The organism is Klebsiella sp. SWET4, assembly GCF_024296565.1.
GTDB lineage: Bacteria > Pseudomonadota > Gammaproteobacteria > Enterobacterales > Enterobacteriaceae > Klebsiella > Klebsiella variicola.
In genome coordinates this window covers 54,983-104,225 of record NZ_JANCOB010000007.1, presented here as the reverse complement: position 1 = coordinate 104,225, position 49,243 = coordinate 54,983, and the positions used below count along the sequence as shown (strand labels likewise).

Annotated in this window: 50 protein-coding genes and 1 pseudogene (1 of these 51 only partly in view); 19 read left to right on the top strand and 32 right to left on the bottom strand. The window is 59.1% G+C overall.

Annotated elements, in window-relative coordinates:
• The first annotated feature begins 342 nt into the window (after window positions 1-342).
• The 6 genes from NKJ21_RS16920 to NKJ21_RS16895 all read left to right on the top strand — a co-directional run bounded on the left by NKJ21_RS16920 (window position 343) and on the right by NKJ21_RS16895 (window position 4,895).
• Window positions 343-657, top strand: a complete 315-nt coding sequence (locus NKJ21_RS16920; RefSeq protein WP_008806150.1) for a BON domain-containing protein — start codon at window positions 343-345, stop codon at window positions 655-657.
• Between the two features lie 124 nt (window positions 658-781).
• Window positions 782-1,348, top strand: coding sequence for a fructose-1-phosphate/6-phosphogluconate phosphatase (yqaB, locus tag NKJ21_RS16915; RefSeq protein WP_004174701.1), 567 nt, complete (start codon window positions 782-784; stop codon window positions 1,346-1,348).
• Window positions 1,345-1,773: a YqaA family protein gene (locus NKJ21_RS16910; RefSeq protein ID WP_008806149.1), complete on the top strand. Its 429-nt coding sequence runs from the start codon at window positions 1,345-1,347 to the stop codon at window positions 1,771-1,773. Before yqaB ends, NKJ21_RS16910 begins: the two co-directional genes overlap by 4 nt.
• Window positions 1,774-1,839: 66 nt before the next feature.
• Window positions 1,840-3,396 carry a glutamate--cysteine ligase gene (gene gshA / locus NKJ21_RS16905; protein WP_239270477.1) on the top strand — a complete coding sequence of 519 codons (1,557 nt, stop codon included), beginning with the start codon at window positions 1,840-1,842 and terminating at the stop codon, window positions 3,394-3,396.
• Window positions 3,397-3,559: 163 nt separating this feature from the next.
• Window positions 3,560-4,075, top strand: coding sequence for an S-ribosylhomocysteine lyase (gene luxS / locus NKJ21_RS16900; RefSeq protein WP_002914351.1), 516 nt, complete (start codon window positions 3,560-3,562; stop codon window positions 4,073-4,075).
• A 52-nt stretch (window positions 4,076-4,127) separates the two neighbouring features.
• Window positions 4,128-4,895: a helix-turn-helix domain-containing protein gene (locus tag NKJ21_RS16895; protein WP_008806147.1), complete on the top strand. Its 768-nt coding sequence runs from the start codon at window positions 4,128-4,130 to the stop codon at window positions 4,893-4,895.
• On the opposite strand, the gene leuA is transcribed toward NKJ21_RS16895, so the two are convergent.
• The 14 genes from leuA to NKJ21_RS16825 form a co-directional block, all read right to left on the bottom strand.
• On the bottom strand, window positions 4,874-6,550 hold the full coding sequence (gene leuA, locus NKJ21_RS16890) for a 2-isopropylmalate synthase (protein ID WP_155010979.1): 1,677 nt from the start codon (window positions 6,548-6,550) through the stop codon (window positions 4,874-4,876). The two genes, NKJ21_RS16895 and leuA, sit on opposite strands and share 22 nt — an antisense overlap.
• A 136-nt stretch (window positions 6,551-6,686) precedes the next feature.
• Window positions 6,687-8,225 carry a multidrug efflux MFS transporter permease subunit EmrB gene (emrB, locus tag NKJ21_RS16885; RefSeq protein WP_008806145.1) on the bottom strand — a complete coding sequence of 513 codons (1,539 nt, stop codon included), beginning with the start codon at window positions 8,223-8,225 and terminating at the stop codon, window positions 6,687-6,689.
• Window positions 8,226-8,240: 15 nt separating this feature from the next.
• Window positions 8,241-9,413: a multidrug efflux MFS transporter periplasmic adaptor subunit EmrA gene (gene emrA, locus NKJ21_RS16880; protein ID WP_008806144.1), complete on the bottom strand. Its 1,173-nt coding sequence runs from the start codon at window positions 9,411-9,413 to the stop codon at window positions 8,241-8,243.
• Window positions 9,414-9,538: 125 nt separating this feature from the next.
• A complete protein-coding gene (gene mprA / locus NKJ21_RS16875; protein ID WP_002914337.1) occupies window positions 9,539-10,069 on the bottom strand; it encodes a transcriptional repressor MprA in 531 nt (176 codons plus the stop codon).
• A gap of 90 nt (window positions 10,070-10,159) precedes the next feature.
• Window positions 10,160-10,495, bottom strand: a complete 336-nt coding sequence (gene ygaH / locus NKJ21_RS16870; protein ID WP_008806143.1) for an L-valine transporter subunit YgaH — start codon at window positions 10,493-10,495, stop codon at window positions 10,160-10,162.
• Entirely contained in the window at window positions 10,485-11,231 is a 747-nt protein-coding gene (locus NKJ21_RS16865) for an AzlC family ABC transporter permease (RefSeq protein ID WP_064166199.1), read from the bottom strand. The genes ygaH and NKJ21_RS16865 overlap by 11 nt, the downstream gene beginning before the upstream one ends.
• A 183-nt stretch (window positions 11,232-11,414) precedes the next feature.
• Window positions 11,415-12,413, bottom strand: coding sequence for a glycine betaine/L-proline ABC transporter substrate-binding protein ProX (gene proX, locus NKJ21_RS16860; protein ID WP_008806141.1), 999 nt, complete (start codon window positions 12,411-12,413; stop codon window positions 11,415-11,417).
• Between the two features lie 78 nt (window positions 12,414-12,491).
• The gene (gene proW / locus NKJ21_RS16855) at window positions 12,492-13,559 is read right to left on the bottom strand and encodes a glycine betaine/L-proline ABC transporter permease ProW (RefSeq protein WP_008806140.1); all 1,068 of its coding nucleotides are present in this window, start codon (window positions 13,557-13,559) and stop codon (window positions 12,492-12,494) included.
• Window positions 13,552-14,754 carry a glycine betaine/L-proline ABC transporter ATP-binding protein ProV gene (gene proV / locus NKJ21_RS16850; protein WP_008806139.1) on the bottom strand — a complete coding sequence of 401 codons (1,203 nt, stop codon included), beginning with the start codon at window positions 14,752-14,754 and terminating at the stop codon, window positions 13,552-13,554. Before proV ends, proW begins: the two co-directional genes overlap by 8 nt.
• 357 nt (window positions 14,755-15,111) lie before the next feature.
• On the bottom strand, window positions 15,112-16,074 hold the full coding sequence (gene nrdF, locus NKJ21_RS16845) for a class 1b ribonucleoside-diphosphate reductase subunit beta (protein WP_008806138.1): 963 nt from the start codon (window positions 16,072-16,074) through the stop codon (window positions 15,112-15,114).
• Window positions 16,075-16,084: 10 nt separating this feature from the next.
• Window positions 16,085-18,226 carry a class 1b ribonucleoside-diphosphate reductase subunit alpha gene (gene nrdE / locus NKJ21_RS16840; RefSeq protein WP_016161677.1) on the bottom strand — a complete coding sequence of 714 codons (2,142 nt, stop codon included), beginning with the start codon at window positions 18,224-18,226 and terminating at the stop codon, window positions 16,085-16,087.
• Entirely contained in the window at window positions 18,199-18,609 is a 411-nt protein-coding gene (nrdI, locus tag NKJ21_RS16835) for a class Ib ribonucleoside-diphosphate reductase assembly flavoprotein NrdI (RefSeq protein WP_101827397.1), read from the bottom strand. The genes nrdE and nrdI overlap by 28 nt, the downstream gene beginning before the upstream one ends.
• The gene (nrdH, locus tag NKJ21_RS16830; protein WP_012540796.1) at window positions 18,606-18,851 is read right to left on the bottom strand and encodes a glutaredoxin-like protein NrdH; all 246 of its coding nucleotides are present in this window, start codon (window positions 18,849-18,851) and stop codon (window positions 18,606-18,608) included. The genes nrdI and nrdH overlap by 4 nt, the downstream gene beginning before the upstream one ends.
• A gap of 183 nt (window positions 18,852-19,034) precedes the next feature.
• Window positions 19,035-19,466, bottom strand: coding sequence for a carboxymuconolactone decarboxylase family protein (locus NKJ21_RS16825; protein WP_012540797.1), 432 nt, complete (start codon window positions 19,464-19,466; stop codon window positions 19,035-19,037).
• Between the two features lie 88 nt (window positions 19,467-19,554).
• On the opposite strand from NKJ21_RS16825, the gene NKJ21_RS16820 reads away from it, so the two are divergent.
• Window positions 19,555-20,916, top strand: coding sequence for a PLP-dependent aminotransferase family protein (locus NKJ21_RS16820; protein WP_022065773.1), 1,362 nt, complete (start codon window positions 19,555-19,557; stop codon window positions 20,914-20,916).
• Between the two features lie 118 nt (window positions 20,917-21,034).
• On the opposite strand, the gene NKJ21_RS16815 is transcribed toward NKJ21_RS16820, so the two are convergent.
• The gene (locus NKJ21_RS16815; protein ID WP_002914293.1) at window positions 21,035-21,382 is read right to left on the bottom strand and encodes a DUF883 domain-containing protein; all 348 of its coding nucleotides are present in this window, start codon (window positions 21,380-21,382) and stop codon (window positions 21,035-21,037) included.
• 149 nt (window positions 21,383-21,531) lie between these two features.
• Here NKJ21_RS16815 and NKJ21_RS16810 point away from each other — a divergent pair, with 149 nt between their 5' ends.
• Window positions 21,532-21,894, top strand: a complete 363-nt coding sequence (locus NKJ21_RS16810; RefSeq protein WP_008806132.1) for a DUF2002 family protein — start codon at window positions 21,532-21,534, stop codon at window positions 21,892-21,894.
• Window positions 21,895-21,969: 75 nt separating this feature from the next.
• On the opposite strand, the gene alaE is transcribed toward NKJ21_RS16810, so the two are convergent.
• A complete protein-coding gene (alaE, locus tag NKJ21_RS16805) occupies window positions 21,970-22,419 on the bottom strand; it encodes an L-alanine exporter AlaE (protein WP_008806131.1) in 450 nt (149 codons plus the stop codon).
• A gap of 728 nt (window positions 22,420-23,147) precedes the next feature.
• On the opposite strand from alaE, the gene stpA reads away from it, so the two are divergent.
• Window positions 23,148-23,549, top strand: a complete 402-nt coding sequence (gene stpA / locus NKJ21_RS16800) for a DNA-binding protein StpA (RefSeq protein ID WP_012967380.1) — start codon at window positions 23,148-23,150, stop codon at window positions 23,547-23,549.
• Between the two features lie 78 nt (window positions 23,550-23,627).
• Here stpA and NKJ21_RS16795 read toward each other — a convergent pair whose 3' ends face one another.
• Window positions 23,628-23,807, bottom strand: coding sequence for a hypothetical protein (locus NKJ21_RS16795; protein WP_012540801.1), 180 nt, complete (start codon window positions 23,805-23,807; stop codon window positions 23,628-23,630).
• Window positions 23,808-24,012: 205 nt separating this feature from the next.
• Here NKJ21_RS16795 and lpxO point away from each other — a divergent pair, with 205 nt between their 5' ends.
• Complete coding sequence (gene lpxO, locus NKJ21_RS16790; protein WP_012540802.1) at window positions 24,013-24,915, top strand: lipid A hydroxylase LpxO; 903 nt, start codon at window positions 24,013-24,015, stop codon at window positions 24,913-24,915.
• Here the strand turns inward: lpxO and NKJ21_RS16785 are convergent.
• The 3 genes and pseudogenes from NKJ21_RS16785 to NKJ21_RS16775 all read right to left on the bottom strand — a co-directional run bounded on the left by NKJ21_RS16785 (window position 24,896) and on the right by NKJ21_RS16775 (window position 26,430).
• Window positions 24,896-25,442, bottom strand: a pseudogene (locus NKJ21_RS16785) (rhodanese family protein). The gene lpxO and the pseudogene NKJ21_RS16785 sit on opposite strands and share 20 nt — an antisense overlap.
• Window positions 25,443-25,449: 7 nt before the next feature.
• Window positions 25,450-25,749, bottom strand: a complete 300-nt coding sequence (locus tag NKJ21_RS16780; protein WP_012540804.1) for a helix-turn-helix transcriptional regulator — start codon at window positions 25,747-25,749, stop codon at window positions 25,450-25,452.
• A gap of 75 nt (window positions 25,750-25,824) precedes the next feature.
• Complete coding sequence (locus NKJ21_RS16775; RefSeq protein WP_109909934.1) at window positions 25,825-26,430, bottom strand: FMN-dependent NADH-azoreductase; 606 nt, start codon at window positions 26,428-26,430, stop codon at window positions 25,825-25,827.
• A 103-nt stretch (window positions 26,431-26,533) separates the two neighbouring features.
• Between NKJ21_RS16775 and NKJ21_RS16770 the strand changes: the two genes are divergently transcribed.
• Together NKJ21_RS16770 and NKJ21_RS16765 are read left to right on the top strand one after the other, a co-directional pair.
• A complete protein-coding gene (locus NKJ21_RS16770; RefSeq protein WP_039102456.1) occupies window positions 26,534-27,451 on the top strand; it encodes a LysR family transcriptional regulator in 918 nt (305 codons plus the stop codon).
• A 59-nt stretch (window positions 27,452-27,510) separates the two neighbouring features.
• Entirely contained in the window at window positions 27,511-28,107 is a 597-nt protein-coding gene (locus NKJ21_RS16765; protein WP_008806125.1) for an undecaprenyl-diphosphatase, read from the top strand.
• Between the two features lie 2 nt (window positions 28,108-28,109).
• Here the strand turns inward: NKJ21_RS16765 and NKJ21_RS16760 are convergent, their stop codons facing one another.
• Window positions 28,110-29,897, bottom strand: coding sequence for a sigma-54-dependent Fis family transcriptional regulator (locus NKJ21_RS16760; RefSeq protein ID WP_016161670.1), 1,788 nt, complete (start codon window positions 29,895-29,897; stop codon window positions 28,110-28,112).
• Between the two features lie 263 nt (window positions 29,898-30,160).
• Between NKJ21_RS16760 and NKJ21_RS16755 the strand changes: the two genes are divergently transcribed.
• The 5 genes from NKJ21_RS16755 (at window position 30,161) to NKJ21_RS16735 (ending at window position 37,518) form a co-directional block, all read left to right on the top strand.
• Window positions 30,161-31,681, top strand: a complete 1,521-nt coding sequence (locus tag NKJ21_RS16755; protein ID WP_008806123.1) for an aldehyde dehydrogenase family protein — start codon at window positions 30,161-30,163, stop codon at window positions 31,679-31,681.
• Window positions 31,682-32,382: 701 nt separating this feature from the next.
• Window positions 32,383-32,967, top strand: coding sequence for a fimbrial protein (locus tag NKJ21_RS16750; protein WP_016161669.1), 585 nt, complete (start codon window positions 32,383-32,385; stop codon window positions 32,965-32,967).
• 194 nt (window positions 32,968-33,161) lie between these two features.
• Entirely contained in the window at window positions 33,162-33,824 is a 663-nt protein-coding gene (locus NKJ21_RS16745; RefSeq protein WP_072124516.1) for a molecular chaperone, read from the top strand.
• Between the two features lie 78 nt (window positions 33,825-33,902).
• Window positions 33,903-36,416 carry a fimbria/pilus outer membrane usher protein gene (locus NKJ21_RS16740; RefSeq protein WP_012967384.1) on the top strand — a complete coding sequence of 838 codons (2,514 nt, stop codon included), beginning with the start codon at window positions 33,903-33,905 and terminating at the stop codon, window positions 36,414-36,416.
• Window positions 36,417-36,423: 7 nt separating this feature from the next.
• Window positions 36,424-37,518, top strand: coding sequence for a fimbrial protein (locus NKJ21_RS16735; RefSeq protein ID WP_008806119.1), 1,095 nt, complete (start codon window positions 36,424-36,426; stop codon window positions 37,516-37,518).
• On the opposite strand, the gene NKJ21_RS16730 is transcribed toward NKJ21_RS16735, so the two are convergent.
• Both NKJ21_RS16730 and NKJ21_RS16725 read right to left on the bottom strand, forming a co-directional pair.
• Complete coding sequence (locus NKJ21_RS16730) at window positions 37,515-38,204, bottom strand: molecular chaperone (RefSeq protein ID WP_008806118.1); 690 nt, start codon at window positions 38,202-38,204, stop codon at window positions 37,515-37,517. The genes NKJ21_RS16735 and NKJ21_RS16730 overlap by 4 nt on opposite strands.
• Window positions 38,205-38,240: 36 nt before the next feature.
• The gene (locus NKJ21_RS16725) at window positions 38,241-38,792 is read right to left on the bottom strand and encodes a fimbrial protein (RefSeq protein ID WP_012540815.1); all 552 of its coding nucleotides are present in this window, start codon (window positions 38,790-38,792) and stop codon (window positions 38,241-38,243) included.
• 466 nt (window positions 38,793-39,258) lie between these two features.
• Here NKJ21_RS16725 and NKJ21_RS16720 point away from each other — a divergent pair, with 466 nt between their 5' ends.
• The gene (locus NKJ21_RS16720; protein ID WP_012967386.1) at window positions 39,259-40,095 is read left to right on the top strand and encodes a transporter substrate-binding domain-containing protein; all 837 of its coding nucleotides are present in this window, start codon (window positions 39,259-39,261) and stop codon (window positions 40,093-40,095) included.
• A gap of 54 nt (window positions 40,096-40,149) precedes the next feature.
• On the opposite strand, the gene NKJ21_RS16715 is transcribed toward NKJ21_RS16720, so the two are convergent.
• The 9 genes from NKJ21_RS16715 to speB form a co-directional block, all read right to left on the bottom strand.
• Entirely contained in the window at window positions 40,150-40,770 is a 621-nt protein-coding gene (locus NKJ21_RS16715; RefSeq protein WP_012540816.1) for a hypothetical protein, read from the bottom strand.
• Window positions 40,771-40,927: 157 nt separating this feature from the next.
• Window positions 40,928-41,722 carry an SDR family NAD(P)-dependent oxidoreductase gene (locus NKJ21_RS16710; protein ID WP_032731122.1) on the bottom strand — a complete coding sequence of 265 codons (795 nt, stop codon included), beginning with the start codon at window positions 41,720-41,722 and terminating at the stop codon, window positions 40,928-40,930.
• 60 nt (window positions 41,723-41,782) lie between these two features.
• Window positions 41,783-42,715 carry a glyoxylate/hydroxypyruvate reductase A gene (locus NKJ21_RS16705; protein ID WP_008806113.1) on the bottom strand — a complete coding sequence of 311 codons (933 nt, stop codon included), beginning with the start codon at window positions 42,713-42,715 and terminating at the stop codon, window positions 41,783-41,785.
• A 5-nt stretch (window positions 42,716-42,720) separates the two neighbouring features.
• Window positions 42,721-43,449, bottom strand: a complete 729-nt coding sequence (locus NKJ21_RS16700) for a class II aldolase/adducin family protein (RefSeq protein ID WP_004899997.1) — start codon at window positions 43,447-43,449, stop codon at window positions 42,721-42,723.
• The gene (locus NKJ21_RS16695; protein ID WP_008806112.1) at window positions 43,450-44,970 is read right to left on the bottom strand and encodes an amino acid ABC transporter permease/ATP-binding protein; all 1,521 of its coding nucleotides are present in this window, start codon (window positions 44,968-44,970) and stop codon (window positions 43,450-43,452) included.
• A 30-nt stretch (window positions 44,971-45,000) separates the two neighbouring features.
• On the bottom strand, window positions 45,001-45,804 hold the full coding sequence (locus NKJ21_RS16690; protein ID WP_016161662.1) for an ABC transporter substrate-binding protein: 804 nt from the start codon (window positions 45,802-45,804) through the stop codon (window positions 45,001-45,003).
• Window positions 45,805-45,823: 19 nt separating this feature from the next.
• A complete protein-coding gene (locus NKJ21_RS16685; protein WP_004145695.1) occupies window positions 45,824-46,891 on the bottom strand; it encodes an isopenicillin N synthase family oxygenase in 1,068 nt (355 codons plus the stop codon).
• The gene (locus tag NKJ21_RS16680) at window positions 46,888-47,751 is read right to left on the bottom strand and encodes a sugar phosphate isomerase/epimerase (RefSeq protein WP_023323156.1); all 864 of its coding nucleotides are present in this window, start codon (window positions 47,749-47,751) and stop codon (window positions 46,888-46,890) included. The genes NKJ21_RS16685 and NKJ21_RS16680 overlap by 4 nt, the downstream gene beginning before the upstream one ends.
• A gap of 10 nt (window positions 47,752-47,761) precedes the next feature.
• On the bottom strand, window positions 47,762-48,712 hold the full coding sequence (gene speB / locus NKJ21_RS16675; protein WP_004145693.1) for an agmatinase: 951 nt from the start codon (window positions 48,710-48,712) through the stop codon (window positions 47,762-47,764).
• 115 nt (window positions 48,713-48,827) lie between these two features.
• On the opposite strand from speB, the gene NKJ21_RS16670 reads away from it, so the two are divergent.
• Window positions 48,828-49,243, top strand: partial view of a LysR family transcriptional regulator gene (locus tag NKJ21_RS16670; RefSeq protein ID WP_002914199.1) — the beginning only. The gene runs 496 nt beyond the window's last position; only the first 416 of its 912 coding nucleotides appear in the window; its start codon is at window positions 48,828-48,830; the stop codon falls past the right edge of the window.

The window sequence follows — 49,243 nt, the reverse complement described above, 5'->3', positions numbered from 1 at the left end:
AGTACTCGGCTACGAACCGAGCGGTCGGAGGTTCGAATCCTCCCGGATGCACCATATTCTCCTTAGTAACAGCGACGACGTTGTTGTATGGTCTGCGAAATCAGCGCCAGCACCAGGGAGGATAACGTTGCGTAAGCAACGGCCCGAAGGGCGAGGCTTAGCTGAGTCATCCTCCCGGATGCACCATCTTCACTCTTTACTCTCTCCTCACCATCCCTATAACCTCGTTTTCCATCACCGGTTTCATACTGACTTTTTTTATTGGCAAGCCGCGCTTTCCACTATAATTTATCCTTGTATATCAGCGTTATCAGGCTGAGTTAAATGCAAGGAGAGAAATCCATGAAATGGTTCAAAGCAATACCTGCTTTTTGCGCGACGCTGCTGGTGGCGACGGCCCTTACTGGCTGTGCCGGTTCGTCCACCAAAGAAAGCACCGGCGGTTACATTGACGATACCGTGGTGACCACTAAGGTGAAAACGGCGCTCTTTAACGATAAAGATATCAAGTCCTCAGAAATCAGCGTCCAGACCTTTAAAGGCCGCGTGCAGTTGAGCGGGTTTGTCTCCTCTGCGGAAAGCGCTAAACGTGCGGTGGAAGTCACCCGTCGAGTACAGGGCGTGCGTATGGTCGAGAACGATCTGCGTATTAAATAAGACCCACTACCCGGTTTATGCCTGAAGGCGCCTGAGGGCGCCTTTGTCGTTTGAGCCGCTGGCCGCGACAACGACGGGCTTTTGCGATAGAGTAACTATTCATTAACCGGTTGGTGAGAAGACAATGTACGAAGGTTACGCAGGACTGATCTTTGATATGGATGGCACCATTCTCGATACCGAGCCGACCCATCGGCAGGCATGGAACGAGGTGTTGGGCCGCTACGGTATGCGTTTCGACGAACAGGCGATGGTCGCGCTCAATGGCTCACCAACCTGGCGGATTGCCCAGGCGATTATTGAACTCAACCAGGCGGATCTCGATCCACATCGCCTGGCGCAGGAAAAAACCCAGGCGGTTAAGGCGATGCTGCTGGACAGCGTACGCCCGTTGCCGCTAATTGAGGTGGTCAAGGCGTGGCATGGTCGTCGCCCGATGTCGGTGGGTACCGGCAGCGAAAGCGCCGTCGCCGAGGCGCTGCTGGCGCACCTGGGCCTGCGTCATTACTTCTCTGCGGTGGTGGCGGCCGATCATGTGGTCAACCATAAACCCGCGCCCGATACCTTCCTGCTGTGCGCCGAGCGCATGGGCGTCGCGCCGGAAAAATGCGTGGTCTTCGAAGATGCCGACTTTGGTCTGCAGGCGGCGAAGCGTGCAGGCATGGACGCTGTTGACGTGCGTTTGCTGTGAGTGACGCGCTGTCACTCACCTCGCTGTTTGCCAGTAGCTTTTTAAGTGCCACGCTGCTTCCCGGTAATTCGGAGGTTGTGCTGGTGGCTATGCTACTTGCAGGGGTCAGTCATCCATGGTGGTTAGTATTAATAGCAACAATCGGCAATAGCCTTGGAGGGGTAACTAACGTTATTCTGGGGCGCTTGTTTCCGCTGCGCAAAACCTCGCGCTGGCAGGAGCGGGCGGCTGGCTGGCTTAAGCGCTACGGCGCGGTCACGCTCTTACTGAGCTGGGCGCCGGTTGTCGGCGATTTACTGTGTTTGCTGGCGGGATGGATGCGCATTTCCTGGGGACCGGTACTCTTTTTCTTATGCCTTGGTAAGGCGCTGCGCTATATCGTTATTGCAGCAGCGACGCTTCAGGGTATGACGTGGTGGCACTAATTGGACTGATAGTTCATCCATTACAATTATGCTTATTCAAACGATTTCGACAGGCGGGAGGTCAAATTGATCCCGGACGTATCACAGGCGCTGGCCTGGCTGGAAAAACATCCGCAGGCTCTGCAGGGTATTCAACGTGGTCTGGAGCGGGAAACGCTGCGCGTGAACGCAGACGGCACCCTTGCATCGACCGGTCACCCTCTGGCGTTAGGCTCAGCGCTGACGCATAAATGGATTACCACCGATTTTGCCGAAGCTTTACTCGAGTTCATTACGCCGGTGGATGGCGATATTGAGCATATGCTGACCTTTATGCGCGATGTCCATCGCTATACCGCGCGTCAGCTGGGCGACGAGCGGATGTGGCCGCTGAGTATGCCATGCTATATCGCTCCCGGTCAGGATATTGAGCTGGCGCAGTACGGCACCTCAAACGTGGGGCGTCTGAAAACGCTGTATCGCGAGGGGCTGAAGAACCGCTATGGCGCGTTGATGCAGACTATCTCCGGCGTGCACTATAACTTCTCGCTGCCGATGGCGTTCTGGCAGGCGAAGTGTGGCGTGGAAGACGTCGAAAGCGGTAAAGAAGCTATCTCGGCGGGCTATTTCCGCTCGATTCGTAACTACTATCGTTTTGGCTGGGTGATCCCTTATCTGTTCGGCGCCTCGCCGGCGATTTGCTCCTCGTTCCTGCAAGGGAAACCGACGACGCTGCCTTTTGAGGAAGCGGGTAATGGTATGTACTACCTGCCGTACGCCACCTCGCTGCGCCTCAGCGACCTCGGTTATACCAATAAGTCGCAAAGCAATCTCGGAATTACGTTTAACGATCTGCATGAGTATGTGGCAGGATTGAAGCGGGCGATTAAAACGCCGTCGGAAGAGTACGCTAAAATCGGGCTGCAGAAAGACGGCAAGTATCTGCAGATCAACAGCAATATCCTGCAGATTGAAAACGAACTCTATGCGCCGATCCGTCCGAAACGCGTGACCCGTCGGGGCGAAACCCCGTCCGATGCGCTGCTGCGCGGCGGCATTGAGTACATTGAAGTGCGTTCGCTGGATATCAACCCGTTCTCGCCGATCGGCGTTGACGCCCAGCAGGTGCGTTTCCTCGATCTGTTTATGGTCTGGTGCGCGCTGGCCGACGCGCCGGAGATGAGCAGCGATGAGCTGCTGTGCACTCGCACCAACTGGAATCGGGTGATTCTGGAAGGGCGTAAGCCGGGCTTAACGCTGGGGATTGGCTGCGAAAGCGCGCAGTTCCCGCTGGCTCAGGTGGGCAAAGATCTGTTCCGCGATTTACGCCGCGTGGCGCAGACCCTTGACAGTATCCACGGTGGCCAGGCATATCAGCAGGTCTGCGACGAGCTGCTGGCCTGCTTTGACGATCCGGAATTAACCTTCTCAGCCCGCATTCTGCGTTCTATGATTGAAGAAGGGATTGGCGGCACTGGCCGTGCATTGGCGGATCGCTATCGGACGCAGCTGCGGGGAGAGCCGCTGGAGATCCTGAGCGAAGCCGATTTCATCGCCGAGCGCGAGGCATCGGTGGCACGGCAGAAGAAAGTGGAAGCGGAAGACAGTGAGCCGTTCGAAGCGCTGCTGGCACGACACGCGTAGCCGCTGACGATACAAAAGAAAAAGGCCACATCAATGTGGCCAAACTTTCATCTCTGATTCAGGGATGATGATGATAATAAATGCGCGTCTTTCATATACTGAGACTCGCGGCTGAACAAAGAGTTCATTTTATTTTAAAAAAAATCACTCCCGGAGGTGACGAATGCCGTTGTTAGATAGTTTCACAGTCGACCATACCCGAATGGAAGCCCCAGCGGTGCGTGTCGCGAAGAAAATGAACACGCCGCATGGCGATGAAATCACCGTTTTCGATCTGCGCTTCTGCGTGCCGAACCAGGAAGTGATGCCGGAACGCGGTATCCACACCCTGGAGCACCTGTTCGCGGGCTTTATGCGCGATCACCTGAACGGGAATGGCGTGGAAATTATCGACATTTCGCCAATGGGCTGCCGCACCGGGTTCTATATGAGCCTGATTGGTACACCGGACGAGCAGCGCGTCGCTGACGCCTGGAAAGCGGCGATGGCCGATGTGCTGAAGGTGAAAGATCAGAACCAGATCCCGGAGCTCAACGTCTACCAGTGCGGAACCTATACCATGCACTCGCTGGAAGAGGCCCAGGACATCGCTCGTCATATCATTGAGCGCGATGTACGCATCAACAGCAACGACGAACTGGCGCTGCCGAAAGAAAAACTGCAGGAACTGCACATCTAGTGCTTCCGCCACGGCCCGACGCCTGTCGCCGGGCCGCTCTCCTGACGCCGCCATGACGACCACCACGACTTTCTCCTTTCAGCACCGCCCGCTGGTGCCTTTTGCCCATGATTATGCCCACGGTGACCAGGAAGACTGGCATCAGCATGACTGCGCCCAGCTGCTGCATATTTTAAGCGGCGTGGTGCGGGTCGCGACACCGGCAGGTTACTGGGTGGTGCCTCCCGGGCGCGGCGTCTGGCTGCCGGCGGGAACGCCGCACGCGCTGCGTATGACCGGCAACGTGGCGGCGCGCACCCTGTTTATCGATCCGCTGGCGCGCGCCGATCTCCCGGCGGGTTGCCAGATCGTACAGATCACGCCGCTGCTGCGGGAACTGATCGTCTCATCCCTGGGACTGGCCGAGTGCTATGCCCCCGCCAGCCGTGACGAACGGATTTATGAGCTGATCCTCGATGAGATCCGCGGGATGGCGATCCTGCCGTTTGGCCTGCCGGAACCGCAAAGTGACACGCTGCGTCGGCTGTGCCAGCAGGTACGCGAGGCGCCGGGCGAAGCCTGGAGCAGCGGCCAGGCGGCAAAGGTGTGCAGCATGAGTGAGCGAACCCTTAACCGCCATTTTCAGCAGCAGACTAGCCTGACGTGGAGCGAGTGGGTGCGCCGGGCGAAGCTAATGGAAGCGCTGATTCGCCTGGCGCAGGGTCACTCCGTGCTGCGGGTGGCGCTGGAGCTGGGCTACGGCAGCCACAGCGCCTTCAGCGCCATGTTTCGTCGGGTGATGGGCGTCGCCCCCAGCGACTATTTTCGCCCTTCGACCTGATCGGCGACGCTGATCGCATTGCACAATGCCTGCAGCGAAGCGCGCGCCACGTCATTATCAATACCCACTCCCCAGTAGCTTTCACCTTGTGGAAAAACGCAGCGGATATAGGCGACCGACCGACTGTCGCTGCGCGCGCCAAGGGTATGCTCATGGTAGTCCTTGATCATAAACGGTTGTCTGAGCAGCGCGCTGAGGCCGCTGGCGGCGGCCGACAGCAGGCCGTTGCCCTGGCCCTGCAGGCGTCGGGTTTCGCCGTGGTGTCGCAGCGTCGCCTGCAGCGAAAGCTGGCCATCCTGTTGGCTGGCGCTCTGATAATCAAGCAGCGTCAGCGCAGGCTGCGCCAGCAGGCCGTAGCGCGTGCGGAACAGCTGCCACAGCGCGTGGTGGGTCATCTCTTTGCCGTCGCTATCGGTCACCTGCTGTACATGCTGACTGAAGTCCTGCTGCAGCCCGCGGGGCAGCTTGAGACCATGGTTTTGTTCGATAAGCCAGGCGCTGCCGCTTTTTCCCGACTGGCTGTTGACGCGGATCACCGCCTCATAGCTACAGCCAATATCCTGTGGATCAATGGGCAGGTAGGGCATCTGCCACGGATCGCCTGGCTGACGGGCATCAAACCCTTTTTTGATGGCATCCTGATGGGAGCCGGAGAAGGCGGTATAAGCCAGACTTCCCGCCCACGGGTGGCGTGGGTGAACGGGGATCTGGTTGCAGTTTTCCACCACCTCCACCACCCGGTTCATCTGCTCGAAGCGAAGCTCAGGGTCGATGCCCTGGCTGTAGAGATTCATGGCCAGCGTCACCAGGCAGACGTTGCCGGTGCGTTCGCCATTGCCAAACAGGCAGCCTTCCACCCGATCGGCGCCGGCCATCACCGCCAGCTCGGCGCTGGCGACACCGGTCCCGCGGTCGTTGTGCGGGTGCACGCTGATGCAGACCTCGCCGCGGCGGGAGAAGTGGCGGCAAAAATACTCGATCTGATCGGCATAGACGTTGGGGGTGTTCACTTCCACCGTCGCCGGCAGATTGACGATCATCGGCCGTTCGGCGCAGGGCTGCCAGACGCCCGCCACCGCCTCGCAAATCTCAAGGGCAAACTCGGGTTCGGTAAAGCAGAAGGTCTCTGGTGAGTATTCGTATTGCCAGCGGGTCTCCGGCTGTTGTTCGCACTGCTGGCGGATAAGTCGGGTGGCGCGGGTCGCCAGGGCGATCACTTCGGCTTTATCCATCCCGAAGACCAGCTCGCGAAACAGCGGCGCGGTGGCATTGTAGAGGTGGACGGTGGCCTGGCGGGCGCCACGCAGTGCCTCAAAGGTGCGCAGGATCAGCGGATCCCGCGCCTGGGTCAGCACCTGGATGGTGACATCTTCCGGGATGCGCTGCTCGTCGATCAGCTGGCGGACGAAGTTGAAATCGGTTTGCGAAGCGGAAGGGAAGGCGACCTCAATCTCTTTAAAACCGCACTCCAGCAGCAGATCCCAGAACTGCAGTTTTCGGGCGCTGTCCATGGGCTCCGCCAGCGCCTGGTTGCCGTCGCGCAGGTCGGTCGACAGCCAGCGCGGGGCGTGGCTGATTTGCCGGTCGGGCCAGCGGCGGTCGGGCAGGGCAATCGGCGGATAGGGACGGTACTTTTCAGCAGGATGGCTCAGCATAGTGTTCTCCTTAATAGTCAGCCTTTATCCTGCCCGAGCACCGGGTGGCGAGCTTTCGCAAACGAGACAGAAACTAGCGAGAATTGGACAATCTGACGCCATAAAAAAGGGACCCGCAGGTCCCTTAGTCTGATGCTTAGTGTGCGCCCCCGCCGCCGCCGCCGGCACTGAATGGCGGCCTGGCGAACCACACCAGGCTGAGCAGAAGAATAAAGATCCCCGCCGAAACCCAGAAGATTTCGTTGGCGGAGATAATCAACCCCTGGTTGGTTATCTGCTGCGCTATCCAGCCGGAAGCCTGCTGCTGGGTCATTCCCATGCCCTGCAGCTGATCGTACATCTGCTGGGCGTTGGGGTTGAACGGCGTCACCGACTCGGTGAGCTGCGCATGGTGCAGCGCCTCACGGTTGGTCCACATGGTGGTGGTGATCGAGGTCCCGATGGAGCCGGCCAGAGTTCGGGTAAAGTTTGACAAGCTCGACGCCGCCGCCAGCCGCTCCGGCGGCAGGCCGGAGAGGGTGATGGTGGTCAATGGCATGAAGAAACAAGCCACCGCGAAGCCCTGGATAAACTGCGGCCACGCCGATGCACCAAAGTCCATACCCGGTTCAAAGGTCCACGCGCGCCAGTAGAAGCAGACGGCATACATAATAAAGCTGAAGGTGACCAGCCGACGCATATCGAGCTTATGGGCAAAGCGGCCAATAATCGGCGACAGAATGACCGGGATCACCCCCACCGGCGCCGACGCCAAACCGGCCCAGGTAGCGGTGTAGCCGTAGACCTCCTGCAACAGCTGCGGCAGCAGTACGATAGCGCCGAAGTAGAGCATATAGGCCAGGCTGATACACAAACAGCCGATGGTGAAGTTGCGCGACTTAAACAGCGACAGGTCGACTATCGGGTTATCGTCAGTCAGCTCCCAGACAATCAGGAAGCTTATCGCCACCACCGCCACGATGGTCAGGATGATAATCTCGTTGGAAGCGAACCAGTCGAGCTCTTTACCGCGGTCGAGCATCACCTGCAGGCTACCGATACCGATAATCAGCAACGCCAGCCCGACGCCGTCGATACGTCGCTGTTCGGTACGGGTTTCGCGCCCGCGCAGGGTTTGCAGCGTCATGATCACCACTGCGATACCAATCGGCACGTTGATGAAGAAGATCCAGCCCCAGTGGTAGTTATCGCTGATATAGCCGCCGAGAATCGGGCCACAGATCGGCGCGACGATCACGGTCATTGACCACAGGGCCAGCGCAATAGAACGCTTCGCCGGTGGGTAGTTGCTGAGCAACAGGCTCTGCGACAGCGGGATCAGCGGACCGGCGACGATCCCCTGAATGACGCGGAAGAAAATCAGCATCGTCAGGCTGTTCGACACCCCACAGGCCCAGGAGGCGATAGCGAATGCCACCGTCGACCAGACGAAAAGCTTCACCTCGCCGACGCGCTTCGCCAGCCAGCCGGTAATGGGGATGGAGATGGCGTTGGCCACCCCGAACGAGGTGATGACCCACGTCCCCTGGCTCAGCGACGAGCCAAGGTTACCGGCAATGGTTGGGATCGCCACGTTGGCGATCGTGGAGTCCAGCACCTGCATGAACGTCGCCAGCGACAGCGCAATGGTCATAATGACCAGTTGCGCGCCTTCAAGCGGTTTTTGCTGTTGCATTACGCTCACCCCGAATTATCCGGCGTTGGCCTGAATGATCTCGTCGATCAGTTTATTAACCGGCTCAAGCGCGATTTCGCGGGCATTGCTCTCGTAAACCGGGGAGCTTCGCACCTGGCTGGCCAGCATTTCGCCATCGCGATCGGTGGTGTTGACCTCCACCAGCGTGGAGAGGCCGATGCGCAGCGGGTGTTCCGCCAGCTGTTTTTCGTCCAGCTCGATACGGACCGGCAGGCGCTGTACCACTTTGATCCAGTTACCGGTGGCGTTCTGCGCCGGCAGCAGGGAGAAGGCGCTGCCGGTGCCCATATCCAGGCCGACCACTTTGCCGGTGTACTTCACGTCATCGCCATAGATGTCGCTGATCACGGTGGCCGGCTGGCCGATGCGCATGTGCGCCAGCTGGGTCTCTTTAAAGTTGGCGTCGATCCACAGGTTGGTCGCCGGGACCACCGCCATCAGCGGCGTGGTGGTGCCGATCTGCGCCCCAGGCTGTACCGAGCGACGGGAAACGTAGCCGCTAATCGGGCTGACGATTTGCGTACGCTGCAGGGCCAGCCAGGCGTTACGCACTTCGGTGGCCGCCTGCAGCACCGCCGGCTGCTGTTCCAGTTTGGTGCCCAGCACGATCGCCTGGTTGGCGTTGTATTGCTGGATTGCCACGTCGAGTTCGGCCTGCGCGCTGGCGACGGTGTCGCGGGCGTGCTGCAGCTCTTCGCGACCGATCAGGTTCGCGGCGCCCAGCGGAATGCGGCGGTTCAGGTCAGCCTGCGCCTGGGCGAGGGCGGTCTTTTTGACGTCGATGTTCGCCTGCAGCTGCTTGCTGTTGATCATCTGCTGACGGGTCTGACGCACGCTGGCGGCCAGCTGCGTTTTGGCTTTCTCAAACGCCTGCTGGGCATCGGTCTGATCGAGCGTCACCAGCGGATCGCCTTTCTGCACGTAGTCCGTGTTGTCAGCCCAGACTTTGGTCACGCTGCCTGAGACCTGGGCCATAATTTGTACCTGGTTCCCTGCCACGTAGGCATCGTCGGTCTCTTCGTAGTGACGCAGTACCAGAAACCAGTAAATCCCATATGCCACGGCAATAATAATAAAGAGCAATGTCAGCAACAGGAGTGCGCCTTTGCGCTTTCCTTTTTTGCTGCCTGGTTGCTGCGGGGTTTGGCTCTCCGCATTTGCGCTCATGTTATTCTCCACGATCTTATTATTTCACATCGGCTGAGCCGACCTGTTTATCAGAAAGGCCAGCAGAGATCTGCTGGCCTGGCTGTTTTCCTTGCAACGTAAAAATGGGCTGAGCGACGCCGCCCTTAGCGTAGAGAGTCCGCCAGCACGCCTTCTTCTTCCATCTGGTCAAGGCGGCTCAGGAGTTTGCGGGTGATATGTTCGAGCTGATCTTTTTCGCTGGTGCTGAGTGAAGACCACAGCTGATGCAGGCAGTTATGCTGCGGTGGCAGGACTTCACGCAAAAACTGATGGCCCTTTTCGGTCAGTTGCAGATGCAGACAGCGGCGATCGTTATCGCTCTCGCGACGTTCAATCCAGCCGCGTTTTTCCAGTTCATCAGCGATACGGGTGGCGTTGGTACGCGACGAGCCCAGCGCGCAACTCAGCTCGGACGGCTGGATGCTGTGGTTTTCCTGTGACTCCAGCGTAATCAGCGCCATAAATAATGTCTCGTTAATTCCCTGCGCTTTGAGCATTTTATTGCGATTTTCCAGCAGCTTACCTTGCATATGCATGCAAAGACGAGTTAACAGGATCTCCTGGAACGGGAAATCTTCATGGCGGCTGGCGCGGAATTTGAGCATTTGCTCAATGGGAGTAAACGAACTATCCATTTGGGTATGACCTCATTAATTACAGCCGATATAATAACTATTGTGACAAATAAATCAAATGAATTATTGACTAAAATTGATACGTAAAGCTTAGAGTCCGCTGGTGATTTTCCATGCCAGACCGTAGGCCAACGCCGACAGCAGCGTCGGGACAATAATGCTGCGGGTTTTCCAGAAGGCGGCCCCCAGCACCAGGAAGCCGATCAGCGTCGGCGCCAGGCGATGGGCATCGGCGAGGATCTCCGGCACGCTGGAGACCACCAGCAGCGCGCAAATCGAGGCGATGCCGATGGTATCCAGCAGCACGCTGACCGGGCCACGGCGGGCAGGCCGGGCATGGCCGGCGCGCAGGCGCAGGGGAAGATAGCGAAACAGATAATTCACGCTGCCGACTATCACCCCGAGCAGAAGGACTTCACTGTTCATCCGGCATCCCCTTAAGCATGGCCTGGACCAGCGCCGTCAGACACCCGCAGACAATCCCGGCGAGGATGGCCGCCGGAATGGAAAATAACAAAATGCCACCCAGCGCGCCTGCCAGGGCTGCCGTGACGCAGAGTGACTGCTGGCGCTGGAATGAGGCCAGCAGGAAGCTCATAAACAGCGCCGGCAGCATAAAGCCGAGCGCGGCCTCCACCGCGGGATAATCCACCAGCAGGCCGTTGCCGGACCAGGCGCCGGCCAGCGTGCCGCATACCCACGATGCCCAGGAAGTAAAAGCGAGACCGAGCATCCAGTTTTCGCTCCAGCGGCGGTTATCGCGAACCAGCCTGGCGGTGGCCGCGGCGAAAACCTCATCGGTCAGGCCAAAGGCCCAGAGGGCGGTTTTCTTTTTATCCAGCGCTGAGCGAATGCGGCTGCGCAATGAGGGACCATACAGCACGTGGCGGACATCCATCGCCATCACCGTCAGGGCGGCGACCCACAGCGAACTGCCGGCGGCCAGCATGGCGGTGATCACAAACTGGCTGGCGCCGGCGTAAATAATGCAGGAGAAAAACAGGCTTTCCAGCGGGGTGAATCCCAGCCGGGTGGCGTTCAGTCCGAAGGCGAAAGCCACCGGCAGGTAGCTGATAACGATGGGGAGACTGTCTTTGATGCCTTCGCCGACGGTGGCGACACGTTCAGATAAGGCACAGGTTAAGGGCGCGGGGTTTTCCATATGAATAACTTATCGCTGGATCCATGTGAAGGTGACAAATTGACCGATGGGTCCACCTTAACAGAGCGCGACGCGCCTTAACACTATGGAAATTCCTGGAATCCGCTTTTCCATACTCTGTGCTGCGAGCAACGAGGGAAAGGGAGCCCGGATAAGACGGAGCGCCTTATCCGGGAGGCAGGGTTACTGCTGCGCGGCGAGCGCCGCTTTCACCCAGCTGTCGAACAGCGGCTGGTGGGCTTTGATCCAGCCATCGACATGACCGTTAATGTCGGCTTCGGAAGCATGGCCTTCGTGCATCATCGCATTCTCGGCGTTGATGTCGGCGATCGGCAGCTTCATGACGCTAAACAGGGTGGCGGCGGCCGGATTTTTCTCGGCCCAGGCTTTGTTGGCGACGATGTGCATCGTGTTCACCGGGAAGCCATAGTTGGCGCCGTTGGCCAGTTTGGTGTCGATGTTTTTCTGCTCGCCCGGCAGGGAGGAGAACGGCACCTGCAGCCAGACGACGTCTTTGCCAGGTTTCAGCACGTCGCTGACCCAGTACGGCGTCCAGGTGTAGTAGAGCACCGGTTTACCCTCTTTATAGCGGGCGATGGTGTCAGCCATCATCGCCGCGTAGTTGCCCTGGTTATGGGTGACGGTTTTGCTCAGGCCATAGGCGTCAATCTGGTGGTTAATCACCGCTTCGCAGCCCCAGCCTGGCGTACAGCCGGTGAGATCCGCTTTACCGTCGTTATTGGTATCAAACAGTTTGGCGATCTGCGGATCTTTAAGCTGATCGATGGAGGTGATGTGGTACTGCTCGGCGGTTTTTTTGTCGATCAGATAGCCCTGGGCGGCGCCTGAGACATACACCCCTTTACGATAGAATTTGTTATCACCGCCCGCCGCGGCGTACATGTCATCGTGCAGCGGCTGCCAGTTGGTGGCGATAAAGGTGGTATCCCCGGCGGCAATCGAGGTATAGGCAACGTTATAGTCCACTTCGCTCGGTTTCTCGACGGTGTAGCCAAGCTTCTCCAGCGCGCGACTGACCAGCAGGGTCTGGAAGGTCTCTTCCGAAATAGTGCTCTGGGCAGGCTTCACGGTAATCCCTTTGCCCGGCAGGTCGGCGGCGAAGGTGCTGGTGGCGATCAGGGTGGCAAAGGCGGCGGTGGCCATCATCGTACGATGTCGCATGGTGGTTCCTCTTATTGTTTAACGGGAAGAGCGACCCCCCGGCCTCGGCTGGTGCCGGGGAGCGGCGCTGTTATCGACTTATCGACAGAAAGGGCGAGTGATAAGCCCCAGTGGGCCGGTGGTGTACCAGCGGCGGTTGCCGCGACTGCGGGCGTCGCGACCGACGGCCTGGGTGAGGCGGTCAAGAATAATCGCGAGGATCACGATCCCTACGCCGCCGACGGTAGCCAGACCCATATCCAGGCGGCCGATGCCGCGCAGCACCATCTGGCCAAGACCGCCGACGGCGATCATCGAGGCGATCACCACCATCGACAGGGCCAGCATCAGCGTCTGGTTTACCCCGGCCATGATGGTGGGCATCGCCAGCGGCAGCTGAACCTTAAACAACAGCTGGCGCGGGCTGGCGCCAAACGAGCGCGACGCTTCGATCAGATCCGCGGGCACCTGGTTTATCCCGAGAATGGTCAGGCGGACGATCGGCGGCAAGGCGAAGATAATCGTCACTACCACGCCGGGCACGTTGCCGATGCCGAACAGCATCACGATCGGCACCAGGTAGACGAAGGCCGGCGTGGTCTGCATGGCATCGAGCAGCGGGCGGATAATTTTTGCCGCCCGCGGGCTGCGCGCCAGCCAAATACCCAGCGGCAGGCCGATAACCATGCAGAACAGCAGGGCGGTGAGGACCAGCGCCAGGGTGACCATCGCCTGCGACCAGGCGCCGATAGCGCCGATGGCAATCAGCGAAACCAGGGTGGCGACCCCCATGCCGAGGCTGGAGATCTGCCAGGCGATCAGCGCGAAGACGATAATCGCCACCGGCGCTGGCATCCCCAACAACAGCTGCTGGAAGGCGCTGAGGATGTAGTCGATCGGCACGCGGATCCCCTGGAATAGCGGACGGAAGTGCAGCACGATCCAGTCGATAGCGTGGGTGACCCAGCTGTCGAGCGGGATCAGCGTTTTATGGAACGGGTCCATGATGTTGAACGATTCCGGCTGCGGCGCGGGCGCGCTGTGCAGCCAGTCGGCGCCGCCGCCGTTGGCCGGCGCGGCAGTAGAGGCGCCACCCCAGGCATCGGCGGCCTGCGCAGCGCTGTCGGTTGCCGGGGCGCTGTCCCACGGATTAGTTTGATCAGCCATGATTCACCCCCTCGCGATCTAAAGCCTGGAGCAGCATTCGTTTGGAAATGATGCCAATGTATTGTTGTTCTTCATCCACCACCGGGACGGCGCACGGGGCGTGGCCGACGTGGGAGAGCAGATCGCTGAGCGGCGTTTGCGCCTCCACCGCCAGCGGGGCGTCAATCAGCGCCGCCTCGATCCCCTGGCCGACGCTGAGCGCGGTTTTCAGAGAATCGATCGAGACAATCCCGACAAAGCGATTTCCGCGTTCGATGACATAGCCATATTCCCGGTCTTCATCCTGTAATAATTTCAGCGCGGAGCGGGGGCCAAAACCTGGGGTTTTACGAATCAATCCAACCGGGCTGCGGCGGGCAATATCTTTGGCGCTGAAGACCTGGCTAATATCCACGCCGCGGAAGAAGGTGCGCACATAATCATTGGCCGGATTATTCAGTATTTCATCCGGCGTACCGACCTGGACCACTTCGCCATTTTGCATAATGGCAATGCGATCGCCAATTCGCATGGCTTCATCAAGGTCATGGGAAATAAAGACGATAGTGCGTTGATGCTTAGCCTGTAATTTGATGAGCTCATCCTGCATTTCGGTGCGAATGAGCGGGTCGAGCGCGGAGAAGGCTTCATCCATTAACAGAATATCGGGATTAATCGCCAGCGCGCGAGCTAAACCGACGCGCTGACGCATCCCGCCGGAGAGTTCATCCGGCCAGGCGTGGGCATAATTCTCCAGCCCCACCTGCCGCAGCGCCTCCCGCGCTTTTTGCTCTCGTTCGGCGGTCGGGACGCCGGCAAGCGCCATACCAAACGCCGTGTTGTCGAGCACGCTCATGTGTGGCATCAGCGCAAAGGACTGAAAAACCATCGCAATTTTCTTGCGACGCACCTCGCGCAGCTCGGCGTCCGACATTTTGGCGATATCGACTCCGTCAATCAGCACCTGGCCGCGGGTGGGTTCAATCAGGCGATTGAGAAGGCGAACCATGGTGGATTTCCCCGAGCCGGAGAGCCCCATGATGACGAATATCTCGCCTTCTTCAATGGCCAGACTGGCGTCTTTGACGCCAAGCGACAGCCCCGTTTTTTCCAGTATTTGCGCTTTGTTGAGTCCTTTCTCAATATATTTGAAAGCCCGGTTTGGGTGCTCGCCAAATATCTTATAAAGATTTTTGATTTCTAATTTAATTGCCATGCAATAGAGAAGTTCCTGTTATTTGTTTATTGCGATACGATACCCGATGGTGATTATGATCTTTTTACACCCTAACATACTCAGATTCTGTGACAACCCTCAATGGCAAACTCTCGGCAAAATGGCGTGAGGGATAGGGTGGCGCAGCCCCCGTGATATAAGGGCTGAGCGTCAATTTGTTGTGGGTAATATTTTTTGATTATCTCTGGATAATTCGACTGAAATGGACCAGTTTTCTGTTAAATATGACGGAGTGATGACGGTTATGCGATGGAGAGAATATTTGGCAGATGAACCCACTTTTCTGCGAAATAGATCACCAGGAACCAGCCCGCCATATTCCTGGTGAAAGTATGGTTAAAAGTCCCAATCGTCGTCGGCGGTTTCTTCCGTTTTGCCTATCACGTACGAGGAGCCGGAGCCGGAGAAAAAGTCGTGGTTTTCATCGGCGTTAGGCGACAGCGCGGCGAGGATCGCCGGGTTAACCGCTGCCATCTCCGCCGGAAACAGCGCTTCATAACCGAGGTTCATCAGCGCTTTGTTGGCGTTGTAGCACAGGAAAGCGCTGACGTCGTCAAACCAGCCGCTCTCGCCGTACAGTTCCCGACTGTAGGCCAGCTCGTTGTCGTAAAGATCCATCAGCAGATCGAGGGCGAAATTTTTCAGTTCTTCGCGCTTTCCGGGGCTGACGATCTCCAGTCCTTTCTGATACTTGTAGCCAATGTAATAGCCATGTACCGCTTCATCGCGAATGATCAGACGGATCAGATCCGCGGTATTGGTCAGTTTTCCCCGGCTGGAGAAGTGCATTGGCAGCCAGAAGCCGGAGTAGAAGAGAAAGGATTCGAGGAAAACGCTGGCGATTTTTTTCTTCAGCGGCTCGTCGGCCTGATAGTAGCCCAGCATCAGTTGCGCCTTGCGCTGCAGGGGTTCGCAGCTTTCACTCCAGGCGAAGGCGGCATCCACCTCTTTGCTGTGGCACAGCGTGGAAAAAATGGAGCTGTAAGAGCGGGCATGAACCGCTTCCATAAAGCTGATGTTCGACAGCACCGCCTCCTCATGCGGGGTCAGCGCGTCCGCCATCAGCGCCGGCGCGCCGACCGTGTTCTGAATGGTGTCGAGCAGCGTCAGCCCGGTGAAGACGCGAATGGTCAACTGCTGCTCCGCCGCGCTGAGGGTTTGCCAGGCGGGAATGTCGTTTGACAGCGGCACTTTCTCCGGTAGCCAGAAGTTGCTGGTGAGACGATTCCAGACCTCAAGATCTTTGTCGTCATCAATGCGGTTCCAGTTGATAGCGCTGATGCGCGTTAAATGGGTCATCCTGTTCTCCTTACAGTGCGCAGGACACGCAGCCTTCAATTTCAGTGCCTTCCAGCGCCAGCTGGCGCAGACGGATGTAGTAGAGGGTCTTAATGCCTTTCTTCCAGGCGTAGATTTGCGCCTTGTTGATATCGCGGGTGGTGGCGGTATCCGGGAAGAACAGCGTCAACGACAGCCCCTGATCGACGTGGCGCGTCGCCTCGGCGTAGGTGTCAATGATCTTCTGGGGCCCTATCTCGTACGCATCCTGATAAAGGGCCAGATTGTCGTTATTCATAAACGGCGCGGGGTAGTACACCCGCCCGGTCTTCCCCTCTTTGCGGATCTCAATCTTCGAGACGATCGGATGAATGCTGGAGGTGGCATGGTTGATGTACGAGATCGACCCGGTGGGCGGCACCGCCTGCAGATAACGGTTATAGATGCCATAGCGCATGACATCGTCGCGCAGCTGGCGCCAGCTTTCCCGGTCGGGCAGGGGGATACCGGCGCGGGCGAACAGTGCGCGCACCCGTTCGGTTTTCGGCTGCCACTCCTCCTGCAGATATTTGTCGAAGTACGCCCCGCTGGCGTAGCGTGACTGTTCGAAGCCAGCGAAGCGCTGGCCGCGCTCGCGGGCCAGCAGCATCGAGGTGTGCAGGGCATGCCAGGTCACGGTGTAAAAATAGATATTGGTGAAGTCCAGCCCCTCCGGACTGCCGTAGGCAATCCCTTCTCGCGCCAGGTAGCCGTGCAGATTCATCTGCCCCAGGCCGATGGCGTGGGAGGCCGCATTGCCGGCCGCCACCGAGGGAACCGACTGTATGTCGCTCATATCGGATACCGCGGTCAGGGCGCGCACCGCGGTGGCGATAGTGCGGGCAAAATCCGGCGAGTCCATGGTATGGGCGATGTTCAGCGAGCCGAGGTTGCAGGAGATATCCTCGCCGATATGGGCGTAACTGAGGTTCTCATCATAGGTGGATGGCGTACTGACCTGCAGAATTTCCGAACACAGATTGCTCATGGTGATCCGTCCGGCCACCGGATTGGCGCGATTGACGGTATCTTCAAACATGATGTACGGATAGCCGGACTCAAACTGGATCTCCGCCAGGCGCTGGAAAAGGTCGCGGGCGCGGATCCAGCGCTTGCGGACCCGTTCGTCGGCCACCAGCTGCGGATAGAGATCGCCGATGGCGCAGTCGGCGAAGGGTTTACCGTACAGCCGCTCGACGTCATACGGCGAGAACAGGGCCATCTGCGCGTCTTCTTTTGCCAGCTGGAAGGTGATATCGGGGATCACCACTCCCAGCGACAAGGTTTTGATGCGGATTTTCTCATCGGCATTCTCACGCCGGGTATCGAGGAAGCGCAAAATATCGGGATGGTGCGCATGCAGCCAGACCGCTCCCGCCCCCTGGCGGGCGCCAAGCTGGTTGGCATAGGAGAAGGCGTCCTCCAGCATCTTCATCACCGGCACCACCCCGGAGGACTGGTTTTCGATACGCTTGATCGGCGCCCCGGCCTCGCGCAGGTTGGAGAGTAAAAAGGCCACGCCGCCGCCGCGCTTCGACAGCTGCAGCGCCGAGTTAACCGCCCGGCCGATGGACTCCATATTATCTTCAATGCGCAACAGGAAGCAGGAGATCAGCTCCCCGCGCTGCTGCTTGCCGGCGTTGAGGAAGGTGGGGGTCGCGGGCTGGAAGCGGCCGCTGAGCATCTCTTCCATTAGCTGCCGCGCCTGCTGCTCATCCCTCTGGGCCAGCGTCAGCGCCACCATTACGCAGCGATCGGCAAAATCCTCGAGGTAGTGCTCGCCGTCAAAGGTCTTCAGCGCGTAGCTGGTATAGAACTTCCAGGCGCCGAGGAAGGTCTGAAAGCGAAACGCGGCGCGCCGGGCATGGGCGAACAATGCCAGCACAAACGCGCGGTCATAGCCGGCCAGCACCTGCGGATCGTAATAGCCCTCGCGGACGAGCCAGGTGAGTTTATCCTCCTGGCTGGCAAAGGTGAGGGTGTTGGGCCGGACCTGGGCGGTCATAAAGGCCTCCACCGCCTGGCGATCTTTCTCAAACGGGATGCGACCCTCGCTGTCGTACAAATTCAGCATCGCGTTGAGGGCGTGAAAATCCGCCGCGGCGGTTATACGTTCTGCGGTTGTCGTTGCCAAAATTCGCTGACTCCTCTACGCACGTTGTCGATATCGTCGGGGGTTCCCATCAGCTCGAAGCGGTAGAGATAGGGCACGGCGCATTTTTGCGCGATGACCTCCCCGGCACGCCCCCAGGCGTCGCCAAAGTTGCGATTGCCAGCGGCAATCACCCCGCGGATCAGCTGGCGGTTATGCACGTCGTTTAAAAAGCGGATCGCCTGACGCGGTACCGCGCCGGCCGTACCGCCGCCGCCATAGCTGGGAACGATGAGAATATAGGGTTCGTCTACCTGGAGATGTTCGCGCTCGTTCAGCGGAATGCGCACCGCCGGCAGCCCCAGGCGCTGCACAAAGCGATGGGTATTCTCCGAACGGCTGGAGAAGTAGACGATGAGGCTCATGCGCTGGCCGCCGTGACGGAGGGGCGCAGGCGATTGATCATATCCGGGCGGAAGCCGCTCCAGCGTAGCTCACCGGCGATCACCACCGGCAGCTGGCGAAATCCCTGCTCGCGCAGGGTGTCAGCTGCATCCGGCTGCTGGTCGACGTTCACCATTTCAAAGGCCAGTCCTCGGCTCTCCATGGCTCGCCGTGTGGCATGGCACTGCACGCAGTCATTTCGAGTGTAAATAATAATGCGCATGATTCGTATTTCCATTTAAGATAACAGCACGGCGCTAAACGCAGCGTCGAACGTTGTGGGTCATTCGATAAGGAAATACTAGATGTAGTTGTTTGAAAGTTCAACCACTCAATATATAGCGTTTTTAGCAAGGAAATCCCCCGCCGGGACAATTCGGCGGAGGAGGGGGAAGGCTGTGCGGAACTACAGACGCATGGCGACGGCGAGTCGGTTGAAAGCGTTCATCAGGCTGATGGCTAAGGTCAGATCGCTTATCTGACGCGGGGTAAAATGTTCGCGCAGCGGCAGGTAAACGTCATCTTCCGCATGGCTGGCGGCAATGTCGGTGACCGACTCGGCCCACGCCAGCGCTGCGCGTTCGCCAGGTGTGAAGTGGGCGCTTACCCGCCAGCCCGCCAGGGCATCCAGTTTGCTTTGCGCCATACCGCCCTTGCGCAGCGCCTGGCTGTGCTTCTCAAGGCAGAAGGCGCAGCCGTTGATCTGCGAGACGCGTAAATAAACCAGCTCTACCAGGGCGCTGCCCAGCTCGCTTTTCTCCAGCGCGATGCTGGCCTGTACCAGCCCTTTATAGACTTCCGGGCTCAGTTCACTGAATGGCTGACGTAATTGGCTCATGGTGTTCTCCTCTCTAAGACGGCAGCCAAAATAGCACTATAATGGACTGCAAAAGATAGCCATATTGTGATGAAAAAAGCAGACCATAATGGAAGCGATCCACCTCCCTCTTTATCAGCGTATTGCCCGCCAGCTGAAATCGGCAATTGAACGGGGCGAACTGACCCCGGGCAGCCGTCTGCCCGCCAGCCGGGTGTTTGCCCAGGAGCAGGGCGTCTCCCGGGCGACTATCGAAAACGCCTGGGGTGAACTGGTCGCCCAGGGGTGGCTTGAGCGGCGTGGGCAGGCGGGGACCTTTGTCAGCGAGCGGCTCAGTCCGCGCCAGCTGGCGCCGGTAACGCCAGCGCAATCAGCCGCCTCGACGGACCCGTTGCCCTTTCAGATGGGGCTGCCGGCGCTGGATCTCTTTCCGCGCGGGCTGTGGGCGCGAGTGATGGGTCGTCGGCTGCGGACGCAGTCGCGGTTCGACCTTGCCCCCGGCGATCCCGGCGGCGACCCGCTTCTGCGCCAGGCGATCGTGGAGTATCTGCGCCTGTCGCGCAGTATTGACTGCCAGCCGGAGCAGGTGCTGATTACCGGCAACTATGCTACCTCCATGGATCTTATCCTGCGTACGCTGGCGCAGCCGGGGCAGCATATGTGGATGGAGGATCCGGGGTATCCCTTTATCCGCCCGGTCGTTGAGGCCAGGCAGCTGGTGGTGGATGCGATCCCGGTGGACGACGAAGGAATGGATGTTGGCTGGGGCTTGCGGCATCACCCTCAAGCGCGGTTTGCCCTGCTCACCCCGGCACACCAGAGCCCGCTGGGGGTCGCGCTGTCGCTGCCCCGGCGTCGCCAGCTGCTGGCGTGGGCGACAGCGCGCGACGCGTGGATTATTGAGGACGATTACGATAGTGAGTTTCGCTATCACGGCAAACCGCTGCCGCCAGTGAAAAGCCTCGATGCGCCGCAGCGGGTTATCTACGCCGGCACTTTCAGTAAGTCGATGTTTCCGGCGCTGCGCACCGCCTGGCTGGTGGTGCCGACCCCGCTGGCGGCGCGTTTTCATCAGACGGCGGAGCGCCAGCCCTGCACCGTTCCTACTCTGTGGCAGCAGACGCTGGCGGATTTTATCCAGCAGGGACATTTCTGGCGTCATCTGAAAAAAATGCGCGCCAGCTATAGCCAGCGCCGACAGTGGCTGGAGTCGGCCCTGCAGGCGCAGGGCTTTCAGGTCACGCCCCAACAGGGGGGCATTCAGCTGGTCATGCCGGTCAGCGGCAACGATCGCCTGCTGGCCCGGCAGGCGGTTGAGGCCGGGCTGGCGGTGCAGGCGCTGAGCGACTGGCGTCTTCGTCATGCAGGCGAGGGGGGATTACTGATGAGTTTTACCAATATTCGCTCAGCGGCGATGGCCGATGCGCTGGCCCGGCGGCTTAGAGAGGCGATCGCGAACGATGGCGCATAAAAAACCCCTGCGGCCAGAGGCGCGCAGGGGCTGACGCGTATTTGTTATCTTCATTAGATTCCGTGAAGCTCGCGGGCTTCCGCTCGCCAGGCGCGCGCGGAAGCTGACGCTGTCTCTATTATCGACGTAAATTGAGCAATACGCCAATAAATACCCCGACGGCGGCTGCGGCGCCGACGCTGTGCCAGGGTTTATTGCGCACGTAGGTATCGGCGCAGCCCAGCGCATCACAGGCTGCCTGACGGGCATCCAGCGCCGCCTGCTGCACCCGGTTGTGACCATTGAGGCGGGCACGGGTCTCTTTCAGCAGCGACTGAGCTTTAACGCGCGCCGCTTCGGCTTCCTCTTTCGCGTCACTGCCCCACGATTTCAGCACCTCTTCCAGCGTATCCGCTAATTGACTGACATCGTTATGGATATCCTCAGCATTCTCGTCAAAATTGTTGCGGTTCACATGGTTAGCCATCGTTATCTCCCTTAATTCCATCGAGTGAGTAAGTGTAGGACAAGATTTTGAATTATGCTTACTGCTGTGGTTTCTGGAATATTCCGAAAGCACTGCGCTTAACGAATAAGGTAAGGTCAATGTGCGGTAAAAGATAACGAGGAATCAGTATGTATTTAAGACCCGATGAGGTGGCGCGTGTTCTTGAAAAAGCCGGCTTCACCATGGATGTTGTGACGCAAAAAGCGTACGGCTATCGCCGAGGCGATAATTATGTTTATGTGAACCGCGAAGCGCGCATGGGGCGGACAGCGTTAATTATTCATCCAGCGCTAAAAGAGCGTAGCAATATGTTGGCCGAACCGGCCTCAGATATCAAAACCTGCGACCATTATGAACAATTTCCGCTGTATTTAGCCGGAGATGCGCAGCAGCATTATGGTATTCCGCACGGATTTAGCTCACGGATGGCGCTTGAGCGTTTTCTGAATGGACTATTTGGCGAAGCCCAGCCGGCGATGTCGACAAATTAATACGACGGTTAAGACCGGGGCGGAGCAGGCTGGCGAGAGAGCGACTGGCAGGGCCAGTCGCTGGAATAGCGTCGGTCAGGCTTTCGCCTGCTGGTAGGGGGCCACGCGGAACAGGCGGCGGCAATAGTCGAGGAAGTAGCCGTAAGCAGCGCCCATCATCATCGATACCGCCAGGTTTGAGCTCACTGCAGCGACAATCTGGTGCCAGTCTGCACCTACGCTCCACAATATTGCGACATACACTGGCGACTGGAAAGTGACGTAGGCCAGCACGTCGGCCATATTTTTCATCCAGCCTGCCGGGCTAATGCGCCGGGCCTGACGCATCGCAAAGTCGCGATAAAAACCATAGGGCACGGCAATAATAATGTTGACCGGGATCGCCACCAGGCGCGACGATAACGACTGCTCAAACGTCATACCAGAGAGAAAAATTTCGATCATCATGTTGACGACGGTGCAGTAAACCACCATCGCAAAGGTGTCTGCAACCGCATGCCGCAAGCGGGAGTGCGCAGAGAACATCGGAGTGCTCCTCGAAAATGAAGTCAATAACGCCGAAAAATGCGCGTTGGTATAGCGTTTTTGGGCTGCCTGTTTTGATGTGCGTAGAGTATATCTCTGCATTAAAAGTGGCAACTAGCTATAAATTTTTATTTATTGTCTTTTTGTCGATAAAATACTCTGCGACAGTTGGTTTTCTGCCCGTTACGCTACTTTTATTGCTGGTTTTGTTAAATGTGTTTAATTTCAGTTGGTTACTTGACGTTTTTGCATGATATCTGACCAGGGAGGCGGCGTCTGACCGCCCGCTGTGGCGCAAAATCGCGTGAGCCTGTGATGAAGGTCTCGTTAAGATGTTTTTATGCCATTATGCCGGTTTTTGTGGTGAAAAATTCTAAAATGACGTGTGGCGTTTTATTCTGATTGGCTGGGTAACTATTCATTAGGCCGTGTGGAGAGGGCCTGCGCATCCGCCGACGATAAGAGGATAAACCGCTGACCATAAAGGTAATATCGCCTGCTGAATATATTTTCATATCTTACCATCCGCCGCTTTTATTTATTCATGGTCTTGTTGGCCTGCGCTGGCGAAAAAGAACCGGGGATTTGCCGATATAGGGCAGGCGGAAAAGGTTTACTCTTTGCATAATATATTTATCTGGACAACCGAAGGCTGGAAATAAATAAGTGTTTCCATTACACTTGCCGCGTTGTATCTTTTAATTGGTTATCTGGGATTTCTTAATTTTATGTCTTTAATGTTACACAAACTGAATAATATCCGTTCACTGCGTACCCTGTCCCGTGAATTCTCCATTGACGTGCTTGAAGAGATGCTGGAAAAGCTCAGGATCGTCACTGAAGAAAAACGTACGCAACAGCAGCTGGCGGCGCAGCAGCAGGCGGAATATCAGGAAAAAGTGAATACCTGGCTTGAGCTGATGCGCGCCGACGGTATTTCTCCTGACGACCTCGTGGCCGATATTCAGCCGTCGATGGCGGCAGGGAAAAAGCGGCAACCGCGCCCGGCGAAATATCGTTATACCGATCATACTGGCGCAGAAAAAACCTGGACCGGTCAGGGAAGAATGCCGAAGCCGATTGCTCAGGCGGTTGCTCAGGGCAAATCGCTGGACAGTTTCCTCATTTAAAGCCGATCCGGCCGGTATCAGGACAGTGGGGGAGACCCGCCGTTCCGTCCGGCCTTATCACTCTCCGGGAGAGGGGCTTTAGCAGACGCCAAAGTCGCCCTCTTCCTGGTATGGCGTCACCTCTTCTGAGTTCAGCGTATAGCGCTCGCCCTGCTCTTGCGCGGCCTGAACCACCACCAGCTGTTCTCCCTGTACTTCAACCACTTTCAGTTTTGGTCCACCCGCACGCGGTTGTACCAGATCGCCGACAGAAAACATCATTCACTCCTCACGGTTAACATCCTGGATGAACCTCAACCATAGCTCAACGACTGGCCAGTGAACACTGGCTGTGCTGTTTTTTGTTAAAACAATTTGGGGGTATATGTATTAATGTTGTTAATGTTTTGCTGGCGCCATACCGCTGCTGAGAAGGGGGGACGGCGAGGGTAGGGTTACCATCAATCAGGTCAGGAAAGACACCATGAAGTATATCGTTCTATTGATCATTGTTATTGCTGTTCTGTATGTCCATTATCGCGGGCGGGTGCGCTATCGTTTCTGGCGACAGCTCTCCGATCATTCAACATTTACTGCTCCGCTGAATGGATTTATGTATTTATTTTCCCGCGTGCCGAATACGCCATATCTGCGCCCGGAGATGTTTCCCGAGCTGGCGATATTGCAGCAGAACTGGCAGGTAATTCGCGATGAAGGTCTCCACCTTCAGCAGCTGGAGCAGATTAAAGCGGCCGATAAATATAACGATGCCGGATTTAACTCATTTTTTAAAACCGGCTGGAAACGTTTTTATCTGAAATGGTATGAGGAGGCCCATCCCTCCGCCAGCCAGCTCTGCCCACACACCACCGCGCTACTGCGCGATATCCCGTCGGTGAAAGCGGCCATGTTCGCCACCCTGCCAGACGGCAGCCGTCTGCCGCGCCACCGCGATCCCTACGCCGGTTCGCTGCGCTTTCATCTCGGCCTGGCGACGCCGAACGATGACCGCTGCTTTATCGAGGTGGATGGCCAGCGCTACAGCTGGCGCGATGGGGAAGGGGTGCTGTTTGATGAGACCTATATTCACTATGCGGAAAATACCAGCGGTGAGAATCGGCTGATTCTGTTCTGTGATATTGAACGGCCCATGCGCTACCGCTGGGCGCAGCAGGTGAACCACTGGCTGGGACGTCATCTGATGAGCGCCGCCTCGGCGCCCAATGATACCGGCGATCGCATTGGCGGGATTAACCGGGCGTTTCGCTATATCTACCAGATCCGCATTGTCGGCAAGCGGCTGAAAAAATGGAATAAGACGGTCTATTACATCGTTAAATGGCTGCTGTTCGGCGGCATTGCCTGGCTTATCTGGAGTGCGTTTTAACCCTCATGACGCCGGTTCCAGGGCATGATCGCCAGCAGACGCGCCATGCCGCAAAAGCCGGTCACCCCGGCGAAGGTGAGCCCGGCGCCGACCGCGCCGCTGAGCAGGAAGAAGCCGCTGCTCACGGTATAGCCCAGCAGTACACCGAGTAAAATCAGGACGCCAGCGGCAATTTGTACCTGGCGCATCAGCGGCAGCGGCTGGGATTTATCCTCCTCAACCGGGAACCCCGCGGCCCTCCAGCCCTGAATCCCCCCGGCCAGCAGGCTTGCCTGCGCCGGTGCGGCGGCGGCGGCCAGGCGAATCGCGTTATTCTGCGTCCGGGAACCCGCCTGGCAGTGAAAGATGACTGTCTCTCCGGCCCGGGCATTGAGGGTCGCACCGTTGGTCAGGCTGGCCAGCGGCACCAGTTCGGCATCGGGAATATGTTCGCGCGCGTATTCATCCGCATCACGGATATCAATCAGTCTGGCGCCCTGGGCAATCAGCGCCCGGGCTTCGGCCGGGGTTAAGGTAGCGATGGTCATAGGATCCTCACGGGCAATAGAGCGTTTTCAGCGTGTTGATCACCTGCTGTACCGCAGGGTGGGTGATGAAATAGTGGATACGCTGGGCATCGCGCTCGCTGTCGATCAGCCCCTCGTCACGCATCCGCGCAAGGTGCTGCGAGGTGGCGGAAGGGCTCAGGCCGGTAGCGCGCGATAGTTCACCGGCGCTGGCCCGCGGCGCATCGCACAGTATGCACAGGATCAGCAATCGGTGAGGATTGCTCATGGCTTTCATCAGCGCGGCGGCTTCTCCGGCGCGGGCCTGCAGGTCTTCAGGTGTGGTCATATATTTTAGCTTTTTCTAAATTTAGATAACTCTAAAATAAAAACATCCCCTGCGCCAGCACTTTTTATCTGTGACTCAGGCCGGAACGGCGAGCTGGGCAATCTGCGCTCGCGCGCTGGCGATCCCTGCGTCGCGACCATGCGGACGATTGTCCAGCCCTTCGGCATAGATAAATTCCACCTCATGGATCCCCATCAGCCCCAGTACCGCGCGCAGATAGGGGGTGATGGCGTCGGTGGTCTCTCCCTGGTGAATACCGCCGCGGCTGCTGACGACCACCGCCCGAACGCCCTCGACCAGCCCCTGCGGCCAGCTGTCGGTGTAGCGAAAGGTTTCCCGCGCCCGCGCCACGAGGTCGAACCATTTCTTCAGGTCGGTCGGGACGTTGAGGTTATACATCGGCGCCCCGATCACCAGCAGATCGCTGGCTTTTAATTCGGCGATAAACTGGTCGGAGCGCGCAACCGCCGCGCGGATGGCTGGCTGCGGATCCGCCGCCCCGCGCAGGGCGGCGAACAGGGGGCGATCCAGCGTTGGCAGCGCCATGGCGCTGAGATCGTGTTCCGTGAGCCGATCGCGGTGTCCTGCTGCCCGGCGCGCCGCGAGAAATTCGTTAATCAGCTGATTGGTCAGGGATGTTTCGCCATTAATGCTGGATTTTAATACCAGAACGTTAGCCATGATGAGTGCCTCAAGTGAAGGGGAGAGGCAGAGACTAACACTGTCTTTTTTCTCTCTGGAGTGACATTATTTTCCTCTATTGTATCCCGTAAGGAACCAATTTGTGCGTGACGATCTGAACGCGATCCCGGTGTTTGTTACCGTGGTCGAGAGCGGTAACTTTGCCAGCGCGGCGGCGATCCTCCACGTGACGCGTTCGGCGGTGGGTAAAACCATTGCCCGGCTGGAAGCGCGCCTCGGCGTGGCGTTATTCCAGCGCACTACCCGTCGGCAACTGCTGACGGAAGAGGGGGAGCAATTTTACCACCAGTGCCGGGAAGCGCTGGCGCGCATCCGCGAGGCCGAAGAGGCGCTCCAGCGCGGGAAGGGCGAGGTGCAGGGGCGGCTGCGGATCTCGCTACCAGTGCTCTTTGGTCAGCGCTGCGTGGCGCCGGTGCTATTCCGCCTGAGCCAGCGCTATCCGTTACTGAAGCTCGAGCTCCACTACAGCGACCGGCAGGTCAATCTGCTGGAGGAGGGGTTTGATCTTGCGGTGCGTATCGGAAACCTGGCCGATACCGGGTCGCTACGGGCGCGGGCGCTGGGGGAGCATGGCATGGTGCTGTGCGCGGCGGTAGAGTACCTGCGCCGCCAGCCGGCGCCGCAGACCATCGCCGGGCTGAGCGAGCACCGCACCCTCGGCTATCTGCACAACGGCCAACTGCAAAAATGGCAACTGTACGACCCGCAGCAGGGCGAAGTGCGCTTCAGTCCGCAGACGGGGCTGGTACAGGATGATTTTGCCGCCATCGCGGCGGCGGTGCAGCAGGGGATGGGCATCGCCTGGTTGCCGGACTGGCTGGTGGCGCAGGCGCTCGCCGACGGGACGCTGCAGCAGGTGCTGGCGCCCAGCGCTCAGGTGCGTTTCGCTATCCACGCGGTGTGGCCGGAGGGGCCGTGGCTGCCGCAAAAAACGCGGGTGGCGATCGATGCCCTGCGGGAAGGACTGCGCCTTGCTAAAAGCACACCGCCCAGCGGTTAAGGGTATCTTAAGGCGACCGGGCGATAATGACAGAAAGATGACGACTGAGAGCTATCGCCATGAACGCCCTGGAAACCCTGAATCAATCTGTTTTTTTCGCGCTTAACGCGCAGCCTGGCGCCGCGGAGGGCCTGCTGTCGCTGGCCCGTTTTTGCGCCAGCGGCATCGTGTTTATGATGCCGGCGATCGCGCTCGGCCTGTGGTTTCTCGGTGGTCGTGAGGGACACCGCCAGGCGCTGTTTATGACCCTGGCCGTGATGATTTCCCTCGGGCTGGGGATGGTGTGCGGGACGCTCTGGTTTCATCCGCGGCCGTTTATGATCCCCCTCGGCCATACCTGGATAAGTCATCCGGCGGATAACAGCTTCCCCAGCGATCACGCTACGGTGATGTTCAGCGCCGCGTTTGCGCTGCTGTCGCTGCGCCTGCGGGCGCCTGGTCTGCTGATGCTGCTGGCTGCGCTGCCGGTGGCCTGGTCGCGGATCTATCTTGGGGTGCATTTTCCGCTGGATATGGTGGGCGCAGCCCTGGTCTCCATTGGCGGGGTCATCGTGGCGAAGCGGGTCTGGCAGGCGGTCGGCCCACGGCTGGTGCTGCTGTGCGAGGCCGTCAGCCGGCGGATGTTCTCCTGGCTGCCGGCGCGCTTTACGCCATAGCCTCAGCGACGAGGCCGTCCGGTACGGGCGGCGCGGCGGTATAGCGTGCTGCGGGCGATACCCAGTATCTGCGCCGCCCGGCTGACGTTGCCATTAACGCTGGCCAGGGTATCGACAATCAACTGCTCGTCATGGGCCTGCAATCCTCCGCGCGGCAGCGGCGCAGGCGCGGTGCGATACGCCTCCGGCAGCGCGTCGGGCGTCAGCGTGTCGCCCTCATCGGCCAGAGCCAGCATCACCTTCAGGACGCTCTGCAGCTGGCGCACGTTTCCCGGCCACGGCAGCTGGCTGAGGTGGACCAGCAGTGCATTTGAAAGCGTCACCCGGCGTGAAACACCGCCCAGGTCGCGCCACAGCGTGGCGATAAAGGTTTCCAGCGCCGGCCACTCGCGCAGCGGGGGCAGCGCCAGGGCATACTCCCGCAGGCGCCACAGCAGATCTTCACGGAATTCGCCGGCGCTGACCCGTTGCGTCAGATTGCGGTGGGTGGCGCAGATCAAGGCGAAATTCACCGGCACGCTGCGGCTGGCGCCCAGCGGGGCCACCTCTTTTTCCTGCAACACCCGCAGGAGCCGCGTCTGCAGCGCCAGCGGCATATCGCCGATCTCATCGAGAAACAGTACCCCGCCCTCAGCCTCGCGGATTTTACCGATATAGCCGTTTTTGCTGGCGCCGGTAAATGCCCCCGGCTGGTAGCCGAAGAGCTCGGATTCGATCAGCGATTCCGGGATGGCCGCGCAGTTGATGGCGACAAATTTGCCACTGCGCCAGCGGCTGTGCTGATGCAGCGTACGGCTGACATACTCCTTGCCGCTGCCGGTTTCCCCCTCAATACAGAGCGCGATGCCGGCGTTGAGCAGCCGCAGCAGCTTTTCGCCTTCGCGCGGGCTGGTGAAAGGGAGATGCATGACCGGCGGGGCGCTTACCGCCACCCGGCGGCGGGTGGGCTCCCGCAGGCGATAGTGATAGCGGCCCTGCGGGGTGGTCAGCGGCAGCGGGACGCTGACCGCCCTTTGCGCCAGCGTCGGAAAAAGCGACGCAAAGGTGAGCTGGCCAAACTGCGCCGCGCTCAGGCCGAACTCGCGCATCGCCAGTCGGTTGCCGGCGGTGAGGACGTTGTCAGAAAAGACCAGCAGCAGCTCCTCGACGCTGTCGAGCTTGTCCACCTGCCGGTGCAGGCTCATCAGCCACTGCTCCGGATGCAGGCTCTGTTTCACCCACAGATACTCAATCTGCTTTGCCGCCGCCTTCACCCAGCCGAAGGTATGCTGGTGGGGAAAATCCGCCGGGCCGGAGATATCCAGCACCCCGGCAATACTTCCGTCCGGCCGCTGGAGCGGCATCGCCGCACAGTACAGATTCTGATTGCGGGTAAGAAAATGCTGGCGGCCATCGATTTCGCAGCCGTCATCAATGACCAGCGCGGTGCCAATGGCGTTGGTCCCGCGCCCGCTTTCGCTCCACAGATTGCCGGGGGCCAGCGCCACGCGCTGAGCCTTCTGCATCGCCTGGGTATCGCCGACGGTGTGCAGGACCAGGCCACTGGGGTCGGAGAGGACCACTACCGACTGCAGGTCCGCCACCTGGCGCGACAGGGCATCCACCACCGGCTGCGCCAGCTGCTGCAGGCTGCGGTGGCTGGCGAGCCGGTCTGCCAGCTCCCCGGCGCGCAGACGGGGAAAATCCTCGGTAGCGGGATCCAGACCATAGCGCTGGCAGCGAGACCACGAGTCGCTGAGCAGGGGGTTAGCGTTAACCTCTGGTGCGAGAAGATAGGGATTACCTGGCACAGGGCACCTCAGGGTCGATGTTGCTGTGTTGCAATATTGTAGCCATTTGGTTTATTTGGTGTTGCGATTTGCAACACAGAAGTGGACATCTGTGCGACAGCGCCTGCCAGCCTGGTAAAGAGATAACCCTAACCCATTAATAAATAATATAAATTATTGGCAATTAAAAACTGGCATAACCCCTGCAAAGTGAGAAGCGTTCGGCGGCAAGTTTAAAAAATCAATATGCCGCCGCGTCTCAACCCTACAGAAGGAGATTTGCGATGCGTTATGCACATCCTGGCCAGCCCGGCGCCCTGGTTTCATTTAAATCCGCTTACGGCAACTTCATTGACGGTAAATTTGTCGAGCCGCTGAGCGGTGAATTCTTTATGAATACCTCCCCGGTCGACGGCAGCAACATTGCGCAATTTCCCCGCTCGGACGCCAAAGACATTGAGTTCGCCCTCGATGCCGCTCACCGTGCGGCGCCGGCGTGGGGTAAAACGTCAGTGCAGCAGCGCTCCAGGCTGCTGCTACAGGTCGCCGATCGTATTGAACAGCACCTGGAGTATCTGGCCGTCGCGGAGAGCTGGGACAACGGGAAACCGATCCGCGAAACCCTGAATGCCGACCTGCCGCTGGCGGTGGACCATTTCCGCTACTTCGCCGGCTGCCTGCGCGCCCAGGAGGGAAGCACCGCCGAGATTGACGAAACGACGGTGGCCTATCATTTCCATGAACCGCTGGGGGTGGTCGGGCAGATTATCCCGTGGAACTTTCCGCTGTTGATGGCCGCGTGGAAGCTGGCCCCGGCCCTGGCGGCGGGTAACTGCGTGGTGCTCAAGCCGGCTGAACAGACGCCGCTGAGCATTACCCTGCTACTGGAGCTGATCGGCGATCTGTTCCCGGCCGGGGTGCTTAACGTGGTACAGGGATTCGGCAAAGAGGCGGGCGAGGCGCTGGCCACCAGCAAGCGTATCGCCAAGCTGGCGTTCACTGGCTCCACGCCGGTCGGGCGGCATATTCTCGCCTGCGCGGCGGAAAATATTATCCCCTGCACTGTCGAGCTGGGGGGCAAATCGCCCAACATCTACTTCGCCGACGTAATGGAGGGAGAAGAGGAGTTTATTGAGAAGGCGGTGGAGGGACTGGTGCTTGGCTTCTTCAACCAGGGGGAGGTATGTACCTGCCCGTCGCGGGCGCTGATCCATGAATCCATCTATGAGCCCTTTATGGCGCGGGTCATGGAGAAGGTGGCGCAGATCCGCCGTGGTGACCCGTTAGATACCGACACCATGATCGGCGCGCAGGCTTCCCGCCAGCAGTTCGATAAGATCCTCTCCTACATTCAGATTGCGCGGGAAGAGGGCGGGCAAATTCTGACCGGCGGCGAGCGGGCGGCTATCGCGCCGGCGCTGGATAACGGTTTTTATATTCAGCCCACGCTGATTAAAGGCCGCAACGATATGCGCAGCTTCCAGGAGGAGATCTTTGGGCCCGTGATCGGGGTGACCACCTTTAAGGACGAAGCGGAAGCGCTGACCATCGCCAATGAGACCCAGTTTGGCCTTGGCGCCGGGGTCTGGACGCGGGATACCAACCTCGCCTATCGCATGGGCCGCGGGATTAAAGCCGGCCGCGTATGGACCAACTGCTATCATGTCTACCCGGCGCATGCGGCGTTCGGTGGCTATAAACAGTCTGGCGTTGGCCGGGAAACGCACAAGATGGCGCTGGATGCCTATCAGCAAACCAAAAATCTGCTGGTGAGCTACGGCACCGCGCCGCTGGGTCTGTTCTAAATACAACCCCGCGCTTCTGTTCCAACCTCTGTCCGCAATCCGTCCGGGTTGCGGATTTTTTTTAACTGCAAAATAACCCTGCTATTTAGCCGGCTTTATTGAGCGGCATGACCAACACATTCACACGGCTGATGTAATATCTTTCACTTGAAAATAAAAAGGGTTCCACAACAAGAAATTATGCGCAGTGAGGCGGACACTTGTGCTTCATTTATGTAGAAATGATGAATATTAATACCAGGAAAATTCCTAATTTTCCTGTGCTGTCGATCGGAAGCACAATAAAACAAGACAACTTTTTGAGTAATTATCTTTAAATTTGTTAATGGTTTTGATCTGTTGTTGTTTGAAAGTGTTTTATTGCCGTTTGTATAGATATGTAAATTAACATTGAAAAGGCATTTCAAAAATAAATTTTATGCCTCTGATAATCATTAACTTATTCGTAACATTGTGCCGGGTTGCCTTTTGGTAGGTGCGGTAATATATTTATTTCGCACACCAAAATAACTTTTTTAGCTTCTGTTTTTTATTAATGGTCACCTTTTGACGGAATAAAGCAGAGCGAGAGGGCGTGTGCCTACTATCCTGCGGAAGGAACGCAATGAACATTTACAAGGAGGAACTGATGAGCAGCTTCGCGATAGCCAAGCGCTATTGCCGATGACTGTGCGATATATTCGTTAACGATGAGATAAATAATGAAAACCCAACTTCGTATTATGGCAATTCTCATGGGCGCGCTGGTTTCGGGCGTAACCTTCCAGGCGACTGCGGCAAACACGATTAATCCAAACTCAGGAACCAGTGCGCAAGGCGCCGGCGGGCAGGTCAACTTCAATGGGTCAATCACCGACAGCTCCTGCAACGTCGACAGCGGTTCAACCGGCCAGACGGTGGATTTGGGCAAATGGGCCAGCAACTATTTTACCAGTACCGGCTCCGAAACCACCAAAACATCCTTCCATATCAAAGTCAAAGATTGCCCGGCCAGCGTGACGACGGTCGCTGTGCTGTTTGATGGCGCGCGCGAACAGACGGATACCTCCCTGTTGGCCATCAACAGCGGCGGCGCCAGCGGCGTAGCGATTAAGCTGTATGAGCATGATCAGACGACGGCGGTTAGCCTCGGTAAAACGACCGCCAAACAAGCGGTCACTCCGGGTTCCAGCGGCAGCACCGGTTCTGCCGACCTCGAGTTTTACGCCGATTATGTCTCTACCGGGGCGACCGTGACGGCAGGTGACGCCAACGGTACGGCTAATTTCAATATGATTTATAACTAAGCATATTGCGCGTTATTCAGAGCCAGTCCATTGCGTCTGGATCCCTAGCAGTCTGTTGAAAAATTAATGGCGAAGCCGTCGCGATATATATTCGTGACGATATTGTTGTTCCTGCTAATTATCTCAATGGTGACTGGCTCTGTTATTCACAGCTTTATTTTATTGTCTGTTCAACCTTTACCTGATGGTTATTAATGATGAAGAAAATAATTGCCGTTGCGGCTTTTCTGCTGTGCTCCACGGCAGCGCAGGCCGGTATTGTCATGGGGGGAACCCGTGTGATTTATCAGGAAGGGAAGCGTGAAGCCGCTATTTCAGTCACCAATGCCGATACTCACACACCCTATCTGGTGCAGTCGTGGGTGGAAAATTACGCGGAAAATGACAAGAGCAAGGTGCCCTTTATTGTGACCCCACCGCTGTTCCGTCTCGATCCGGAGCAGAATAACGTTCTGCGTATTAACTTTATTGGCGCCTCGCTGCCCGACGATCGTGAGTCGGTGTTTTGGCTGAACGTCAAAAGTATTTCTCCGACGCCGCAGGGCGAGGTGAATAAGCTGCAGGTCAATATTAAGTCGAAATTCAAAATTTTCTATCGCCCCAACGGTCTGGCAGGCGACCCGGCAAAAGCCTGGCAGCAACTGAAGTTTACCCAGTCCGGCGGTCATCTGACGGTGGCAAACCCCACTCCCTATTTTGTCTCTTTTTACTCCGTCGCGGTGGGCGGGCAGAGCATCGATGAGCCAGGCATGGTGGCTCCGTTCGGCCAGAAAACGTGGCCGGTGAGCGGGCACGGCGCCGTCAAATGGCGGGCGATTAACGACTACGGTGGCGTCAGCGATTTCGCCCAGCAGTAATTCCCTTTTGTGATGACATGACCGGACGGCGCCAGCATGAAAAGAACAACAACAGCGAAGGTGCGGGAGTATGCCGCAATGCCAGTGACCGCAGGACGGGCGCTGGCGCTGGCGACAGTGCCGACGATGATGTTTTGTCTCAGCCCGCTGAACCGGGCGCTGGCCGACGACTATTTTGACCCGGCGGCGCTGGAGTTTGCCGACCCGCAGCAGCAAACCTCCGACCTGCACTACTTCGCCAAACCCGGCGGGCAGCAGCCGGGCACTTACTCTGTCACCGTGGTGGTTAACGATCAGGAGCTGGGTCAGGCTGATATTACGTTTGTTGACGATGGCGGGAAGCTGCAGCCGGTGCTGACGCCCGGTCAGCTGGCGGATTATGGGGTCAACGTCAGCGCCTTTCCCGCCTTTCAAACGCTGCATGAAGGAGAAACCTTCACCCGGATCGAGAAGTTTATTCCCGACGCCAGCAGTCGGTTCACCTTTGCTAACCAGCGCCTGACGCTGAGTATTCCCCAGGCGGCGATGAACGTGCAAAGCCGCGGCTATGTCGATCCCTCGCGCTGGGACGATGGCGTGCCGGCCGCGTTTGTCGATTACTATTTTTCCGGCGCGCAAATAAAGAACGCCGATGACGGGGAGAGCAGCCGCTCAAACTACCTCAATTTACGCAGCGGCGTGAACCTGGGCGCCTGGCGGCTGCGCAACGTCTCCTCAATGCAGTACGACCAGCAGCGCCGGCACTGGGATACCCAGAGCACCTGGCTGCAGCGCGACGTCCGCTCGCTGAAGAGCTTGCTGCGGATCGGCGATACCTACACCACCGGCGATGTGTTTGACAGCATCCCCTTTCGCGGCGTCCAGCTGATGTCTGACGATGAGATGCTTCCGGACAGCCAGCGCGGCTTTGCCCCCACCATCCGCGGCGTGGCGCACAGCAATGCCAAAGTGACCGTCTCTCAGCACGGGTATGTGATCTACGAAACCTTCGTGTCGCCGGGGGCATTTGCCATCAGCGATCTTTACCCCACCTCGCAGAGCGGCGATCTGGAGGTGAAGGTGACCGAGAGCAATGGTTCGGTGCGCACCTTTACTCAGCCCTATTCCGCAGTTCCTTTTATGCTGCGCGAAGGGCGCGGCAAATTCAGCCTTAGCGCCGGGCGCTACCATTCGGGGGCGGATACCGTCCGCTCGCCGGAATTCCTGCAGGGAACACTGTTCTACGGTCTGTCGGCGGGATTTACTCTCTATGGCGGTACGCAACTGGCCCAGGACTATCAGTCCTGGGCGCTGGGCCTGGGGCGCGGTTTCGGCGAGTTCGGGTCGCTGGGAGGCGACGTGACCCAGGCCGTCACCCGCACGCCGTCGGGCAAGCGCTACGCGGGCCATTCGTTGCGTGCCCAGTATCAGAAAGATTTTGTCAGCTCGGGGACCTCATTCAGCCTCGCCAGCTACCGCTACTCCTCCAGCGGCTATTACGATTTTGCCGAAGCCAGCGCGCTGGAAAGCGCGCAGGGGCAGGTGGACAACCGGCGTCGCCGGGAAGAGCTGTCGGTGACACAAAGCCTTGGCGGCCTCGGCAGTCTGGCGATCTCCGCCTGGTCGCAGGATTACTGGCACCGGCAGAGCCGGGATGAGACGGTACACCTCGGGTTCTACAGCGCCTGGAAGGGGATCTCCTGGGGCGTGGGCTATTACTACACCCGCGCCAGCAATCAGGAAAAAAATGACCGTTCCTGGTCATTTAATATCAACATCCCGCTGGGCGGCCCGCTGTCCGACAGCGCGGTAAGCTATAACACCACCTCGGACAGCAATGGCTATACCTCGCAGCAGGTCTCGCTGTATGGCGCGGTGCCGACGCGGCCAAATCTGTTCTATTCGGTCCAGCAGGGCTATGGCAACCAGGGGCGAGGCAGCAACAGCAGCGTCGCGCTGGATTACCACGGCGGCTTCGGCAACGCCCAGCTCGGCTATCGTCATGACGCCGCCAGCAACCAGCTGACCTGGGGAGGCGCCGGCTCGGTGGTCGCGCATCCGCACGGCGTCACCTTCGGCCAGACGGTGGGCGAGAGCTTCGCCATCGTCCGCGCGCCGGGGGCCGCTGGGGTGGCGGTACAAAACGGCAACAATGTGCACACCGACTGGCGCGGCTATGCCGTGGTGCCATCCCTGACCGCCTATCGAAAAAATGTCATTACCCTCGACACAGAGTCGATGGCCGACGATACCGACGTCGATCAGGAGGGGCAGACCGTGATCCCCGGCGGCGGCGCGGTGGTGATGGCCAACTACCGGACCCACATTGGCAACCGGGTGCTGTTTACCCTGCGCAATGCCCAGGGGCCGTTGCCGTTTGGCGCCAGCGCGCGGCTGGTCACGGCGGAGGAGAGCGGCAATGCGCCGGGCGGCATGGTGGCCGACGGTGGGCAGGTGTACCTCAGCGGCGTGCCGCAGGAGGGGACCCTGGCGGTGAGCTGGGTCGTTAACAACCAGTCGCAGAGCTGCACGCTGCATTTTCAACTTCCGGATAACCCACAGCAGAGTCTGAATACGGTGAAAACCGTCTCCGGACTGTGCCAGACACGCTGAGGCGGCTATGAAATCTGTTTTTCGTCTACTTCCTGTTCTCTTTCTGCTGGCGCTGAGTGGTTACCTCCCCGGCGTGCGGGCTGAAACCTGCCGCGCGAATATCGGCCAGACCACGGTCAATATTCCCAATATCAAATATTTACCCACGCTGCCGGTCAATACCCAGATGACCAGCGCGATGGCGGATAACGGCAGCGGGATCCCCTTTTCCTGCGACCTGCAGCTGCCGACGGCGAGCGCCAAACGCATCGTCTATAAGCAACTGAAAACCGGCGGCTCGCCGGTGGTGATTAACGGACAGCACGTCTACCCCAGCGCCATCGACGGCATCGGTTACTCGCTCAGCTTTCAGTGCGCGGGCGGCCCGATGCGCGCTATCGATGGCAGCCACTCCGCAGGCGGCGAGTCGGTGGTGGTGTGCGACAGCGCAATGCTTCCGGCGCTGATGACGCAGCAGCAAACCACGGTCAGGATCGCGGTGACCTTCTATAAAACCGGGACGGTGCAGCTGGCGGACGGGACGCACACCAACTCGCCGTCGCTGCCGCAGGTGGGGGAGATGACCATTGAGCAGCAGGCCAGCGGGAGCGCCAGCTATGTCGCCAGCGCGCCGGTCAGTATCGATATGGCGGCCCTGAACGTGGACATCGGCAGCAGCGGCAGCTGTCAGGTAGCGACGTCGACGATCCAGGTCACTCTGGGCACGGTAAACCGGGCGGAGTTTCACGGTAAAGGGAGCACCGGCGGCCAGGCGAAGCGCTTTTCGATCCCGGTGTTCTGTCCGTCGCCGACCGACGTGCGCATCGGCTTTTTCGGCGTCAGCGTGGAGAGCGATACCCTGGCCCTGAGCAAGGCCAGCAACAGCGCCAGCGGCGTCGGCGTGAAGCTGACCTACGGTAATAACCCCGGCGCGGCGGTCTCTGATGGCACCAGCGTTAAGATCAATGAGGCCAGCAACTTGCCGATCCTGAAAAGGGTGACCGGCACAAACGCCGGTACCGCCGAGGCGATCAATTTTAACGCCCAGTATGTGCAAACTGACGCCACGGTGGGGGCGGGCACGGCCAACAGCATGGTGACCTTCGCCCTGGAGTATAACTAGCCTGACGCTGGCGCATGGGCATTCTGCAGGGGGATGGGCACCACCGCGCCGTAGTCGTCGATATAGTTCAGCTGGTACAGGCGAGTGCTGTCGGTGGTCATCACGGTATGGCTGCTGTATGGCCGGAGCATCACGTTTCTCATCGGCGAGAGGTGGCCTTTATTATCGATCAGCGTCCCGTTGACCAGGGTGATATGCAGTGGGCCTGAGTTGGTAAAGCGCAGGTGATTCCCGCTCTGCTGCCACTGCAGCTTTTGCACCTCTCTGGCGAGGGTGGTGGTGATGGCGGGCGGACGATAAAAGAGCTTCAGGCGGGTACGGACGACAAATTGCAGCGTATGCGTGCCGACGGCTGCGGGAGGCGTCTCCTGGATATTGACCCAGTACACGCTTTCCCGATCGCCGGGCAGCCCGCCGCCGAAATAGATAAAGCGCAGCTGGGCGGATTGTTGCGGCGATAAATAGACCTGCGGCGGCGTCGCCACTATCGGCAGGCCGACGCGCGAGGTATTGAGTCCGGCGTCCAGCCAGATCTGCACTTTATAAGGCGTGCTGCTGCGATTGTGAATGTTCAGGCTGGCGACCTTTTCTTTCCCGGAATAGACCACCCGCGTGGCATTAATGGTGATCCCGGCGCAGGCCTGAAAGGTCACAGCGCAGAGCAGAACCGCCAACTGTGTTTTCATGAGGACTCCCTTGACGTCTCATCCCTGACCGGGAAGCTATTCCTGCATAATGGTAAATCGGGCCGTCGCATTGCCGTCGCCGGGATCGGCGTGGGTTTTGTCCCAGGTGTAATAGAAGGCGTTCAGCCTGAAGGTTCCGGAGCCGCCGTCCACCGGGATCTCTATGCGGGGATCGTGTTGCGGATCAAGGCGTTCATCGAGGCTGAGCGGGGTGCCCGTGCGGTCAGTGAGCAGAATACCTACCTTGCTGGCCGGCTTACCGCTGCCGTCGAGCGCCAGCACGCGGTTTTCAGGTGTGTCGGCAGGCGAGGGGCCGTCAACCACAATGTAGTAAGTGCCTTTCTCACAATCTTTAACGCGAATGTCGATGCCGACCGCCGGCCCGGTCCCAGACTGACTGTTTTTCAGTCTCGACAGCGGAATAGCGCCCATACTGACGTCGATGACCCCGCTGTCGCTCACCCCTTCGAGCTTGCAGGAGGCGTTCACGACCTTGCCGATGAAATTCAGCTTGCCCTCTGCCGCGAGTGCAGGGACAGCGGCCAGCCCGGCAAAGACCGTCGCCAGACACAGCGTGATTATTTTCATTTTCTTTCCTTCTCTATTGCCCGTAAAGCTGGCGCCAGGGCCGTTATTTTGATGAGTCTTATTTACGCCAGGTATGTTTTTTATTAATTCATCTGACTGACAAATTTATTAATACCAGGAAATAAACTGGCTTGTTATTTAGGGGCTGCTTTTGTCGGGATAGTAGCGTGGGGGAATTGCGACGTAAATAAGACGGTTATTAACGCGAGTTGAATGCCAAATATCGCTCGATAAAATAAATTGCTATTTTAATTCAATGCATTAGAAATAGCTTATTGCTCTTTTTTGCCAGGTGTTCGAACCCACTTCATGGTGGAAAATACGATCGTTCACGTAAGGCTACGCCCGGCAGATGAGGGATCATTCACCGGAGGGGGGCTGTTTTTTATCGCCAGATTTGCGATCGGCAACCGTGCTGCCGGGTTGTATGTCACGATGATTAAAAATAGGATGAATGCCCTGGCGCATGCTGCGGATGGTGTTGACTGATAAGCGGCCGATCACCCCGGCGCGAAAAATCGATAACGATAAGGATGGCGAGATGAAACTGACGGTGGGGCTGGCGTTGACGCTGGCGATAATGACCTGCGGCGCCCAGGCGCGCGATATGCAAACCATCGAGCACAGCGGTGAGCTGAAAGTGGGCGTGCCGGGCGATTACGCCCCGCTGGCGTTTCGCAATGCCGCCGGCGAGCTGCAGGGCTATGACGTGGACATGGCCCGCGATCTCGGGCGCACGCTGGGGCTGAAGGTGAGCTTCGTCTACACCAGCTGGCCAGCGCTCGCCGCCGATCTGCGGGCGGACAAGTTTGATATTGCGATGGGCGGCGTGACGCAGACTCCGGCGCGGGCGAAGGACTTCGCCCTCAGCCATCCGGTAGTGGCGAACGGTAAAATCGCCTTAGCCAACTGCCAGGCCGCCCCGCGGCTCGGCTCGCTGGCGAAGATTGACCGCCCGGAGGTGAAGGTGGTCGTCAACCCTGGCGGCACAAACCAGAGCTTTGTCGATGAGCATATTAAGCAGGCGCAGATCATTCGCGTACAGAACAACGTCGACAATCTGGAGGCGCTGCGGCAGAAAACAGCCGATATGATGGTGACAGACCTGATCGAAGGCGACTATTACCAAAGCAAAGAGCCCGGCGTGTTCTGCGTTGCTAACGAAACACCGTTCGCCGGCACCGCCAGCGACAAGGTGTATATGATGAATAAGGATAACCCGGCGCTGCTGGAGAAAGTGAACCAGTGGCTGGATAGCCAGGACAAAGAGGTTCTCAAACGGAAGTGGAAAATTCGCGGTTAACGCGGCGGCGCGCCACCGCCGGCAGACGCGTCCGGCGGTGGTTATCGTCCACGGTTAGCGCTGCGGCGACAGGGGCTGTCGCGCGAGGCCGCGGAAGTAGCAGGCGTAGCCGAGGGTGGCGGTCAGGCACAGCATATAGCCAAACGACTCGCTGCCTTCCTCGACCGTGTTTTTCACCACCCGGGCGTAGTTCTCATCCAGCACGGCGTACCACAGGCCGTGCATGCCGAACAGCCGCGAGAAGACCAGAATCGCCAGCAGGCCGCTGATCATCATCCCGTAATAGGGCGTGCGGGTATACTCCGCCAGCTGCGACAGGGTCTGACGCAGATGGCGCAGCGGCGCCAGCAGCGACCCTACGGTGGCCAGCAGGGCAAACCACACCCAGCTGCCGTGGGAGAGCAAATCAAACAGGCCATCCAGTTCACGGATCAGCATGGCGAGGAAGAAGCCGCCGATGAGGATATTGCTATAGCGCAGGTGGGTATATTTTCGCGCCAGCAGGAAGTGAACCAGTACGATGACGGCCAGCACGCTCTCCTGCACCACTTCGGTGAGCGACACCTCCGGGATGTCGTTGCCAAACACCCGAATATCCACCCACAGACAGAGTACCGCGAGGGCGGCTGCGACCGCCGCGCCGAGAAAGAATAGCAAGCTTCGTAACAGAGACATTAACACCACAACTTATACTTAAAAGAAATATCATAAGTTTTGGGAATGCATGTTCCTGTTCACTTTGTGCGACTTTGCCGCGTTTTTTTAACATTTTGCGCGGTTTAGCGCCGGCGAAGGCGACAGGGGAGGGTGACTCCCCTGAATGAGGTGGGCGTCAGAGAATATCATCCACCACGCCGCCGTCGACGCGCAGTGCGGCACCGGAGGTGGCCGATGCCTGTGGCGAGCAGACGTAGACCACCATATTGGCGACCTCTTCCACCGAGGCCGCCCGCTGGATCACCGAGCTCGGACGATGGGTCATGACAAACGCTTTCGCCAGTTCCTCCAGCGACTTGCCGGTTTTCGCCACGTCGTCTTTCAGCATCTCGGCAAAGCCGTCGGAAATCGTCGGCCCCGGCAGTACGCTGTTAACGGTCACTCCGCTGCCGGCGACATATTTCGCCAGGCCGCGGGCCAGCGACAGCTGCGCGGTCTTGGTCACGCCATAATGGATCATGTCCGCCGGGATATTGCGCGCCGATTCTGAGGAGATAAACACCACCCGCCCCCAGCCTTTACTGACCATCGCCGGGAGCAGCCCCCGTGACAGGCGTACGCCGGACATGACGTTGGTCTGCCAGTAGTTGTCCCATGTCGCGTCGTCGGTGGCGTAGAAATCCTGCGGGCCATAGATCCCGGCGTTATTGACCAGAATATCGACGCCGGTCACCGCCCGCAGCAGCTGGGCTGCGCCGTCGGCGTCGCTGAGGTCGGCGATGGCGGGTCGCGCCTTCGCGCCCGACACCTCATTTTGCAGACGAGCGATGGCGGCGTTCACGCTCTGCTCGCTGCGCCCGTTAATGATGATCTCTGCGCCGCTCTCCGCCAGGCCTTTGGCGATGGCGAAGCCAATACCCGCCGTGGAGGCGGTGACCAGCGCGACTTTCCCCGCTAAATCAATCTTCATGTTCCTGCCTTCTGGTTGTGGATCTCCCATTAAGCGTAGCAGCGGCAGTATGGCTGGGGATCAGTAACCGGCGTGCTTATTGACCAGGTTCTTCAGCGGCAGCCCGCGGCGCTGGCGCTGAATGTTCTCCAGCAACTGGCGGGCGATCACCTCGGCAGGGGCCGCAGAGGCCATATGCGGGGTGATGACCACCTGCGGATGGCGCCACAGCGGATCGTCCGCCGGCAATGGCTCCTGCGGGAAGACGTCGAGCACCGCCCCGGCGAGCTGGCCGCTCTCCAGCGCCGCCAGCACATCGTCATTGACCATATGCTCCCCGCGGCCGCAGTTGATCAACACCGCCCCGGCGGGTAGCCGGTTGAACAGCGGCGCGGCGAGGATACCTCGGGTCTGCGCGGTGAGCGGCAGGAGGTTAATCAGCCCGTCAAGCGACCCAAGAAAGTGGTCGAGCGCCTCCTCGCCGCGATAGCAGGTGACACCAGCCAGCTGCTTTTCACTGCGCGACCAGCCGGAGACCCGATAGCCGAGGCGGGCCAGCTGGTCAGCGATATAGCCGCCAATTTCGCCCAGACCCATAATGCCGATATGGAAGTCGGCGGCGGCGCGCTGGGGATAGAGCTTCCAGGTTTGGGTTCGCTGGTGGGCCAGCGCCCGGTCGAAATGGCGCTGAAACCACAGGACGCTCCACAGAGCATATTCGAACATGCCGTGGCGAAAATCTTCATCGATCACCCGGCACAGCGGGATCTCGCTGGCGAACAGCGCGGGCGGCAGATGATCGACCCCGGCGGACGCGGCCTGGATCAGCTTCAGCCCCGGCGAGCGGCTCAGCAGCTGCGGGTCCGGGAACCAGCAGCTGGCGTACTGGGCGTCGCGCGCCGCCTGGTGATGGGGCAGAAGCGCCGTGACGTCGGGAAACTGCTGCAGGGCGGCGCAAATATCGCGGGCGAAATCCGCGTCGTTACAATCCACAACGATAGTGATATCAGACATAGGCGTTAGTCTTTGTAAGAGGTATCGAGACGGTCAAGACGGCGCAGCCACGCCTGCCAGACCTGTTGACGTTCATGCTCCACGCCCATCAGCTGCTCGCAGGCGTGCTGGCTGAGGTGCGGAGCGATGGTATGGATCGGGCTGAGGGCCGCCAGCTGGGCGGTGGCCATCTGGATCTCGCAGGCGCGGTTCAGGTAGTACATGATATAAAAGGCGTCAGCCACGGTGCGGCCCACCGACAGCAGGCCGTGGCTCTGCAGGATCATGGCGATATTATTCCCCAGCGATCGCTGGATGCGCGCCCGTTCGTCGAGGTCAAAGGCCACCCCTTCATAGGGATGGTAGCCGACGCGCTGGTAAAATTCGGTGCTGATCTGGTTAAGCTGTAGCAGGCCGTCCTCGCAGGCGGCCACCGCCATTCCCGGCAGCGTATGGGTGTGGATCACGCAGTGGGCATCTTCCCGGGCCATATGCACCGCGCTGTGGATGGTAAAGCCCGCCGAGTTAGCCGGTGCATCGCCCTCTACGACCTTGCCCTGCATATCCACCACGATCAGGTTGCTGGCGGTGACTTCGTCAAACATCATGCCGAAGGGATTAATTAAAAAACGCGGCTCGCCGTCGCCGGGCAGGCGCACGGAGAAGTGGGTGTAGAGGGTATCCTCCCAGCCGAACAGCGCCGCCAGCCGGTAGGCGGCGGCCAACTGCTGGCGCAGGTGTTGCTCAGTTGCCATTTAGCGTACTCCCATAAATTCACGGATTCGTTGCAGAGAAGGGGCCTCCAGCGGGCTGCGGATCACCTGCGGGGCGATATCGGCCTGCACCACGCCGTTCTCCATCAGCACCACGCGGTCGGAAATCGACAGGGCGAAGTCCATCTCGTGAGTGACAATCAGCATGGTCATGCCTTCGCGGGCCAGCGACTGAATGACCTTCAACACTTCGCCTACCAGCTCCGGATCCAGCGCCGAGGTTGGCTCGTCAAACAGCATAATGTCCGGCTTCAGAGCCAGCGCCCGGGCGATCGCCACGCGCTGCTGCTGGCCGCCTGAGAGCTGCCAGGGGTATTTGTGGGCATGGGCCAGCAGGCCGACGCGGTCGAGCAGCGCCAGGGCCTGCTCGCGGGCGACCGGCTGGTCAAGCAGCTGGTGATAGCGCGGGGCCAGCATCACGTTGTCGAGCACCGTGCGGTGGGGGAACAGGTTGAAGCTCTGGAAGACCATGCCGATGCGCCGCACCCCGGCGCGCATCTGGCGTTTGTCGACGATGGCTCCGCCCTTCAGATAGTCCTCGCCGTAGAGAATGATCTCCCCGCCATCAAGGCTTTCGAGGGCGTTGATGGTGCGGATCAGGGTGGTTTTGCCGGAGCCGGACGGGCCGATGATGCTGATCACCTCCCCGTTCTCCACCTGCAGATCGATGCCTTTCAGCACCTCATGCTGACCCCAGGATTTGCGGATGCCCCGCAGATCGAGCGCTGGCGGCGCGCCGTTGACGGCCGGCGTTTTGATCTCCTCCGTCAGCGCCGGCAGGCTCTGGCGCAGCGCCTGGCATTCCGCCTCGCTGAGGGTTTGCGGACGCTTGCGCTGAATATCGAGACGATTTTCCAGCGCCCGGAACAGCCAGGTGAAGACGGTAACCACCATCACGTAGTACACCGCCACCGCCAGCAGGGTCTCCATCACGAGGAAATTTTGCGCATACAAGCGCTGGCCGGTGAGCAGCAGCTCGGGTAAGGAGACCACCGACAGAATCGAGCTCAGCTTAATGATGGTGATGTATTCATTGATCAGCGTCGGCAGCGAGATGCGAAACGCCTGAGGAATAACAATCAGCCGCTGGATGCCGATAAAGCTGAAGCTCAGCGCATGGCCCGCCTCGCTCTGCCCCTTGGCCACCGACAGCAGGCCGCCGCGGTGGATCTCCGCCATATAGGCCGCTTCGGTGACGGTCATCGACACCAGCCCGGCGATAAACGGCACCCCGAGTAGCGGCTGGGTCACCGGAAACAGCTGCGGCAGGTTGTAGACAAACACCAGCAGCACCATCAGCGGCACGCTGCGAAAAAACCAGATATAGAGTTCGACGGGGATCTTGACCCAGCGCGGCGCGGAGAGCTTCGCGCAGGCTAACAGAAAACCGACCACCAGGCCGATCCCCCAGGACAAGGTGCTGACCACGATCACGGTCACGCACGCCTGCCAGAATGCTCCAATGCTAAACAATGAAAAAAAGTATCCCCAATCGAACGCCATACCGACTCCTGTTGCGCAGTGCTTATTGTCTTAATCGATGCTTTCTAAGTTGTATTTTTTGATCAGCGCGGCATATTGGCCGTTGGCTTTCAGCGTGGCCAGGGTGGCCTTAATCGCCTCCGCCAGCTCGGTGTTACCTTTGGCGACGTAGATCCCCAGCGGCAGCGGGTAGACCAGGCGCGTAGAGCTTATCCCCAGGCGGCCGCGGCTCTTGTCGACGATGATCTGCGCCGCCGGGGCAATCTCAAGCTGGGCGCCGATGTTCTTCGACAGCAGCGCCTGCGAGGCTTCTGGCGCCGTAGGGAACTCCTGAATGGTGATGGCCGGTTTGCCGTTTTTCAGGCACCACTCATCGGAGTGTTTTTTCAGGCTGGTCACCCAGGTGGTGCCTGCCTGCAGGCCGACCTTCACACCGCACAGCTCATCTTCGGTTTTCGGCTGCACCGCGCCGCCCTTCAGGGCGATGATCGACGCGCCGGAGAGGGCGTAAGGGATGGCGTCGGCCTGTTTCTGGCGTTCCGGCGTCACGTACATCCCGGAGATCACCGCATCATATTTCTTGCCGATGCCGAGGATCAGGCTGGTGAACTTGGTGTCGATCAGCTGCGGTTTGGCCTGCAGATGTTGGGCGATCAGCGCGGCGAAATCCGGGTCGAGACCGACGATGTTGTTATTGCTGTCATAGGACTCAAACGGCGGGTAGGTGACCTCCATCCCCACCTTAAAGACGCCCTCGGTCAGCAGTTCCGCCGCCTGGGTGACAGGGGAAAAACAGGCGCTGACGGCGAGGGTAAGCGCGACACGGCGCGAGATTTTTTTCAGGGTGCTAGTCATCATGGTTCCTCACGGGTGGTTAGGGGTTTTTTTGCTGTGCCTGTTTTTTCAAATGGCCAAAGGTATTGGTGCCGCGCGCGCGCTCCGGTAGCTGAAGTTCACCGCGATTGACCTTCTCGCGCAGGTAGCGATAGGTTTGCAGCGCCTGGCTCCACATATGCTCCCCGATGCTGAGCTCCTGATATTCACCGGCTTCGCCGGCGGCGAGGAAGGTCGGCAGCGGGCGGATCAGCGTGTGGTAATCGCAGGCGAAAAACAGCGGGAAGGAGTACCGCTCCTGCGGCACTTTGCGCACCCGGTGGGCTGTAGCAACAAATGTGCCAGCGCTGAGCACTTCCAGCATGTCGCCGATATTGATCACGAACGCCTCTTCTCCGGCGGCGTTCTTGACGGGAGGTGCATCGATCCACACGCTTTCTTCATTGAGGACTTCAAGGCCGGGCTGGTCGGCGAGCAGCAGGGTGAAGCACTCATAGTCGGTGTGTGCACCAATTCCGGGAACATCTTCGACGCTGGCGTCGAACGGGTAATGGATCAGCCGCAGCTTGGCCGGCGGGCAGGTCACCATCGGTTTGAAATACCCTTCCGGCAGGCCGAGCGCGAGGGCGAAAGCGTCGAACAGACGGTGGCCGAGGGCGAAGACTGCGTCGTAGTAGGCCAGCACCCGCGCGCGGAAATCCGGCAGATCGGGCCACTCATTGGCGCCGATCAGCGGCGTGCCGGCGAGCACCAGCGGATGGTCATCCGCTGCCTGGAAGCCGATATCGAAAGCCTCTTTATGGTCCGGCTTGCCGGAGCCGTAGATCTCTTCTCCTTCCGGAACGTAGCCCTTATGGCTTTTGGAGTGGCCGATGTAATAGTTCATCTTCTCCTCCATCGGCAGGGCGAAGATCTGCTTCGCCGCCTCGCGGACGCCGGCGATCAGCGCCGGGTCGATGCCGTGGCCAGTGATGTAGAAAAAGCCCACCTCGCGAGCCGCGCGGCCGATGGCGTCGGCCACCGCCTGGCGCCTGGCGAGATCGTCGCCGGCCAGATCGCGGATATCGATGGTCGGGAGTTCAGTAAAAGCGTGCTTCACGGCGGTCATGGCTGCGGTTCCTGTTCAGTGAGCGTTAAAAACTGCTGAAAGTGGGCCTGCTGGCGCGCGGCCATCCAGGCGTTGAGCGACCAGAGATCGGCCACCGGAACGTTGGTGAACGGCAGATGGTGCAGATAGCCGTCGGCGCCAAACTCCGGGGTCAGCGTGGTCTGCAGGTAGCCCCGCTGGCGCTGTGAATACCAGACCTGCTGCCAGAAACGCTCGGCAAAAGCCAGCGCCGACTGATACTCTGGCGCCGCCGGGTGCGGCACCTGCGGCCCCTGGTCGTAGCCCACCCGAGCCTGCACGTGATGCACGCGGTCGATAAAGGCGCTGAAGTCATCGCAGGGGTCATCCAGCAGGCGCTCGCTGACCACCACCCAGTGGCTGATGTCGGCGGTAAAGCGCAACTGGGGGAGCTGCTGAATAATCTCCAGCGTGAGCCACGGGCTGTACAGCGAGGTGGCGCGATGGGTTTCAAAACTGCAGGTCAAACCAAACCCGGCGGCCAGCTCGTGCGCCTTGCCGAGAAAATCGACCTGCTGCGCCAGCGGCCAGCGATCGTTGCCCGCCAGCAGATTGACAAAGCGCGGGTTGAGGCTGCTGGCCTCGGCAAAGCGGGTCTGCAGGCGCGCCAGATGCTGCTCCGGCGTTTCATGCTGGGCGGGGAGCACTCCGCCGCCGCTGAAAAGAATGGCGATATACTCCAGCCCCGACGCCTGCAGGCGGTCGGCGAGCTCCCGCCGTTCGGCCACCGTTAACGGCACGCGGGCTTCGATACCGCAGCAGCCGACGCGCTGCAGTTCATCCAGCGTTTGCGACCAGGGGGTGGTGACTCCCCAGAGGGTGCGAAAGCATTTCAGCTCCATGGCGGCTTCCTCAGGCGTACTTCACGCCGGGCAGGACGCAGAGCATCTCGTACAGCAGGTTGGCCGCCAGCTGGGAGGTATTACCACTCACGTCATAGGGGGGCGAGACCTCGACCAGATCGGCGCCAATCAGGTTCAGGCCGCGGCAGCCGCGGACGATCTCCAGCGCCTGAATGGAGGTCAGGCCGCCGACTTCCGGCGTCCCGGTTCCCGGGGCCCAGATGGGATCGAGGCTGTCGATATCAAAGCTGAGATACACCGGCCCGTCGCCCATCTGCTGGCGGACTTCGGCCATCAGTGGCGCCAGCGAGGTATGCCAGCACTGCTCCGCCTGCACCAGGCGAAAGCCCTGGTCAACGCCCCACTGGAAGTCGCCGGCGGCATAGCCCTGGGCGCGTTGGCCAATCTGCACCACCCGTTTGAGGTCGAGCAGTCCCTCCTCAACGGCGCGGCGGAAGGTGGTGCCGTGGGCGATTTTCTCTCCGAACATCTCATCATTGGTATCGGTATGGGCGTCGACGTGGATGAGCCCCACCGGACCATGTTTTTTGGTCAGCGCCCGCAGGATCGGCAGGGTAATGGTGTGGTCCCCGCCGAGGGTTAGCGGGATCAGCGGATAACTATTCAAACCGGTGTAGTAATCTTCGATAATTTGCACCGATTTGAGCAGGCTGTAGGTATTGATCGGCACATCGCCGATGTCGGCCACCGACAGCGAGTCGAACGGCGCGGCGCCGGTTGCCATATTGTACGGACGGATCATCACCGATTCGGCGCGAATATAGCGTGGTCCGTAGCGCGTTCCCGAGCGCTGCGAGGTGCCGATATCCAGCGGAATGCCGACAAATGCCGCATCAAGTCCCTGTAAATCTTCGATAAACGGCAGGCGCATCATTGTGGCGCGACCGGCGAAGCGTGGCATCTCATTGCCACCCTGCGGTTGGTGAAAGAGGTTATCCATGTCTGCTCCTGAATCTGACGGATGAAACGTAACAGGAGAGATAGTGCGCAACCCGCGCTGGACTTTACATCGTCTGACGTAAATACTCAGTTCATTTATTGGTGAACTAAATACGATGCATCACGACGCCAGCCTTAATATTCGACAGCTGCAGGTTTTCGAGGCGGTGGCCCGCCTGGAGAGCTACAGCCGGGCCCAGCAGGAGCTGGGCATTTCGGTCTCCGCCATCAGCAATGCCATGTCGCAGCTGGAGGGACAGCTTGGCTTCACCCTCTGCCAGCGCGGGCGCGGCGGTTTTTCCCTGACTGAGAAAGGTCAGCAGTTTTTACAGCAGGCGATCCGCGTGCTGAGTGAACTCAATGAGCTGGAGCGGCAGTCGGCGCTGCTCAAAGGGGAGCACAGCGGCACCTTGTGCATCTCGACGCTCGACTCCATCGAGACCGAAACGGCGCTCTCGCTGCCGGTGGTTCTGCGCAGCTTCAGCGACAAATTTCCCCATGTGCATATCAAACTGATTATTCGCACCCCGGC

Excerpts from the sequence above, each read along its gene's own strand:
- NKJ21_RS16920 (WP_008806150.1), top strand. The coding sequence starts at position 343 with ATGAAATGGTTCAAAGCAATACCTGCTTTTTGCGCGACGCTGCTGGTG.
- yqaB (WP_004174701.1), top strand. The coding sequence starts at position 782 with ATGTACGAAGGTTACGCAGGACTGATCTTTGATATGGATGGCACCATT.
- luxS (WP_002914351.1), top strand. The coding sequence starts at position 3,560 with ATGCCGTTGTTAGATAGTTTCACAGTCGACCATACCCGAATGGAAGCC.
- NKJ21_RS16895 (WP_008806147.1), top strand. The coding sequence starts at position 4,128 with ATGACGACCACCACGACTTTCTCCTTTCAGCACCGCCCGCTGGTGCCT.
- leuA (WP_155010979.1), bottom strand. The coding sequence starts at position 6,550 with ATGCTGAGCCATCCTGCTGAAAAGTACCGTCCCTATCCGCCGATTGCC.
- emrB (WP_008806145.1), bottom strand. The coding sequence starts at position 8,225 with ATGCAACAGCAAAAACCGCTTGAAGGCGCGCAACTGGTCATTATGACC.
- emrA (WP_008806144.1), bottom strand. The coding sequence starts at position 9,413 with ATGAGCGCAAATGCGGAGAGCCAAACCCCGCAGCAACCAGGCAGCAAA.
- mprA (WP_002914337.1), bottom strand. The coding sequence starts at position 10,069 with ATGGATAGTTCGTTTACTCCCATTGAGCAAATGCTCAAATTCCGCGCC.
- ygaH (WP_008806143.1), bottom strand. The coding sequence starts at position 10,495 with ATGAACAGTGAAGTCCTTCTGCTCGGGGTGATAGTCGGCAGCGTGAAT.
- NKJ21_RS16865 (WP_064166199.1), bottom strand. The coding sequence starts at position 11,231 with ATGGAAAACCCCGCGCCCTTAACCTGTGCCTTATCTGAACGTGTCGCC.
- proX (WP_008806141.1), bottom strand. The coding sequence starts at position 12,413 with ATGCGACATCGTACGATGATGGCCACCGCCGCCTTTGCCACCCTGATC.
- proW (WP_008806140.1), bottom strand. The coding sequence starts at position 13,559 with ATGGCTGATCAAACTAATCCGTGGGACAGCGCCCCGGCAACCGACAGC.
- proV (WP_008806139.1), bottom strand. The coding sequence starts at position 14,754 with ATGGCAATTAAATTAGAAATCAAAAATCTTTATAAGATATTTGGCGAG.
- nrdF (WP_008806138.1), bottom strand. The coding sequence starts at position 16,074 with ATGACCCATTTAACGCGCATCAGCGCTATCAACTGGAACCGCATTGAT.
- nrdI (WP_101827397.1), bottom strand. The coding sequence starts at position 18,609 with ATGAGCCTCATCGTCTACTTCTCCAGCCGTTCGGAGAATACCCATCGC.
- nrdH (WP_012540796.1), bottom strand. The coding sequence starts at position 18,851 with ATGCGCATTATTATTTACACTCGAAATGACTGCGTGCAGTGCCATGCC.
- NKJ21_RS16825 (WP_012540797.1), bottom strand. The coding sequence starts at position 19,466 with ATGAGCCAATTACGTCAGCCATTCAGTGAACTGAGCCCGGAAGTCTAT.
- NKJ21_RS16820 (WP_022065773.1), top strand. The coding sequence starts at position 19,555 with ATGGAAGCGATCCACCTCCCTCTTTATCAGCGTATTGCCCGCCAGCTG.
- NKJ21_RS16815 (WP_002914293.1), bottom strand. The coding sequence starts at position 21,382 with ATGGCTAACCATGTGAACCGCAACAATTTTGACGAGAATGCTGAGGAT.
- NKJ21_RS16810 (WP_008806132.1), top strand. The coding sequence starts at position 21,532 with ATGTATTTAAGACCCGATGAGGTGGCGCGTGTTCTTGAAAAAGCCGGC.
- alaE (WP_008806131.1), bottom strand. The coding sequence starts at position 22,419 with ATGTTCTCTGCGCACTCCCGCTTGCGGCATGCGGTTGCAGACACCTTT.
- stpA (WP_012967380.1), top strand. The coding sequence starts at position 23,148 with ATGTCTTTAATGTTACACAAACTGAATAATATCCGTTCACTGCGTACC.
- NKJ21_RS16795 (WP_012540801.1), bottom strand. The coding sequence starts at position 23,807 with ATGTTTTCTGTCGGCGATCTGGTACAACCGCGTGCGGGTGGACCAAAA.
- lpxO (WP_012540802.1), top strand. The coding sequence starts at position 24,013 with ATGAAGTATATCGTTCTATTGATCATTGTTATTGCTGTTCTGTATGTC.
- NKJ21_RS16780 (WP_012540804.1), bottom strand. The coding sequence starts at position 25,749 with ATGACCACACCTGAAGACCTGCAGGCCCGCGCCGGAGAAGCCGCCGCG.
- NKJ21_RS16775 (WP_109909934.1), bottom strand. The coding sequence starts at position 26,430 with ATGGCTAACGTTCTGGTATTAAAATCCAGCATTAATGGCGAAACATCC.
- NKJ21_RS16765 (WP_008806125.1), top strand. The coding sequence starts at position 27,511 with ATGAACGCCCTGGAAACCCTGAATCAATCTGTTTTTTTCGCGCTTAAC.
- NKJ21_RS16755 (WP_008806123.1), top strand. The coding sequence starts at position 30,161 with ATGCGTTATGCACATCCTGGCCAGCCCGGCGCCCTGGTTTCATTTAAA.
- NKJ21_RS16750 (WP_016161669.1), top strand. The coding sequence starts at position 32,383 with ATGAAAACCCAACTTCGTATTATGGCAATTCTCATGGGCGCGCTGGTT.
- NKJ21_RS16745 (WP_072124516.1), top strand. The coding sequence starts at position 33,162 with ATGATGAAGAAAATAATTGCCGTTGCGGCTTTTCTGCTGTGCTCCACG.
- NKJ21_RS16740 (WP_012967384.1), top strand. The coding sequence starts at position 33,903 with ATGCCAGTGACCGCAGGACGGGCGCTGGCGCTGGCGACAGTGCCGACG.
- NKJ21_RS16735 (WP_008806119.1), top strand. The coding sequence starts at position 36,424 with ATGAAATCTGTTTTTCGTCTACTTCCTGTTCTCTTTCTGCTGGCGCTG.
- NKJ21_RS16730 (WP_008806118.1), bottom strand. The coding sequence starts at position 38,204 with ATGAAAACACAGTTGGCGGTTCTGCTCTGCGCTGTGACCTTTCAGGCC.
- NKJ21_RS16725 (WP_012540815.1), bottom strand. The coding sequence starts at position 38,792 with ATGAAAATAATCACGCTGTGTCTGGCGACGGTCTTTGCCGGGCTGGCC.
- NKJ21_RS16720 (WP_012967386.1), top strand. The coding sequence starts at position 39,259 with ATGCTGCGGATGGTGTTGACTGATAAGCGGCCGATCACCCCGGCGCGA.
- NKJ21_RS16715 (WP_012540816.1), bottom strand. The coding sequence starts at position 40,770 with ATGTCTCTGTTACGAAGCTTGCTATTCTTTCTCGGCGCGGCGGTCGCA.
- NKJ21_RS16710 (WP_032731122.1), bottom strand. The coding sequence starts at position 41,722 with ATGAAGATTGATTTAGCGGGGAAAGTCGCGCTGGTCACCGCCTCCACG.
- NKJ21_RS16705 (WP_008806113.1), bottom strand. The coding sequence starts at position 42,715 with ATGTCTGATATCACTATCGTTGTGGATTGTAACGACGCGGATTTCGCC.
- NKJ21_RS16700 (WP_004899997.1), bottom strand. The coding sequence starts at position 43,449 with ATGGCAACTGAGCAACACCTGCGCCAGCAGTTGGCCGCCGCCTACCGG.
- NKJ21_RS16695 (WP_008806112.1), bottom strand. The coding sequence starts at position 44,970 with ATGGCGTTCGATTGGGGATACTTTTTTTCATTGTTTAGCATTGGAGCA.
- NKJ21_RS16690 (WP_016161662.1), bottom strand. The coding sequence starts at position 45,804 with ATGACTAGCACCCTGAAAAAAATCTCGCGCCGTGTCGCGCTTACCCTC.
- NKJ21_RS16685 (WP_004145695.1), bottom strand. The coding sequence starts at position 46,891 with ATGACCGCCGTGAAGCACGCTTTTACTGAACTCCCGACCATCGATATC.
- NKJ21_RS16680 (WP_023323156.1), bottom strand. The coding sequence starts at position 47,751 with ATGGAGCTGAAATGCTTTCGCACCCTCTGGGGAGTCACCACCCCCTGG.
- speB (WP_004145693.1), bottom strand. The coding sequence starts at position 48,712 with ATGGATAACCTCTTTCACCAACCGCAGGGTGGCAATGAGATGCCACGC.